Origin of the sequence: Kribbella sp. NPDC048915 (assembly GCF_040649595.1) — a bacterium.
In the GTDB taxonomy this organism is placed as follows: domain Bacteria; phylum Actinomycetota; class Actinomycetes; order Propionibacteriales; family Kribbellaceae; genus Kribbella.
Genome location: NZ_JBEZFT010000040.1, coordinates 1 through 56,379 on the forward strand (window position 1 = coordinate 1; position 56,379 = coordinate 56,379).

55 protein-coding genes and 1 tRNA gene (1 of these 56 only partly in view) are annotated in these 56,379 nt (G+C 69.5%); 31 read left to right on the forward strand and 25 right to left on the reverse strand.

Annotated features, from left to right (window positions below; all coding sequences use genetic code 11):
• Positions 1-1,070 precede the first annotated feature (1,070 nt).
• From AB0B82_RS20715 to AB0B82_RS20780, 14 genes are read left to right on the forward strand one after another with little or no spacing between them, the layout of a single operon-like run.
• Positions 1,071-1,937, forward strand: coding sequence for an ABC transporter permease (locus AB0B82_RS20715; protein WP_360170648.1), 867 nt, complete (start codon positions 1,071-1,073; stop codon positions 1,935-1,937).
• Positions 1,938-1,953: 16 nt separating this feature from the next.
• A complete protein-coding gene (locus AB0B82_RS20720; protein ID WP_360170651.1) occupies positions 1,954-2,742 on the forward strand; it encodes an ABC transporter ATP-binding protein in 789 nt (262 codons plus the stop codon).
• 3 nt (positions 2,743-2,745) lie between these two features.
• On the forward strand, positions 2,746-3,843 hold the full coding sequence (locus AB0B82_RS20725; protein ID WP_360170654.1) for a glycosyltransferase: 1,098 nt from the start codon (positions 2,746-2,748) through the stop codon (positions 3,841-3,843).
• Positions 3,840-5,162 carry a glycosyltransferase gene (locus AB0B82_RS20730; protein ID WP_360170657.1) on the forward strand — a complete coding sequence of 441 codons (1,323 nt, stop codon included), beginning with the start codon at positions 3,840-3,842 and terminating at the stop codon, positions 5,160-5,162. The genes AB0B82_RS20725 and AB0B82_RS20730 overlap by 4 nt, the downstream gene beginning before the upstream one ends.
• Positions 5,159-5,887: a hypothetical protein gene (locus AB0B82_RS20735; RefSeq protein WP_360170660.1), complete on the forward strand. Its 729-nt coding sequence runs from the start codon at positions 5,159-5,161 to the stop codon at positions 5,885-5,887. The genes AB0B82_RS20730 and AB0B82_RS20735 overlap by 4 nt, the downstream gene beginning before the upstream one ends.
• A complete protein-coding gene (locus AB0B82_RS20740; protein ID WP_360170663.1) occupies positions 5,887-7,086 on the forward strand; it encodes a hypothetical protein in 1,200 nt (399 codons plus the stop codon). The genes AB0B82_RS20735 and AB0B82_RS20740 overlap by 1 nt, the downstream gene beginning before the upstream one ends.
• On the forward strand, positions 7,059-7,694 hold the full coding sequence (locus AB0B82_RS20745) for an acyltransferase (RefSeq protein ID WP_360170666.1): 636 nt from the start codon (positions 7,059-7,061) through the stop codon (positions 7,692-7,694). Before AB0B82_RS20740 ends, AB0B82_RS20745 begins: the two co-directional genes overlap by 28 nt.
• Positions 7,691-8,782, forward strand: a complete 1,092-nt coding sequence (locus AB0B82_RS20750; RefSeq protein ID WP_360170806.1) for a DegT/DnrJ/EryC1/StrS family aminotransferase — start codon at positions 7,691-7,693, stop codon at positions 8,780-8,782. The genes AB0B82_RS20745 and AB0B82_RS20750 overlap by 4 nt, the downstream gene beginning before the upstream one ends.
• A 2-nt stretch (positions 8,783-8,784) precedes the next feature.
• Positions 8,785-9,783, forward strand: a complete 999-nt coding sequence (locus tag AB0B82_RS20755; RefSeq protein ID WP_360170669.1) for a Gfo/Idh/MocA family oxidoreductase — start codon at positions 8,785-8,787, stop codon at positions 9,781-9,783.
• Positions 9,784-9,788: 5 nt separating this feature from the next.
• Entirely contained in the window at positions 9,789-10,841 is a 1,053-nt protein-coding gene (wecB, locus tag AB0B82_RS20760) for a UDP-N-acetylglucosamine 2-epimerase (non-hydrolyzing) (protein WP_360170672.1), read from the forward strand.
• Positions 10,842-10,845: 4 nt separating this feature from the next.
• A complete protein-coding gene (locus AB0B82_RS20765) occupies positions 10,846-12,054 on the forward strand; it encodes an acyltransferase (protein ID WP_360170675.1) in 1,209 nt (402 codons plus the stop codon).
• 25 nt (positions 12,055-12,079) lie between these two features.
• Positions 12,080-13,381, forward strand: coding sequence for a nucleotide sugar dehydrogenase (locus AB0B82_RS20770; RefSeq protein WP_360170678.1), 1,302 nt, complete (start codon positions 12,080-12,082; stop codon positions 13,379-13,381).
• Positions 13,378-16,008: a glycosyltransferase gene (locus AB0B82_RS20775; protein WP_360170681.1), complete on the forward strand. Its 2,631-nt coding sequence runs from the start codon at positions 13,378-13,380 to the stop codon at positions 16,006-16,008. Before AB0B82_RS20770 ends, AB0B82_RS20775 begins: the two co-directional genes overlap by 4 nt.
• Positions 16,009-17,160 carry a glycosyltransferase gene (locus tag AB0B82_RS20780; protein WP_360170684.1) on the forward strand — a complete coding sequence of 384 codons (1,152 nt, stop codon included), beginning with the start codon at positions 16,009-16,011 and terminating at the stop codon, positions 17,158-17,160.
• A gap of 42 nt (positions 17,161-17,202) precedes the next feature.
• Here AB0B82_RS20780 and AB0B82_RS20785 read toward each other — a convergent pair whose 3' ends face one another.
• The 3 genes from AB0B82_RS20785 to AB0B82_RS20795 form a co-directional block, all read right to left on the reverse strand.
• Positions 17,203-19,116, reverse strand: a complete 1,914-nt coding sequence (locus AB0B82_RS20785) for a CocE/NonD family hydrolase (RefSeq protein ID WP_360170687.1) — start codon at positions 19,114-19,116, stop codon at positions 17,203-17,205.
• Between the two features lie 208 nt (positions 19,117-19,324).
• Positions 19,325-19,615 carry a hypothetical protein gene (locus tag AB0B82_RS20790; protein WP_360170690.1) on the reverse strand — a complete coding sequence of 97 codons (291 nt, stop codon included), beginning with the start codon at positions 19,613-19,615 and terminating at the stop codon, positions 19,325-19,327.
• Complete coding sequence (locus tag AB0B82_RS20795) at positions 19,593-20,147, reverse strand: helix-turn-helix transcriptional regulator (RefSeq protein WP_360170693.1); 555 nt, start codon at positions 20,145-20,147, stop codon at positions 19,593-19,595. Before AB0B82_RS20795 ends, AB0B82_RS20790 begins: the two co-directional genes overlap by 23 nt.
• 101 nt (positions 20,148-20,248) lie before the next feature.
• On the opposite strand from AB0B82_RS20795, the gene AB0B82_RS20800 reads away from it, so the two are divergent.
• Complete coding sequence (locus tag AB0B82_RS20800) at positions 20,249-20,995, forward strand: SDR family oxidoreductase (RefSeq protein WP_360170696.1); 747 nt, start codon at positions 20,249-20,251, stop codon at positions 20,993-20,995.
• A gap of 6 nt (positions 20,996-21,001) precedes the next feature.
• On the opposite strand, the gene AB0B82_RS20805 is transcribed toward AB0B82_RS20800, so the two are convergent.
• Both AB0B82_RS20805 and AB0B82_RS20810 read right to left on the reverse strand, forming a co-directional pair.
• A complete protein-coding gene (locus tag AB0B82_RS20805) occupies positions 21,002-21,877 on the reverse strand; it encodes a hypothetical protein (RefSeq protein WP_360170699.1) in 876 nt (291 codons plus the stop codon).
• A gap of 28 nt (positions 21,878-21,905) precedes the next feature.
• A complete protein-coding gene (locus AB0B82_RS20810) occupies positions 21,906-22,904 on the reverse strand; it encodes an SPFH domain-containing protein (protein ID WP_360170702.1) in 999 nt (332 codons plus the stop codon).
• A gap of 76 nt (positions 22,905-22,980) precedes the next feature.
• On the opposite strand from AB0B82_RS20810, the gene AB0B82_RS20815 reads away from it, so the two are divergent.
• Positions 22,981-23,664: an NUDIX domain-containing protein gene (locus AB0B82_RS20815; RefSeq protein ID WP_360170705.1), complete on the forward strand. Its 684-nt coding sequence runs from the start codon at positions 22,981-22,983 to the stop codon at positions 23,662-23,664.
• A 944-nt stretch (positions 23,665-24,608) separates the two neighbouring features.
• Here the strand turns inward: AB0B82_RS20815 and AB0B82_RS20820 are convergent.
• The 10 genes from AB0B82_RS20820 to AB0B82_RS20865 all read right to left on the reverse strand — a co-directional run bounded on the left by AB0B82_RS20820 (position 24,609) and on the right by AB0B82_RS20865 (position 32,629).
• Complete coding sequence (locus AB0B82_RS20820; RefSeq protein ID WP_360170708.1) at positions 24,609-25,502, reverse strand: carbohydrate kinase family protein; 894 nt, start codon at positions 25,500-25,502, stop codon at positions 24,609-24,611.
• A 197-nt stretch (positions 25,503-25,699) separates the two neighbouring features.
• A complete protein-coding gene (locus tag AB0B82_RS20825) occupies positions 25,700-26,329 on the reverse strand; it encodes a CoA transferase subunit B (protein ID WP_360170711.1) in 630 nt (209 codons plus the stop codon).
• A 1-nt stretch (position 26,330) separates the two neighbouring features.
• Positions 26,331-27,119, reverse strand: coding sequence for a CoA transferase subunit A (locus AB0B82_RS20830; RefSeq protein WP_360170714.1), 789 nt, complete (start codon positions 27,117-27,119; stop codon positions 26,331-26,333).
• A 118-nt stretch (positions 27,120-27,237) separates the two neighbouring features.
• Positions 27,238-28,161 (reverse strand): tetratricopeptide repeat protein, encoded by a 924-nt coding sequence (locus tag AB0B82_RS20835; RefSeq protein ID WP_360170717.1) that lies wholly within the window; start codon positions 28,159-28,161, stop codon positions 27,238-27,240.
• Positions 28,162-28,235: 74 nt separating this feature from the next.
• On the reverse strand, positions 28,236-28,934 hold the full coding sequence (locus AB0B82_RS20840; RefSeq protein ID WP_360170720.1) for a carbohydrate-binding family 9-like protein: 699 nt from the start codon (positions 28,932-28,934) through the stop codon (positions 28,236-28,238).
• Positions 28,927-29,418: a hypothetical protein gene (locus tag AB0B82_RS20845; protein WP_360170723.1), complete on the reverse strand. Its 492-nt coding sequence runs from the start codon at positions 29,416-29,418 to the stop codon at positions 28,927-28,929. Before AB0B82_RS20845 ends, AB0B82_RS20840 begins: the two co-directional genes overlap by 8 nt.
• A 9-nt stretch (positions 29,419-29,427) precedes the next feature.
• Positions 29,428-29,982: a lipoyl(octanoyl) transferase LipB gene (lipB, locus tag AB0B82_RS20850; RefSeq protein ID WP_360170726.1), complete on the reverse strand. Its 555-nt coding sequence runs from the start codon at positions 29,980-29,982 to the stop codon at positions 29,428-29,430.
• Positions 29,983-30,088: 106 nt separating this feature from the next.
• Positions 30,089-31,519 (reverse strand): DnaJ domain-containing protein, encoded by a 1,431-nt coding sequence (locus AB0B82_RS20855; RefSeq protein WP_360170729.1) that lies wholly within the window; start codon positions 31,517-31,519, stop codon positions 30,089-30,091.
• Positions 31,520-31,583: 64 nt separating this feature from the next.
• Positions 31,584-31,660 (reverse strand) — tRNA-Pro (locus AB0B82_RS20860).
• A 24-nt stretch (positions 31,661-31,684) separates the two neighbouring features.
• A complete protein-coding gene (locus AB0B82_RS20865) occupies positions 31,685-32,629 on the reverse strand; it encodes a metallophosphoesterase (protein ID WP_360170732.1) in 945 nt (314 codons plus the stop codon).
• A gap of 26 nt (positions 32,630-32,655) precedes the next feature.
• Here AB0B82_RS20865 and AB0B82_RS20870 point away from each other — a divergent pair, with 26 nt between their 5' ends.
• Positions 32,656-33,123, forward strand: a complete 468-nt coding sequence (locus tag AB0B82_RS20870) for a GatB/YqeY domain-containing protein (protein ID WP_360170734.1) — start codon at positions 32,656-32,658, stop codon at positions 33,121-33,123.
• 81 nt (positions 33,124-33,204) lie between these two features.
• Here the strand turns inward: AB0B82_RS20870 and AB0B82_RS20875 are convergent, their stop codons facing one another.
• From AB0B82_RS20875 to AB0B82_RS20890, 4 genes are all read right to left on the reverse strand, one after another.
• Positions 33,205-35,613: a transglycosylase domain-containing protein gene (locus AB0B82_RS20875; RefSeq protein ID WP_360170737.1), complete on the reverse strand. Its 2,409-nt coding sequence runs from the start codon at positions 35,611-35,613 to the stop codon at positions 33,205-33,207.
• Positions 35,614-35,757: 144 nt separating this feature from the next.
• Positions 35,758-38,109: an endopeptidase La gene (lon, locus tag AB0B82_RS20880; protein WP_360170740.1), complete on the reverse strand. Its 2,352-nt coding sequence runs from the start codon at positions 38,107-38,109 to the stop codon at positions 35,758-35,760.
• A gap of 100 nt (positions 38,110-38,209) precedes the next feature.
• Positions 38,210-39,331: an ArsA-related P-loop ATPase gene (locus AB0B82_RS20885; RefSeq protein ID WP_360170743.1), complete on the reverse strand. Its 1,122-nt coding sequence runs from the start codon at positions 39,329-39,331 to the stop codon at positions 38,210-38,212.
• The gene (locus tag AB0B82_RS20890; protein ID WP_360170746.1) at positions 39,328-40,278 is read right to left on the reverse strand and encodes an ArsA-related P-loop ATPase; all 951 of its coding nucleotides are present in this window, start codon (positions 40,276-40,278) and stop codon (positions 39,328-39,330) included. The genes AB0B82_RS20885 and AB0B82_RS20890 overlap by 4 nt, the downstream gene beginning before the upstream one ends.
• Before the next feature lie 98 nt (positions 40,279-40,376).
• On the opposite strand from AB0B82_RS20890, the gene AB0B82_RS20895 reads away from it, so the two are divergent.
• From AB0B82_RS20895 to AB0B82_RS20915, 5 genes are all read left to right on the forward strand, one after another.
• Positions 40,377-40,538, forward strand: coding sequence for a DUF4177 domain-containing protein (locus AB0B82_RS20895; protein ID WP_360170749.1), 162 nt, complete (start codon positions 40,377-40,379; stop codon positions 40,536-40,538).
• The gene (locus AB0B82_RS20900) at positions 40,535-40,996 is read left to right on the forward strand and encodes a RidA family protein (RefSeq protein WP_360170752.1); all 462 of its coding nucleotides are present in this window, start codon (positions 40,535-40,537) and stop codon (positions 40,994-40,996) included. The genes AB0B82_RS20895 and AB0B82_RS20900 overlap by 4 nt, the downstream gene beginning before the upstream one ends.
• A 33-nt stretch (positions 40,997-41,029) precedes the next feature.
• Positions 41,030-41,857 (forward strand): NUDIX hydrolase, encoded by an 828-nt coding sequence (locus tag AB0B82_RS20905; protein ID WP_360170755.1) that lies wholly within the window; start codon positions 41,030-41,032, stop codon positions 41,855-41,857.
• Positions 41,854-42,624, forward strand: coding sequence for an MBL fold metallo-hydrolase (locus AB0B82_RS20910; protein ID WP_360170758.1), 771 nt, complete (start codon positions 41,854-41,856; stop codon positions 42,622-42,624). The genes AB0B82_RS20905 and AB0B82_RS20910 overlap by 4 nt, the downstream gene beginning before the upstream one ends.
• Before the next feature lie 185 nt (positions 42,625-42,809).
• Positions 42,810-43,754 (forward strand): type IV toxin-antitoxin system AbiEi family antitoxin domain-containing protein, encoded by a 945-nt coding sequence (locus tag AB0B82_RS20915; protein WP_360170761.1) that lies wholly within the window; start codon positions 42,810-42,812, stop codon positions 43,752-43,754.
• Between the two features lie 729 nt (positions 43,755-44,483).
• Here AB0B82_RS20915 and AB0B82_RS20920 read toward each other — a convergent pair.
• A complete protein-coding gene (locus AB0B82_RS20920; RefSeq protein WP_167203704.1) occupies positions 44,484-45,161 on the reverse strand; it encodes a Crp/Fnr family transcriptional regulator in 678 nt (225 codons plus the stop codon).
• Positions 45,162-45,393: 232 nt separating this feature from the next.
• Here AB0B82_RS20920 and nth point away from each other — a divergent pair, with 232 nt between their 5' ends.
• From nth to AB0B82_RS20950, 6 genes are read left to right on the forward strand one after another with little or no spacing between them, the layout of a single operon-like run.
• On the forward strand, positions 45,394-46,173 hold the full coding sequence (gene nth / locus AB0B82_RS20925; RefSeq protein WP_360170764.1) for an endonuclease III: 780 nt from the start codon (positions 45,394-45,396) through the stop codon (positions 46,171-46,173).
• On the forward strand, positions 46,170-46,793 hold the full coding sequence (locus AB0B82_RS20930) for a TlpA disulfide reductase family protein (protein ID WP_360170767.1): 624 nt from the start codon (positions 46,170-46,172) through the stop codon (positions 46,791-46,793). Before nth ends, AB0B82_RS20930 begins: the two co-directional genes overlap by 4 nt.
• A complete protein-coding gene (locus AB0B82_RS20935) occupies positions 46,790-47,560 on the forward strand; it encodes a CoA pyrophosphatase (RefSeq protein WP_360170770.1) in 771 nt (256 codons plus the stop codon). The genes AB0B82_RS20930 and AB0B82_RS20935 overlap by 4 nt, the downstream gene beginning before the upstream one ends.
• Complete coding sequence (locus AB0B82_RS20940; RefSeq protein ID WP_360170773.1) at positions 47,557-48,735, forward strand: MarP family serine protease; 1,179 nt, start codon at positions 47,557-47,559, stop codon at positions 48,733-48,735. Before AB0B82_RS20935 ends, AB0B82_RS20940 begins: the two co-directional genes overlap by 4 nt.
• Before the next feature lie 42 nt (positions 48,736-48,777).
• A complete protein-coding gene (locus AB0B82_RS20945; protein WP_360170776.1) occupies positions 48,778-49,263 on the forward strand; it encodes a SigE family RNA polymerase sigma factor in 486 nt (161 codons plus the stop codon).
• Between the two features lies 1 nt (position 49,264).
• Positions 49,265-49,936 carry a hypothetical protein gene (locus AB0B82_RS20950; RefSeq protein ID WP_360170779.1) on the forward strand — a complete coding sequence of 224 codons (672 nt, stop codon included), beginning with the start codon at positions 49,265-49,267 and terminating at the stop codon, positions 49,934-49,936.
• Here the strand turns inward: AB0B82_RS20950 and AB0B82_RS20955 are convergent.
• From AB0B82_RS20955 to nhaA, 3 genes are read right to left on the reverse strand one after another with little or no spacing between them, the layout of a single operon-like run.
• Complete coding sequence (locus AB0B82_RS20955; RefSeq protein WP_360170809.1) at positions 49,887-50,801, reverse strand: alpha/beta hydrolase; 915 nt, start codon at positions 50,799-50,801, stop codon at positions 49,887-49,889. The genes AB0B82_RS20950 and AB0B82_RS20955 overlap by 50 nt on opposite strands.
• Positions 50,798-51,241 carry a phage holin family protein gene (locus AB0B82_RS20960; protein ID WP_360170782.1) on the reverse strand — a complete coding sequence of 148 codons (444 nt, stop codon included), beginning with the start codon at positions 51,239-51,241 and terminating at the stop codon, positions 50,798-50,800. The genes AB0B82_RS20955 and AB0B82_RS20960 overlap by 4 nt, the downstream gene beginning before the upstream one ends.
• A 56-nt stretch (positions 51,242-51,297) precedes the next feature.
• Positions 51,298-52,509, reverse strand: a complete 1,212-nt coding sequence (gene nhaA / locus AB0B82_RS20965; protein ID WP_360170785.1) for a Na+/H+ antiporter NhaA — start codon at positions 52,507-52,509, stop codon at positions 51,298-51,300.
• Positions 52,510-52,816: 307 nt separating this feature from the next.
• Here nhaA and AB0B82_RS20970 point away from each other — a divergent pair, with 307 nt between their 5' ends.
• Together AB0B82_RS20970 and AB0B82_RS20975 are read left to right on the forward strand one after the other, a co-directional pair.
• Positions 52,817-53,260, forward strand: a complete 444-nt coding sequence (locus AB0B82_RS20970; protein ID WP_360170788.1) for a CBS domain-containing protein — start codon at positions 52,817-52,819, stop codon at positions 53,258-53,260.
• 43 nt (positions 53,261-53,303) lie between these two features.
• On the forward strand, positions 53,304-54,593 hold the full coding sequence (locus AB0B82_RS20975) for an ArsB/NhaD family transporter (RefSeq protein WP_360170791.1): 1,290 nt from the start codon (positions 53,304-53,306) through the stop codon (positions 54,591-54,593).
• On the opposite strand, the gene AB0B82_RS20980 is transcribed toward AB0B82_RS20975, so the two are convergent.
• Positions 54,575-55,321, reverse strand: a complete 747-nt coding sequence (locus tag AB0B82_RS20980) for a haloacid dehalogenase type II (RefSeq protein WP_360170794.1) — start codon at positions 55,319-55,321, stop codon at positions 54,575-54,577. The two genes, AB0B82_RS20975 and AB0B82_RS20980, sit on opposite strands and share 19 nt — an antisense overlap.
• Positions 55,322-55,373: 52 nt before the next feature.
• Between AB0B82_RS20980 and AB0B82_RS20985 the strand changes: the two genes are divergently transcribed.
• Entirely contained in the window at positions 55,374-55,955 is a 582-nt protein-coding gene (locus tag AB0B82_RS20985) for a TetR/AcrR family transcriptional regulator (protein ID WP_360170797.1), read from the forward strand.
• Between the two features lie 31 nt (positions 55,956-55,986).
• On the opposite strand, the gene AB0B82_RS20990 is transcribed toward AB0B82_RS20985, so the two are convergent.
• Positions 55,987-56,379: the 3' portion of a glutathione S-transferase C-terminal domain-containing protein gene (locus AB0B82_RS20990; protein ID WP_360170800.1), read on the reverse strand. It continues 567 nt past the right edge of the window; 393 of the gene's 960 nt are visible here — the last part of the coding sequence; its start codon lies off the right edge, out of view; it ends in the stop codon at positions 55,987-55,989.

Here is a 56,379-nt window from a genome sequence, read left to right on the forward strand (position 1 = left end):
TGTTCTGGTTTCCACACAACTCCGGGATGATCACGCGGTGGCCGCCCCATGTCGCGCCACCACGCCCACAATCACGAAGTCCGGCTGCCGTACTAGCACTTCCGTGCCATCACCCGCTGTGCCGGAGGGTGTACAAACTGTGGCATCTCCCATCGTGAGGCCGAATGAGGAGGAGTGCCCGATGCGACCGGTTCCGCCGTGTTCCGCCGCCCGTCGTGTCGTGGCTGCCGTCCCCGGTGCCCGCGGATTCCTGCCCGGCTCCCCGCGCGTACTGTCCTCCTCCGGTCTCCGGTCCGTCCCCACACCTGCTGCGCGCACCTGCCGGCGCCCGCAGCACCTCTGGGGACGGACGAAAGGGGCCGTCGCCCCGGTCTGCCGTCTGGCAGCCGGAAGACGGGCCCCGGGTGCGATGACCGCCGCCCTGGTCATCGTGCCGCACGATCCGGCACGGCCGCCGCGCGCCGCCCGGCGCGCAGCTGCTCCCGGATCGACCGTGGAACCCCAGGAGGTGGCCGGCGGTGCACCACCATGGATGGTGAGGCTGTCCATGGCGAGCACGGATGTGATGTTGCGTGTCACGTCCGCCGCCCGGCTCGCTCCGGTCCGTCGGCTCCTCCTGGGGTAACACCGTCATCACCGGCGCCACACTGGCACAACCTCGGCGTCGGCATCACGCCAAAAGGGCGCCGGTGGGCCAGCTCACGTCAACCTTGGGCCGTCGCGTAGCGTCGTACGGGTGAATTGACCACGATTTGACCATGAGGTCCACGACGGGACCTCTTTGCCAGGAAGGCATTTTGGCCGTCCTCGGCTGTCAAATGTATATTCCGGATAACGATCGGCGACGGACGACGCAGGTGTTGGGGAAGCGGCGGGGTAGGACGTTTGGTAGCCGTCTGTACGTCGTTGCTCACTAAGGAGGACCGCTGTGTCGTCGGCGTGCATGCCGATCCGCTACTCTGCTTCCCGGTCTGCGTGGCAGGTTTGCCTTACCCCGGGCGGCAACCGCCGAAACCCGGGTGATCGGCCATTGTGGATCCAGTTTTCCGGCAGAGAGAGGCATCGCCTGAATGAACGCGACTAGCGTCGACGAGGACTTCACCCCGTCGGTGCACGTGTACGAACCACACAAGGTCGGCCTGCCGGCGCTGCGTCCGTACTTCAAGGCGCTGTGGCAGCGGCGGGAGTTCGCGGCGGAGATGTCCCGGACCAGCATCCGGGCGGCCAACACCAACACCTTCTTCGGGCAGGTGTGGCTGGTGCTCAACCCGCTGCTGCTGGCGGCTGTGTACTACCTGCTGGTCGACATCATCGCCGGCGGTAGCTCGAAGGTGGACGCCTCCGAGCGGTTCGCGCACATGTGCGGCGGTCTCTTCGCTTTCTATTACTTCTCCGGTGCGATGACGGCCGGTGCCCAGAGCGTGGTCGGTGGCGGCAAGCTGCTGATGAACATGTCGTTCCCGCGGATGCTGCTGCCGCTGTCGGCGGTCCGGACGGCGTTCTTCCGGTTCCTGCCGACCCTCGGGGTCTACCTCGTCATTCACCTGGCGATGCGCCAGCCGCTGAAGTGGCAGATGCTGCTCGCCCCGGTGTTCCTGGCGATGCTGACGGTGTTCGCCGCCGGGATGGGGATGATCTTCGCGGCTTTGCAGGTCTACTTCCGCGACACCACCAGCTTCCTGCCGTACTTCGTGCGGATCTGGCTGTACCTGTCGCCGGTGCTGTGGTTCGCCGAGCAGGCCCCGCCGAAGTTCAAGGGCTTCATCCAGTACAACCCGCTGTACTCGCTGATCGGCGGCTGGACCGACCTGCTGGTCCGCGGCGACATCCCGGCGTGGCAGATGTGGGCCGGTGCCGGATTCTGGGCGCTGCTCGCGTTCGTGGTCGGATCGCTGTTCTTCATGTCGAGGGAGCGTGAGTTCGTTGTCCGTCTCTGAGACCGAGAAGAAGCCCATGCAGAAGACCCCGACGGGGATCCCGGCCGTCAAGGTGCAGGACGTCTCGATCACCTACCGGACCACGTTCGAGCGGGTGCCGACGTTCAAGAGCGCGATCGTCCGGCTCGGCCGCGGCGAGCGCGCGGTCCGCGAGGTCAAGGCGGTCCAGAACGTCTCCTTCGACGTCGACCACGGCACCACGATCGGCATCATCGGTGCGAACGGCGCCGGCAAGTCGACGCTGATGCGCTCGATCGCCGGCATCCTGCCGCCGACCTCGGGCCGGATCGAGGTGCACGGCCGGGTCTCGACGCTGCTGGCGCTGGGCGTCGGCTTCAACGCCGCCCTGTCCGGCCGGGAGAACGTCGTGCTCGGCGGGCTCGCGTCCGGTCTGAGCCGCAAGGAGATCGAGGCGAAGTACGAGGAGATCGCGGACTTCGCCGAGCTCGGCGACTTCATGGAGATGCCGATGCGGACGTACTCGTCCGGCATGTTCAGCCGGCTCGCGTTCTCGGTCGCGGTGCACATGGACCCTGACATCCTGCTGATCGACGAGGCGCTGTCGGCCGGTGACGCGTCGTTCAAGACCAAGGCCGCGGCGAAGATGAGCGAGCTGGTCACCAACAGCCGCACCATGTTCCTGGTCAGCCACGCGATGAGCAGCGTGCGCGAGCTGTGCAACGACTGCATCTGGCTGCACAAGGGCAAGCTGATGATGCGCGGCGAGCCCAATGAGGTCATCGCGGCCTACACGAAGTTCCTGCAGGTCGGCGAAGCGGAATCCGTCTCACTCGAGGACCTCTGACCAATGTCACGCAGTACGGCGGCGCCGGACGTGGGGATCATCACGACCGGCCACGACGTGGCCGATGCGCGCCTGCACAAGATCACCGCGGCCCTGCAGCACCGCGACCTCTCGGTTGAGCTGTGGGGCCTCGGTGATGCCGACGGCGGCCCGGCCGGTGCGACCGTGCACGCGGGCCCGCGCGGCAACCTGGTGCAGCGGCTGGCGCGGACCGCCGTACTGCCGTGGCGGACGAACGCGAAGGTGGTGATGACGGTCGACCCGGACATGATTCCGGTCACCCGGCTGGTCACCGCCGTGCGGCGGCGCAAGTTCGTCGTCGACGTGCACGAGGACTACGAGCGGCTGCTCGCCGACCGCGCCTGGGCGCAGGGCCCGGCGGGTCTGCCGGCCCGGCTGATCGTCCGCGCGGGCTCGAAGCTGGCCGCGGGCGCCGACCTGACCGTGGTCGCCGACTCGCACCTCGCGCCGCACCGGGCGAAGCGCCGCCTGGTGGTGCAGAACCTTCCGGACCACGGCTTCTTGTCCCCGTCCCCGCCGAGTGGCCCGCCGCGCGCGGTGTACGTCGGGGATCTGCGGACCAGCCGTGGTCTGTTCGACATGGTCGAGGCCGTCGCCGCGGCGCCGGAGTGGTCTCTCGACCTGGTCGGCCCGGTCGCGCAGGCGGACCGGGACGACCTGGAGGCCCGGATCGCCCGGCCCGATCTGGCCGGCCGGGTCCGGCTCCACGGGCGCCAGCCGCCGGCCGACGCCTGGCGGATCGCCCGCGGTGCCTGGGCGAGCCTGGCGATGCTGCAGCCGACCCCGGCGTTCGTGGAAGCGATGCCGTCCAAGATCTACGAGTACCTCGCCAGCGGTCTTCCCGTGCTCTCCACCCGCCTGCCCCGGCAGACGAAGGTGATCGAGGAGTCCGGTGGCGGAGTCCTGGTGGACTCGGTGGCGGAGGCGTCCGAGACCCTGCGGCGCTGGTCCGCGGACCCGGGCGAGCTGGAGAAGCTGCGCGACCACGCGCTGCAGTGGGCGTCCGACCGGCTGCCCACGACCACGCCGTACGACGACCTGGCCGACGCGATTCTCGATCTCTTAAGAGGAACTGCATGACCGACCGCCCTCACCTGTTGTACGTCGCCTGGGGCTTCCCGCCCTGCCGAGGCGGCGGTGTCTACCGGGCCCTGGCCACGGCCAACCGGTTCGCCGCGCTCGGCTGGAAGGTGACCGTGCTGACGGCCGACCGCGACACGTTCTTCCGGTTCACCGGCGCGGATCTGACCCTCGAGGAACGGGTCGACCCGTCCGTCGAGGTCGTCCGGGTCCCGTTCGAGTGGCCGATCCTGGAGGCCGACCTGCGCAAGTGGTCCAAGCGCCGGGCGCAGAACCCGAAGCTGTGGAGCAAGTGGCGCACCAAGCAGGACCAGATCCCGTTCCCGGAAAGCGGGTACGGGCCCTGGCGCTCGGTGATCGAGAAGGCCGCGGAGCGCATCCACAAGGCGCACAAGGTCGACCTGACGGTGGCCACCGCGAACCCGCACGTCGCGTTCACCGCGGCGTACCACCTGCACAAGAGGTTCCAGGTGCCGTACGTCATGGACTACCGCGATGCCTGGCTGCTGGACGTGTTCACCGGTGACCGGCTGCACGAGCCGAACAGCCGCGCGGCCCGCTGGGAGAAGAAGCTGGTCGAGTCCGCTCGCGAGGTCTGGTTCGTGAACGACCCGATCAAGGAGTGGCACGAGCAGCTCTACCCGGCGCAGGCGACCAAGATGCACACGGTCGCCAACGGCTTCGACCCGGACCTGGTGCCGGACACCCACGACCGCGGCGCCGTCACCGATCGCCCGCTCGTTTTCGGGTACGTCGGCACGGTGTCGCCGAAGGTGCCGCTCGCGGAGTTCGTCGAGGGCTGGCAGCTCGCCAAGGAGCAGTCCGAGGAGCTGGCCGGCGCGAAGGCCAAGATCCACGGCTACCTCGGGTACTACGCGCAGCCGCGGGCCGACATGCTCGCGACGATCAACAACGCCGCCGAGGCCGGTGTCAGCTACGAGGGCCCGGTCGGCAAGGCCGAGATCGCCAAGGCGTACGACGAGTTCGACGTGCAGTTGCTGATGCTCGGCAAGGGCCGGTACGTGACCAGCGGCAAGGTGTTCGAGTACCTGGCAACCGGTCTGCCGATCGTGTCGGTGCACGACCCCGAGAACGCGGCGTCCGATGTACTGCGCGGGCACCCGCTGTGGTTCCCGGTGGCCGATGTGACACCGGAGGCGATCGCGGCCGCGCTGATCGAGGCGGCGCACGCGGCGCGGACCGCGGACGAGGGCATCCGGGCGAAGGCCCGCGAGTTCGGCGCGTCGTACCGGCGGGACCTGCAGCTGGATCCGCGGATCGAGGCGCTCGCCGCGAGTGTGAAGGGAGCGGTTGCATGAGCAACGTCGTCCTGCTGTCGACGCGGCGCCTGCCGCCGACGTACTTCGACCAGGTCCGCGAGGACCTCGGCGACCAGAACCTCACCATCGATGTGATCGGCTGGGTCGCTCCGTCGGCGTGGGTCGGCGACAAGGTGAACTCGTTCACCCTGATCGGCCCGGGCCGGATGCCCGCCGCCCCGGCCCCTGAGCCGGAGCCGGCCGTCGAGTCCACCGACGAGGCGCCCGACGCGGTCATCGCGCCGGAAGCCGTCGCGGACCCGGAGGCCGTCGTCGCCGACGAGGCGAAGGTTGCCCCGGCCGCTGCCGACGTCGCCGCTGCCGGCCCGATCCCGACTGCCCCGACCGCTCCGGCTGCTGCCCCGGCGGCGAAGCCGCGGCCGACCGGTGCGAAGCGGGTCGTGAAGGCCGTCCAGTGGCGGGCCCGGAAGGCCCGCAAGGTCGCCGGCCGGATGTTGCCGAAGGCAATCAAGACCTCGGCGCCGGTGAAGTTCCTGCGCGGTCAGCGGGCGTCCAACGACCTCGGCAAGAACTACTGGGAGCGCGTCCTCAGCCGTCGCGACGTGATGGCCACGATCGACCAGGCCGATGTCGTGATCGCGCTGGACGCCGGTGCGATCTGGGCCGGCTGGAATCTCGGCCAGCGCAAGGCGAGCACCCCGGTGGTGCTCGGTCTGCCGGCTGCCCGCCGCGAACTCGACATGATGAAGGTCCCAACGACGTAATGGGTGACACAGTGACGGTGACGCGAGCACTCCGCGAGCACCTGCCGGCGCCGTTGGCCCGGACCGCGGGAGCGGTCCGGCGGCGCCTGCGGGGCGCGCGGTACGCGTTCGCGCAGCTGCCGGCGTTCCCGCCGGTGGCGACGACTCCGGTGCGGATGCTGGTCGGGCCGACCAACTCCGCCGGCCAGGGGCACGCCTGGGCACGGGCCGCCAAGACCCTGCCGGACGTCGACGCCGTCTCGTTCGCCCTGCACCGCAAGGGACATTTCCAGTTCGCCGACGACTACGGCGTACCGCTGGCGTGGTTCGGTCAGCCGCGCTGGCAGCGCGCCCAGGAGCAGTACGTCGCCGGCAACTACACGCACGTGATGGTGGAGTCGCTGCGTCCGCTGTTCGGTGCCCGCGGCTACGCCGACGCCGCGCCGGACATCGAGGCGCTCCTGGCGCGGGGTGTCGCTGTTTCCCTGCTTTTCCACGGTTCTGACATCCGGTTGCCGAGCCGGCATGCCAAGCGGGAGCGCTGGTCGCCGTTCGCTCCGGGTGACGAGCTGACCGATCGCCTGGAGGCGCAGGCCCGTCGGCACGCCGAGCTGGTCGAGTCGCTGCAGCTTCCGGTGTTCGTCTCCACGGTCGACCTGCTGGACGACGTACCGGACGCCACCTGGCTGCCGGTCGCCATCGACCCGGCCCCGTGGCAGCTGGGCGCGCGACCGCTGTTCGCGCACGACCGCCCGGTCGTCGCGCACGTACCGTCGAACGCGAAACTCAAAGGCACGCAGGAGATCGACGCCGTCCTCACCCGGCTGCACGAGAGCGGCCGGATCGAGTACCGGCGGATCACCGGCGTCCCGCACGAGCGGATGGCGAGTGTGATCGGCGACGCCGACATCGTCGTCGACCAACTGCGGATCGGCCTGTACGGCGTGGCGGCCGCGGAGGCCCTCGCCGCCGGGCGCATCGTGGTTTCGTACGTCGGTGCAGCCGTGCGCCACCGGGTGCGTAGTCTGGCCGGGCGAGAGGTACCGATCGTGGAGGCGGATCCCGACACCCTCGGTGACGTGCTGAGCGATCTGGTCGCCGACCGTGACACCGCCGCCGAGCACGCGGCCGCCGGCCCCGGCTTCGTGGCGGAGCTGCACGACGGACGCCGCTCGGCCGAAGCACTGAGAAATTGGCTCACCCCGAAGGAGACCCTGTGACGTCCCGCATCGCGCCCTCCGCCGATGTCGACGAGCGTGCCGAGATCGGCGACGGCTCGTCGGTCTGGCACCTGGCCCAGATCCGCGAGCACGCGGTGCTGGGCAAGAACTGCATCATCGGCCGCGGCGCCTACGTCGGGACCGGGGTCCGGATGGGCGACAACTGCAAGATCCAGAACTACGCGCTGGTGTACGAGCCCGCGTCCCTCGAGGACGGCGTGTTCATCGGGCCGGCCGTGGTGCTCACCAACGACTACTTCCCGCGCGCGGTGAACCCGGACGGGACGCCGAAGAGCGGGCACGACTGGGAACCGGTCGGGGTGACACTGAAGGAAGGCTGCTCGCTGGGTGCGCGCAGTGTCTGCGTGGCGCCGGTCACCGTGGGCCGCTGGGCCACCGTCGCCGCGGGTGCGGTGGTGACCAAGGACGTGCCAGACTTCGCGCTGGTCGCCGGGGTCCCGGCGCGCCGGCTCAAGTGGGTCGGCAAGGCCGGGGTCCCGCTGCTCGACGTCGGGAACGGCGAGTGGAAGTGCCCGAACACGGGCGAGATGTACATCGAAACCGACGGACGGCTGCGGCCGGCCGGAGAAAACCAGGAGGAGAACTGATGGTGCAGCCGATTCCGGCCGCGAAGCCGATCATCGGGAAGGAGGAGCGCGAAGCCGTCGACCGGGTCATGCAGTCCGGGATGCTGGCGCAGGGCCCCGAGGTTGCGGCGTTCGAGCAGGAGTTCGGCGCAGCGCTGGTCTCCGGCCGGGCGTGCGTCGCGACGAACTCGGGCACCTCGGGTCTGCACCTGGGCCTGCTGGCCGCGGGGGTCGGACCGGGTGACGAGGTCATCGTCCCGTCCTTCACCTTCGCCGCGACCGCGAACAGCGTCGCGCTGACCGGCGCCACCCCGGTGTTCGCCGACATCGAGCCGACCTACTTCTGCCTGGACCCGCAGGCCGTCGAGGCCGCGATCACCGAGAAGACCAAGGCCGTCATGCCGGTGCACCTGTTCGGTCACCCGGCGAACATGACCGCGCTGCAGGCGATCGCCGACAAGCACGGCATCCAGATCTACGAGGACGCCGCGCAGGCGCACGGCGCGACCTGGAACGGCGCTCCGGTCGGCACCTTCGGCGAGTTCGCGATGTTCAGCCTCTACCCGACCAAGAATATGACGTCCGGTGAGGGCGGTATGAACTCGGTCGCGAACGACGACATCGAGCGCCGGATGCGCCTGCTGCGCAACCAGGGCATGCTCAAGCAGTACGAGAACGAGCTGGTCGGCCTGAACAACCGGATGACCGACCTGCACGCCGCGATCGGCCGGGTGCAGCTCACCAAGCTGGCCGGCTGGACCAAGCAGCGGCAGGAGAACGCGGCCTTCCTGGACGCGAACCTGCAGGGTGTCGCGGTGCCGGCGGTGGCCGCCGAGGCGACTCACGTGTACCACCAGTACACGATCCGCGTGACCGAGGACCGCGACGGCTTCGCGAACGCGCTGCGCACCGAGTACGGCGTCGGCTGCGGCGTGTACTACCCGATCCCGAACCACCGGCTCCCGTCGTTCCAGCGCGACCTGGACCTGCCGGAGACCGAGAAGGCCGCGGCCGAGGTGCTCTCGCTGCCGGTCCACCCCTCGCTGTCCGAGGAAGACCTGAACCGGATCGTGACCGCGGTGAACACCGTGGCGAAGGCGGGTGCGTGACCATGGCGAACCTGCGTGCGGGCCTGATCGGCCTGGGCATGATGGGCCGGCACCACGCCCGGGTGCTGGCTTCCCTCGAGGGTGTCGACCTGGTCGCCGTGGCCGACCCGGGCGGTGACAAGTTCGGTGTCGCCGGCGGCCGGCCGGTGCACGAGAACATCGAGCAGCTGATCGCCGAGAAGCTCGACTACTGCATGGTCGCGGTGCCGACCCAGTACCACGCCGAGATCGCGAAGGCGCTGGCCGAGGCCGGCGTGCACGCGATGATCGAGAAGCCGCTGGCCGGTTCGACCGCCGAGGCGACCGAGATCGCGAAGGCGTTCGAGGCCGCGGGGCTGATCGGCGCGGTGGGCCACATCGAGCGGTACAACCCCGCGCTGCAGGCGCTGCGGACCCGCCTGGAGAACGGCGAGCTGGGCGAGATCTACCAGATCACCACGCGTCGTCAGGGACCGTTCCCGGCCCGGATCGCCGACGTCGGCGTGACGCTGGACCTGGCCACCCACGACATCGACCTGACCGCCTGGGTGACCCGGTCGCCGTTCGTCTCGGTGGCCGCGCAGACCGCGCACAAGTCCGGCCGCCAGTTCGAGGACCTGATCGCGGTGACCGGCAAGCTGGCCGACGGCACCGTCACCAGCCACCTGATCAACTGGCTGTCCCCGATGAAGGAGCGACTCACTGTCGTCACCGGTGAGAAGGGCGCGTTCATCGCCGACACGCTGCTCGCCGACCTGTCCTTCCACGCCAACGGCACGGTCGCCACCGCCTGGGACGACGTCGCGCACTTCCGCGGTGTCAGCGAGGGCGACATGATCCGGTACGCGATCAGCAAGCCGGAGCCGCTGCGCACGGAGCACGAGGCGTTCCGCGACGCCGTACTGGGCAAGGAAGCGGACATCGTCACGCTGCAGCAGGGCCTGGCCACGGTGCAGGTCGCGGAGGCCGCGCTGCTGTCCGCGGCCGAGAACCGGACCGTCACGATCGACGGGGAGTCCTAGTCGTCATGAAGGTTCTGAGCGTTGTCGGCGCGCGGCCACAGTTCGTGAAGCTGGCACCGGTCGCGGAGGCTTTCGCCGCCACCGACCACGAGCACGTGATCGTGCACACCGGTCAGCACTACGACAAGAACATGTCGGACGTCTTCTTCGCGGACCTGCGGATCCCGGACCCGGACGTCCACCTGGGCGTCGGGTCCGGCAGCCACGGTGTGCAGACCGGCGCGATGCTGGCCGCGATGGACGGCGTCCTCGACGAGCACAAGCCGGACTGGGTGCTGGTGTACGGCGACACCAACTCGACGCTGGCCGGTGCGCTGTCGGCGGTGAAGATGCACCTGCCGGTGGCGCACCTGGAGGCCGGGCTGCGCTCGTTCAACCGGCTGATGCCGGAGGAGCACAACCGGGTGTTGACCGACCACGCGGCCGACCTGCTGCTGGCCCCGACCCAGGTGGCGATGGACCACCTGGCCACCGAGGGGCTGGCGGCGAAGTCGCGGCTGGTCGGCGACGTCATGACCGACGTGTGCTTCCGGGTCCGCGACGCGGTCAAGGACAACGCGCTGGACCTGCCGTTCGAGCGCGGTGAGTACGTCGTCTCGACCATCCACCGGGCCGAGAACACCGACGACCCGGAGCGGCTGGCCGCGATCGTCGAGGGTCTCGCCGCGGCCGGTTCGCCGGTGCTGCTGCTGGCTCACCCGCGGCTGGTCGCGAAGTGCGCCGAGCACGGCATCAAGCTCGACCGTTCGGACGGCTCGCTGCACGTCCGCGAGCCGCTGGCCTACCCGGAGATGGTCGCCGCCGTCCTCGGTTCGGCCGGTGTCGTCACCGACTCCGGAGGCCTGCAGAAGGAGGCCTTCCTGCTCGGCCGGGTGTGCACCACGCTGCGTACCGAGACCGAATGGGTGGAGACGCTCGAGGACGGATGGAACGTGTTGACATCCGACGTGAGTAAGCTGCCCGAGTTGGCCGCCAGGCCGGCACCGACGGGGGACCGCCCGATGCCGTACGGCGACGGACACGCTGCGGAGCGTGTCGTCGCCACTCTCGCGGAGTAACTACATGACCAAGGCCGCCGAAGAGAACCAGACACCGCCGGCCCAGGACACCCCTGGGTCGGCCGATGTTGGGACCCCGCCCCCCGGTGCGCCGGTCAGTACCTTCCCGGGCGAGTCCGGCGCACCACCGCGCGGCTCCGCGGCGAGGTTGCCACGAGTCGAGTCGCTCACCGGCCTGCGCTGGTGGGCGGCGTTCTTCGTGTTCTGCCATCACATGACGCAGCTGGCGCCGCTGCCGGTGTACGACTTCCTCAAGTACGGCACCTCGGGTGTCACGTTCTTCTTCGTGCTGTCCGGTTTCGTGCTGACCTGGTCGGCGCAGCCGGGGACGAAGATCCGGACGTTCTACCGGCGCCGGTTCGCCCGGATCTTCCCGCTGTACTTCCTGACGCTGGTCGCGGCGATCTTCGTCTTCTACCGGTTCGAGCCGCCGGCCGGGATGGCCTGGATCAAGCCGGTCTCGGTGACCGTGCTGGTGCTGTCCGCGTTCCTGGTGCAGGGCTGGTCGAACAACCCGGCCATCCTGTACGGCGGTAACCCGGCCGGCTGGACGCTCTCGGTGGAGGCGTTCTTCTACGCCTACTTCCCGTTCGTCTGGCGGGCCACCCGGAAGCTGAAGACCATCGGCGGTCTGCTGCTGTGTATCGCGGTGGTCGTCGCCGGCGGTGCGTACCGGCTGGCGCTGTTCCATTACAAGACCGAGGTGCCGGTGCTGCCGCAGCCGATCCTGCACTCGGTCGCGTTCCTGTTCGGCATCGGTCTGGCGATCACCCTGCGGTCCGGCTGGAAGCCGCGGATCCCGGTCTGGTTCGCGTTCCTGGTCACCGGCGGCGGCCTGTTCTACCTGTGGTACTCCGGCTCGCACCCGGCCGAGGTTCCGGGAGCGACCACACTGGGACTGTGCCAGAAGGAGTTCCTGACCCTGCTGTACGGCTTCCTGATCCTCGCGGTCGCCGCCCGCGACACGCGTGGCGGCCGTTCGCTGCTGCGCAGCACGCCGCTGGTCAAGCTCGGCCAGTGGTCGTACGCGTTCTATCTGGTGCACGCCACGATCCTGTACGCGATCAAGGAGTACCACGGGATTGCCGGCCCGATCGGCTGGTCCAACCTGACCTGGTACGCCGGTGTCTGTGCCATCTCGATCTTCGTCTCGTGGCTGCTCTACCAGTTCGTCGAGCACCCGCTGGAACGGAAGCTCCGAGGACCCCGATGAAGAATCACTACCTAGTGGAGTTGCTGTGCGTGTCAGTGTTGTTGCCTTAGGCAAGATCGGACTGCCGTTGGCGGTCCAGTTCGCGGCCAAGGGCCACCAGGTCGTCGGCGTCGACATCAACGAGAAGTTCGTCGAGCTGGTGAACGCCGGCCAGGAGCCGTTCCCGGGTGAGGCCCACCTGCAGGAGCTGCTGTCCGAGACCGTGGCCGACGGCCGCCTGCGGGCGACCACGGACTACGCGGACGCGATCCCGAACAGCGACGCCGTGGTCGTGGTCGTGCCGCTGTTCGTGGACGAGCAAACCGGTCAGCCCGAGTTCGGCTGGATGGAGAACGCCACCCGTTCGCTGGCCCAGCACCTGACCCCGGGCACGCTGGTCAGCTACGAGACCACGCTCCCGGTCGGCACCACCCGGAACCGGTGGAAGCCGATGATCGAGGAGATCTCCGGCCTGACCGAGGGCACCGACTTCCACCTGGTGTTCTCGCCGGAGCGGGTGCTCACCGGCCGCGTCTTCGCGGACCTGCGCAAGTACCCGAAGCTGGTCGGCGGCCTGTCCGAGGAGGGGGCGAAGCGCGCCACCGCGTTCTACGAGGCCGTGCTGGACTTCGACGAGCGGCCGGACCTGGAGCGCGCGAACGGCGTCTGGGACCTCGGCTCGGCCGAGGCGGCCGAGCTGGCGAAGCTGGCCGAGACCACCTACCGCGACGTGAACATCGGCCTGGCGAACCAGTTCGCCCGGTTCGCCGGCCAGAACGGCATCGACGTGCACGCGGTCATCGAGGCGTCGAACTCGCAGCCGTACAGCCACATCCACCGGCCGGGTATCGCGGTCGGCGGGCACTGCATCCCGGTGTACCCGCGGCTGTACCTGTACACCGACCCTGACGCGACCGTCGTCCGGGCCGCCCGCGAGGCGAACGCCGGCATGCCCGACTACACGATCGGCCTGCTCGAGGGCGCCTTCGGCGACCTCAACGGCGCCAAGGTCGTGGTGCTCGGCGCGTCGTACCGTGGTGGTGTCAAGGAAACGGCGTTCTCCGGGGTCTTCCCGGCCGTGGAGGCGCTGAAGGCGCGCGGCGCCGACGTGTCCGTGCACGACCCGATGTACACCGACGAGGAGCTCCAGGGCCTCGGCTTCACGCCGTACGCGCTGGGCACGCCGGTGGACGCCGCGGTCCTGCAGGCGGACCACGCGGAGTACGCGCAGCTGAGCCCGGCCGACCTGCCGGGTGTGAAAGTGCTTGTCGACGGACGTGACCGCACCGACCCGGCCAAGTGGGCCGGCGTGCGGCGAATTGTGATCGGAAGGTCGAACAGCCAGTGACTGAAGCCCCCCTGCGGGTCGTGATGCTCGTCGCCAACGACGTCACCAACGACAGCCGGGTGCGCAAGGAGGCCGCCGCGCTGGCCGAGACTGGAGCAGAGGTGACGGTGCTCGGGGTCGCGGGCGGCGGCCAGCCGCCGCGCGAGATGCTCGACGGCGCACTGATCGTCCGGGTGCCGGTGCCGTACGCGTTGCGCGACGAGCGGAAACGCCGCCGGACGGCGCGCCGGGACTGGCGGCCGCCGCTGGTCGGCTACCGGCACCGGTCCACCTACGTGGCGCGCAGCCAGCGGATCTCTGCCGAACTCAAGGAGCTGAAGGCGGACTCCGGGCACGCGATTGCCCGTGCCAAGGCGGGCCAGGCGAACCCGCTCGCATTCAAGGCCGGTGTCGCGGCCCGGCTGGTGCGCCGCGCGCGCTGGACGGCCGCACAGAAGGTCACCTGGGTCCGCAAGGGTGTCGGCAACAAGGCCGACATCCCGTTCAAGTTCGGCTGGCGGGCGTACGACGGCGTACTGCACCGGCTGCCCTGGCCGGCGCCGTGGCGCAAGCTGCACCCGGAGGCGCTGGACCTCGAGGTCGCGTTCGGCGACCTCATCGACCGCCTCGAGCCGGATGTCGTGCACGCGCACGACATGCACGTGATCGGTGTCGCGACCCGCGCCGCCGGCCGGGCGAAGCTGCGCGGCCGGACGCTGAAGGTGGTCTACGACGCGCACGAGTACGTCGCCGGACTGTCGCAGTACGGCGCCCGCACGCGACGCTCGATCGCCGCCTGGGCGAACCACGAGCGCGAGTATCTCGGTGACGTCGACCGAGTGGTGACCGTCAGCCCGGCGATCGCGACCCGGTTGCGGACCGAGCACAAGCTGGCGCACGAACCCGTCGTCGTGATGAACACGCCGAACCCGGCTGACGTGTCGGTCGAGGTGTCCGACATCCGCAGCCGGATCGGCCTGAAGCCGGACGTGCCATTGCTGGTGTACAGCGGCGGCGTCACGCGGGCGCGCGGCATCGAGACCGCCGTGCAGGCCCTGGTGGATCTGCCGGACGCGCATCTGGCCGTCGTGTGTGTGCCTGGTGTCGCGACGGACGCCGTCCGTGCGCTGCAGGCGCTGGCACTGCAGTTGGAGGTGCAGGACCGGCTGCACTGCCTGGACCCGGTGAAGCCGGACGAGGTGGTCGCCTTCCTGCGCACCGCGGACGTCGGCCTGATCCCGATCCTGCGCTACCCGAGCCACGAGATGGCGCTGCCGAACAAGCTGTTCGAGTACGCGTTCGCCGGACTGCCGGTGGTGGTCAGCGACATGCCGAGCATGAAGGAGTTCGTCGACCGCACCCGGATCGGCGAGGTCTTCGCCGCGGGGAACCCGCACGAGCTGGCGTCGAAGGTACGGACCGTGCTCGGCGATCTGGACAGCTACCGCGAGCGGGTTGCGGATCCGGCGTACCAGCAGGAGGTGTCCTGGTCCGGCCAGGCGACCAAGCTGCGCGCGCTGTACGGCGAGCTGACCGGGAAGCAGCTGGAAGTGACCCGGCCAGGCGGCGGCAAGATTCGCAAGACGCAGAAGCACCTGCTGCTGGGTCCGGTCAACAGCGCCGGTCAGGCCTGGTTGTGGGCGACTGCACTGGAGCGGCAGGTGCCGGAGATCAAGGCCGAGTCGCTGACCACAGGCAGTGGCGCGTTCGACTTCCAGGTGCACCTGACCGGGACCTACAAGCAGTACCGCTCCGACCTGCGCTGGCAGCTGGAGCTGACGGCGTACGCGTTGCGTGAGGTCACCCACATTCTGTTCGAGGCCGGCCGGCCGATGTTCGGCCAGGCCCGCGGAGGGATGTGGACGACCGACGTCCCGATCCTGGACCAGGCCGGGATCAAGCACGGTCTGGTGTTCCACGGGTCCGACATCCGTGACCCCGCGATGCACCGCGCGAAGTACAAGTACTCGCCGTTCCGCAACCCGGACGACGAGCTGACGATGCGCCTGCAGGCGGCGAACAACGTGATGCGCCGCCACCTCGAGGGCTACGAGGGTCCGGTCTACGTCACCACGCCGGACCTGCTGGAGTTCGTCGACAACGGCATCTGGTTGCCGCTCACCGTCGACGTCGAGAAGTTCGTCTCGACACAGCCGGTGCTCGAGCGTGAGGTCCCGGTGGTGCTGCACGCGCCGTCGGCCTCGGCGCTGAAGGGTTCGGCGTACGTCGACCCGGTGCTGACCGAGCTGGATGCCAAGGGCCTGATCAAGTACAACCGGGTCCAGAACGTGGCGCACTCGGAGCTCACCGAGATGGTGAAGAGCGCGGACATCGTGGTCGACCAGCTGCTGCTCGGCTCGTACGGCGTGTTCGCGTGCGAGGCGATGGCGGCCGGGCGGGTCACCGTCGGGCACATCGCGGACCCGGTCCGGGACCTGCTGCCGACCGAGCTGCCGATCGCCGAGGCGACGCCGGACGACCTGGCCGACGTGATCGAGCGGCTGGTCGCCGAGCGCGACACGGCCCGCAAGATCGCCGACGCGGGACCGGCGTACGTGCGCGACCTGCACGACGGACGAAAGTCGGTCGAGGCGCTGCTGCCGTTCGTGACCGACGAGCTGCCGGCTGCCGAGGGCGAGAACGAGTAAGTGCGGATTCTGATGATCGCGCAGTCCCCGATCGCCGGGGACTCGCGGATCCTGCGGGAGGCGACGGCGCTCGCCACGGCCGGTCATACGCTGCACGTGATCGGTCGGGACGTCCCCGAGGGCTTCGAGATCGGCCCTGGGATCACGGTGGAGTCGGTCTCCCGCTCGTCCGGCTTGCGGACCGGCAACGGCGGGCTGACGGTCGGGCACGGACACTCCGGGCCCAAGGTGCTGGTCAAGCGATTCGGACGGTGGCTGTTGCTGCCGGAGCACCGCAACCGCACCGAGCGGCAGTGGCGGATTGCTGCCGCTGATCGCGTGGCCGCGGCCGGACCGGTCGACGTCGTCCACGCGCACGACTTCAACACGCTCGAACTGGCCGCGGAGTACGCCGCCAAATGGTCGGCGACGCTGATCTACGACAGCCACGAGCTGTGGTTCGACCGGGCGCTGCCGGGGCGGCCGACGCCGCTGTGGCGGGCACGCGGCCGGCGGTACGAGGTGGCGCTGGCCGCGAAAGCGCGGGTCGTTTTCACGGTGTCGGACGGCATCGCCGCACGGTTGCGTTCGCGCGGGTTGTCCGATGTTCGCGTCGTACGGAACACGTTCCCGCGCGCTGACGACGTACCACCCGCACCAGAACGACCCGAGGGGCTGCTGTACGCCGGACGCGTCGGGGCCGGGCGGGATCTGCCGACCGTGGTTGCGGCCGCCCGTCGGCTGGCGCCGTTCCGGACGGTCCTGATGGGATCGGTGGATCCCAACTATCGCTTGGATCTGGGGCCGGTGGAGACCGTCGCGGAGCGGTCCATCGACGAGGTCGACGACACGCTGCGCTCGTACGGCATCTCGCTGGTCACGCTGACGAACACCTGCGAGAACCATCGGCTCGCGCTGCCGAACAAGCTGTTCCACGCGGTGCGCGCCGGGGTCCCGGTCGTCGCCGCGGATCTTCCCGAGCTGCGCGCGGTCGTCACGCAGTACAAGCTCGGTGCGCTCTACGAGCCGGGAAACGCGGAGTCGCTCGCGACCGCGGTGCGGACGGTGATCGACAACTACCCGACGTACACCGACGGAGTCCGTTCGGCCGCGGCCGAGCTCAACTGGGAAACCGACTCCGCAACGTTGGTTGCCGCGTACAACGAGCTGTGAGTGCCCGCCCCGGCTCGGGTGCGCCGGGACGGGCTTCGGTCATCAGCGGGATGCTTCGACCATCTGCTCCATCAGCTTGACCGGATCGTGCTCGGGCTCCGGCTGGGCCAGGCGGGTCGCCGGGACACGTTCCTGCGGAGCCGGGGCCGTCTGCAGCGCGGCGGTGTAACCCGTCAGCGGCAGCGTGAGCGACGACCGCGTCGGGTCGAGCGTGATCGTCGCGCCGGTGAACGGTACGGACGGGTTGTCGGGCTCGACGGTCAGGACGAGGCCGAGACGGTGACCGGCCGCGAACACGACGTCGTCGGCGTTCAGCTCGAACGAGAGGTCGTACCAACGATCCGACCGCAGGGATTCCTTGCTGTACAGGGATTTGTAGTGACCGACGTCTGCGAGCGTGCGGACCACGACCGCCGAGTCGGAGACCGCGGTGTTGACCTGCGTGTCCGGGTAGCAGCCGGTGTCGGCCGTGTTGCCGTCACCCCAGCAGACGCTGGTGTTCGGTACGTTCGTCACGTTGCGGTAGCGGGTCGCCGTGCCGTAGTCGACCAGGCGCGCCTTGATGCCGGAGGCAACCTTGTTGACCTTGACCCGGACCGACACCTTGCCGGTGCCGCTGACCCGAACCGCCTTGGTCAGTTCGTCGCTCAGGAACACCGCTCGGTCCGGACGGGCCGTGGTCGGATCGAGGACGACGGTGTCCTCCGAGGGCTCGTCGGTGCCGGTGAAGCTGATCGGGTCACTCGACGGCGCCGCGATCGACAGGCCGCCGGCCTTCGCGCCGGCCTGCTTGCTGAGCTTCAGCGTCGTTTGGCGGGCACCCGCGGCGGGCCACTTGGTCTCGTCGACAAACGAACCGTCCTCACGCTGGACCGTGGCCTGCGGTGTGTTCATGACGCCGTTGTTCAGGCCCTGCAGCCAGTAGTCGAACCACGGGTGCAGCTTGTCGACCCACTCGTCCCGGAAGCTGAACCCGTCCAGGTGCACGCCCTGGTGCAGGAAGATCTTCCGCGGCACGTTCCGCTTCGCGAGCTCGTCCCACCATTCGCCGAAGTGGCGGGTCTTCACGTTCTCGTCGTCCAGCCCGTGCACGACGTACACGCTGGCGCGGATCTTCGAGGCGTCCAGCCGGTAGTTCCGCGGGTCCCACCAGTGGCTGTACGAGCCGGTGCGGGTGTCGGAGTCCTGCTCGATCTCGTTGGTCATCTCGACGCAGCGCGGGGACGCGTCGTTCGAGACGTAGTCGTGCAGGAAGCCCATGTACTCGTCGTAGAACGGGACACCGAAGCCGCGCGTGTAGTCGTACCAGCTGGAGATCGCGGCGATCGGGACGATCGTCTCCAGACCGCGGACACCGGTGCTCGCGACCGAATTCGCGATGGTGCCGTTCCAGGACACGCCGATCATGCCGGCCTTGCCGGTCGACCAGTCCGCCTTGGCCGGGCTGCCGTCGGGGTTGTGGCCGGTGGTGCGGTTGTTCAGCCAGTCGATGACCGCCTTGGTGCCGAGTACCTCGAGGTCGGCGCCGACGTCACTGCAGCTCGTCGACCGGAACGTACCGGGCATGTCGACGAACGCGACGGCGTACCCGCGCGGCACGAAGTAGTTGTCCAGCCAGCTCCCGTACACCTGGCGGACCCCGGCGCTGTCGAAGTAGCTCGACGGGTCGCCCGCGTAGTACGGCGACGCCTGGATGATCACCGGTACGTCGATCCCGGCCTCGGCCGCCTCGCCCGGCCGGATGATGTCGACGGTGATCTGATCGGTGATCCCGTTCGCGTCACCGTCGAGCTTGGGTACGTCGACCTGGACGCGCTCGTGGATCGAATTGTCGTAGTCGTAGGCGGGCACGGTTTGGGTGCCCTGCACAAAGGGTTTGGGCGGTGCGGCGGTCGGGCCTGCCACCGCGGTGAGCGAGGCTGCCGGCGCCACGACGGCCGCCAGCAGCAGCGCCATGCCGGCACGTAACCGAGTTCTGCGCATTCGTGAATTCCCCCTATGGGCGGTAGGTGAGGCTCTATTCTGTGCACAGAACTCACTCGCCCGCTCACCTTTCGTGAACGACACGGGTAATACTTCGCCTCCGCGGACCAGGCGGGCAGCCTCTACTCGGCCGGCCTGACGCGAGCTGCCTTACGCCGCCGAACGGCAACGACGACCGGGCCTACGAGAACGGTGGTTCAGCCGCGGCCAGTGCGCGGCTCCCGAGCCAGGCTCGGGTGGCCTCGTCGGCGGGGGTGTAGGTGAGCACGAACTGGCCGTCGTCGGCCGGGAGCTCGAGGGGCTCCAGAGCGAAGGTGAGGCGGCCGGCTCGAGGGTGGTTGAGGGTCTTGGCACAGGCTGAGCGGTTCTGAACGTCCTGGGAGGTCCAGAACCGCGCGAAGTCCGCGCTGGCCGCGCGGAGTTCGTCGACGAGCGCGGCCAGCTCGGCGTCATCGGCGTACTCGGCCGACACCCCGCCTGAGCTGCGCGACGGCACCCTCGGCCACGATGTCCCAGCCGACGTAGTAGTCACGCGCCGAAGGGTCCAGGAAGTACAGCCGCGCCATGTTCCGCGGCGCGCCGCCGTCGAAGTCCGCGATCACCTCGGTCGCGGCGGCGTTCCAGGCCAGCACGTTGCTCAGCCGGTCGAGGACGATCGCCGGGAGCTCGTGCATCGCGTCGATCATCGCCTTCAGCTGCGGCCGCACCTGGGCTGCTGCGGGTACGGCGGGTGGCGCTGTGCAGGCCAATCGACGCAGGTGCTCGCGCTCGGCCTGATCCAGCCGGAGCGCGTCAGCGACGGCACTCAGGACCGCAGTCGACGGGTTGGCGGCGCGGCCCTGCTCCAGGCGGATGTAGTAGTCCACGCTGACGTTCGCCAGCAGCGCGACCTCCTCGCGGCGCAGGCCGGCGACGCGCCGGTCCCGCCCGGGCCGCAGCCCGACGTCCTCGGGCCGCACCTGAGCTCTGCGCGTCTGCAGAAACTCTCCCAGTTGCGGTCGCACCCTTCCAGTATCCTCACGGCGTCCAACCATTGGGTGGTACTGGCAGACCTACGGTCGAAGCGACTCTTCTGCGGCCCGTCGCTGCGGGCGACGGTGAAGGCATGAGTACTTCACGCATCGCACTGGTCACCGGCGCCGCCAGCGGAATCGGCGCCGCCATCGCCACCCGTCTCGCGGCCGACGGAGCCGCCGTCGCACTGCTCGCCCGGCGCCGCGACCGCCTCGAGAAGGTCGCCGGCCAGATCGCCGAGGCCGGCGGTACGGCGCTCGTCGTACCCGCCGATGTCACGTCGGAGGAGTCCGTCGTTGAGGCGGCGGCCCTCGTCCAGGATCGGCTGGGCGACCTCGATCTGCTGGTGAACAACGCCGGTGTCATGCAGTTGGTCCCGTTCGCGGACGGGCCGGCCGACGCGTGGCGCCGTACGGTCGACGTCAACCTGAACGGCGTCGTCAACGTCACGCACGCATTCCTGCCGGCGCTGCGTCGCTCGGCCTCGACCCGTACCACCGACCTGATCAACGTGTCGTCGCTGGCCGGTCAGCGCATCAACGCCGCGATGTCGGCGTACGGCGCCTCAAAGGCGGCGGTCAGCCACCTGACCCGCACGCTGCGCGCCGAGTTGTCCGCCGAAGGGATCCGGGTCACCGACGTACAGCCCGGGCTGATCGACGGCACCGAACTCGCCGCCGACCTGCCGGCCGAGGTGCAGACCATGGTGGACGGGCTGCGGACCGATTTGCCCGCAGTTCCGGTGCGCGAAGTCGCGGAGCTGATCGCGTACGTCGTCACGCGGCCGCGCTGGGTGAACCTTCCATCGCTGGTGATTCAACCGACGAAGGAGGCCTGAGCCTGGTCAGACCACCAGGTGCAGTTTGACCGGCGCGACGCCGACCTCGAGGCGTTGTCCCCAGGTGACGGTGAGGGTGTCGGACTCCATGCCGTCGCCGAAGACGACCAGGTCGGACTCGGCGGTCACGGTCAGCGTGTCGGGCGCCTTGAGCAGGCCCTCGGTGCTGGTGGTGCCGGTGGCGGGTGACGGCCAGGCCTCCCGGACGAACCAGCAGAGGATCGGATCGGATGGTGTTGGCAACGCCAACGGACTACGCCGTTCCTGCCAGGCCGAGCGGCACCATCCGGTTGCGCCGGTGCCCGTCCCGACGAGGATGCCGGACGACGACTGCCGCTCCGCGTCCGCATCGGGGGTGGCCAGCCGGTAGCGCGCGGATTGGTGCGTCTGGTGGCCGACGTACACCTCGTTGAGAGCGACGAGTTGCTGGCCGTCGTCGGTGGTGGCGGCGACCATCGTCCGTTCGGTGATGGTACGTGCGGTCAGCAGGCCGGTGAACGCGGCCGGTTCGTGCGGCACGAGGACGCCGGGGTTGCGGGCCGGCTCGGGGTTGATGCCGATGACCGGCTGGCCGTCGAGGTACTTCGCGACGTTCGCGACCAGACCGTCCTGGCCGACCGCGATCACCACATCCTCCGGGCCGAAGACGAACCGGTCCAGGTCGTTGCGCTCGGCAACCGTTCGGCGCCAGTCCAGCGGGATCGCCGCCGAGACCGTCGCCAGCGCGTCCTGCTGAGCCTGGTGCCGGGCGTCGAGCTCGGCCAGGTCCCGGCCGCGGCCGGCCAGAAAGAACCCGGCCTGTTGCCGGGTGCCGTGCCGGCCGATCAGTTCGGTCAACTCGGTCGCGCGGTGCACAATGACCGCGCGCGGCGGGAGGCTCATACTCGGCCTCCCGCGGTCGCGCGCCGGCTCACGACTGCTGCCCGGCCGTCAGCTTGGTGAGCAGCGGAGTCAGCAGGTCGGGCGTCAGGTTGAGCGTGCCGATCTCCGGCAGCGCGCCCTGCTTGATCGCGAGCGCCAGGATGGTCGCCTGGTCGAGCTCGGCGTACGCGTCCAGCAGCGCCTTCTCGGCCGCGGCCTCAGCGGCACCGATGACCCGCTTGGCGTCGGCCTCCGCCTCGGCCAGTGCACGCTTCCGGCCGGCGGCGGCCTGGGTCTCGATCTGTCCGGCGGCCGCGGCCTCGGTGGCCCGCATGCGTTCGTTCTGACCGCGCTGGTTGACCAGTTGCTCCTCGCGGCGGGCGAGTTCGATCTGGTTCTGCAGTTCGTTCTCCGCGATCGAGCGTTCCCGTTCGACGGCGAGCGCGCGTCGTTCGTACGTCGCCTTGTCGGCGGCCTGCTGCACCATCTCACGGGTCGGCGTCTGCAGCGCCTTCTCCACGTCCCGCTCCGCCCGGACGGCGACCACGCGAACGTCCTCGACGCCGATGCCGAGGCCGGTCAGTCGCTCGTCCTCGCGCAACCCGGTGCCGACCGCCTGGCGGAGCGCTGTCATGCCTTCGGAGAGCGCCTCGGTGAGCGTCATCCGGGCGAGCAGGCCGAGCGCGGTCTGCTGCGCCAGTTCGGTCAGGAGACCGCCGAGTTGCTCGAGCGGCGTCGAACGCCACAGCCCGGTGTCCGGGTCGATGCCGAAGTCCAGGCGGCTCGCGGCCAGCGTGGGGTCGGTCACGCGGTACGTGACGGTCGCCTGCACCGCCACATCCTGGAAGTCCTGCGTGCGGCCGTGGAACAGCAGCGGCTGCTCACGGTCGTCGATCGGGACCTCGCTGAGCGAGGAGTTCAGCGCCCGGAACCAGAACGCCTGACCGGCGCCGTCGTGCGCGACCTTGCCGTTGCGCAGGTGGCGCACGTGCGTCGTCGGGTTGGCGCGTAGGTGGCTGAGGATGCCGAACCGGGTGATGTCTGCCATCTTCTCTCCTTTGTCGTCATCTTGACGATAAGTGTTGAAATCGCTTTTCGTCAAGGTGACGATTAAGATGCTGGGCATGGACTTCGAGCCGGTCGGTCTGGCCACCGATCTCGTCATCCTGACGGTCCGCGAGGGGCGCCTTCAGGTACTGCTGATCCGCCGCGGCATCCCGCCGTACCAGGGCCGCTGGGCGCTGCCCGGTGGATTCGTCCGGCCGGACGAGAGCCTGGAGGCGACCGCCTTGCGTGAGCTCGCCGAGGAGACCGGCCTGTCCGCCGAGCGCATCCACCTCGAGCAGGTGGCGACGTACGGCGCTCCCGATCGCGATCCGCGGGGCCGGGTGGTGACCGTGGCGTACCTGGCCCTGGTACCGGACCTGCCCGCACCAGTGGCCGGATCGGACGCGGCGTCCGCGAGCTGGGTCGACGTGGGCGACGTACTGGCGGATGCGGGACGGTTGGCGTTCGACCATCACCGGATCCTTGGCGATGCGGTGGAGCGGGCGCGGGCGAAGCTCGAGTACTCACCGCTCGCGACGGCGTTCTGCCCACCCGAATTCACGATCTCCGAACTACGCGGCGTCTACGAGGCCGTCTGGGGCACACCCTTGGACCCCCGCAACTTCCACCGCAAAGTCACCAAGACCCCCGACTTCGTCACCCCCGTAGGCACCACCACAACCCGAGACGGCGGCCGCCCCGCCCAACTCTTCCGCCGAGGCACCGCCACCACCCTCCACCCACCCATGACCCGCACCTAACCCGGCACCTAACGTTGGCACCTGACCCGGCACCTGGCTCGGCACCTGAGCCGGCACCTGACGCTGGCACCTGGCTCGGCACCTGACGCTGGGCTACCCCAGAGCCCCACAAGCTGGGGGCTTGGTCACCTTCGCGGGGGTGGAGACAGGAAATATCAGGTGCCCAGGCCCCGGTTCCTGTTCAAGCCCACGGTTTGTGGCGCAGCGCGCCGACGGGTGCCGGGCTGGGCTGGGCCGGGCTGGGCCGGGCTGGGCCGGCCGGGGCTGGGCCGGGCCGGGTTCGGGGCCGCAGGTTGTCACAGGTGCCGGGGGTTGGGGCAGCTTGCCGGGGGTGGAGACAGGAAATATCAGGTCCTCGGGCACCGGTTCTTGTTCAAGCCCACGGTTTGTGGCGCCGTGCGCCGACGGCGCCGGGCTGGGCTGGGCTGGGCCGGGTTCGGGGCCGCAGGTTGTCACAGGTGTCGGGGGTTGGGTCACCTTGCTGGGGGTGAAGACACGAAATATCAGGTCCCCAGGCCCCGGTTCTTGTTCAAGCCCACGGTTTGTGGCCAGTGCGCCGACGGGCGCCGGCCTCCCGGGCTGGGGTGAGCCGAACGGAGGGCAGGGATTGGCGGTGATGGTTGAGCGTCCGGATTGCCCGGACTGACGTCGAGCGGACCCCAGGACAGCAGGAGTTGGGGGTTGGGTCACCTTCGCGGGGGTGAGGACAGGAAGTATCGGGTCCCCGGGCACCGGTTCTTGTTCAAGCCCGCGGTTTGTGGCGCCGTGCGCCGACGGGCGCCGGCCTCCCGGGGCTGCGCCGGGCCGGGGTCGGGGCCGCAGGTGTCGGGGGTTGGGTCACCTTCGTGGGGGTGGAGACAGGAAATATCGGGTCCCCAAGCGGTTCCTGTTCACGCCCACGGCTCTTGGCGGTTCGTCGGGCGCGGGTTGGCTGCAGGCTGGCGTCAGCCGAAGGTTCGGGTGTGGAGGGCCAGGGTTTCGGCGGTGATGAGGTTGGTGTGGGTGCCGGGCGAGCCGCAGGACCAGGCGGCGGCGATGGTGCCGGCGGTGGCGGCGTCGTGCCAGGAGGCGCCGTCGAGGTAGCGGGTGAGGAAGGCGGCCACGTACGCATCGCCGGCGCCGTTGGTGTCGACGACCGGGCGGTCCGGGAACGTGATCGCGGGGATGTGGTGGGCCGGCTCGCCGCGCACGTGGAGGTAGCTGCCGAAGGCGCCCGCCATCGCGACCACGACGTCGGCGCGGCCGTTGGCGAGGATCCACTCGACGCCGTCGGGTGGCAGTGCGCTGGTGGAGACGAACACGATGTCGGACGCGGTCGCGAAGTCCTTGTGGTAGTCGTTACGGCCGTCCCAGTCGTGCAGGTCGGTGGAGATCGACCGGTCCGCCGCGATCGCGTCGCCGAGAGCGTCGCGGGCGAAGTCCATGATCGACACGTGGACGTGCTCCGCCTGGCGGATCGCGGGACGCCACAGCTCCGGATCGACGCGCAGGCCTTGTGGATGGCGACCGTCGTACATCGACATCCGGCGGCCGTCCGGCGCGACCAGGTTGACCGATCGGCGCGTTCCGCTCGGGTGCAGTACGACGCGCAGCGGGATGCCGAGCTCGGCGTACTCACGGCGGATCCGCATCCCCTCGGGATCGTCGCCGATCACGTCCACCACACCGGTCTGCAACCCGAGCAGGTGGCAGCCCAGCGCCACGCCGTGCCCCGTGTGCGCCAGGTACGTCTCGATCGGTTCGACCGGAATCGTCTCGACGTCGTCCAAAGGCAGGCTCGGCACCCGCACGATCGTGTCGATGCCCACCCCGCCGATCACCAGCACATCCAACTCCACCTGTCCCGTAATACCCGACTTTCGTCGGGGATCACAGGTGTCTTTCGCAAGCTGTGCGCCGACCTTGATCCCGCTCACTCAACCCGCATGGGCGACCACTCGCAGTAGACAGCCCACCCCGAGTATTCCGATCCGAGGCCGAGCGGCCGCGCCTGAGCGGCCCATTCCCGGGCGCGGACGCGGCTGGTGCTCGGTGGTTATTGCTTGATCGGGGCGCCGGTCTTTTCCTGGAGTTCGTCGAACGTGACGCCGTCGGCGAGCTCGACCAGGTGCAGGCCGTCGGCGGTGACGTCCAGTACGGCGAGGTCGGTGATGATCCGGTTGACCACGCCGCGGCCGGTGTAGGGCAGCGTGCACTCCTCGAGGATCTTGTGCGAGCCGTCCTTGGCGACGTGCTCCATCAGCACGATCACCTTCTTGGCGCCGTGCACGAGGTCCATCGCGCCGCCCATGCCCTTGACCATCTTGCCGGGGATCATCCAGTTCGCCAGGTCGCCCTTGGACGAGACCTGCATGGCGCCAAGGATGGCCGCGTCGATCGCGCCGCCGCGGATCATCCCGAACGACAGCGACGAGTCGAAGAACGACGCGCCGGGCATCGTCGTGACGGTCTCCTTGCCGGCGTTGATCAGGTCCGGGTCCTCCTCGCCCTCGATCGGGTACGGCCCGACGCCGAGGATGCCGTTCTCGGACTGCAGCACGACCGTGACGCCGTCCGGGATGTAGTTCGGCACCATGGTCGGCAAGCCGATGCCGAGGTTGACGTAGGAGCCGTCCTCGAGCTCGGCGGCGGCCCGGGCGGCCATCTGCTCACGGGTGAGTGGCATCTCAGGCCTCCAGCTTCTCGCGCTGAGCCTCGAAGGACTCCCGCGGTTGAACCGTGCGCTTCTCGATCCGCTTCTCGATGTCCTTGCCGACCGCAACGATGCGCTGGACGTAGACGCCGGGCAGATGGATCGCGTCCGGGTCCAGCTCACCAGGCTGGACCAGCTCCTCCACCTGCGCGATCGTCACCCGGCCGGCCATCGCCGCCAGCGGGTTGAAGTTCCGCGCGCTGCGGTCGAAGATCAGGTTTCCGTGGGTGTCGCCCTTGAGTGCGTGCACCAGCCCGAAGTCGGTGGTGATCGACTCCTCGAGGACGACCATCGTCCCGTTGATCTCCCGGGTCTCCTTCGGCGCGGACGCCTTCGCGACCGATCCGTCCGGGTTGTACTTCTGCGGCAGACCGCCCTCGGCGACCTGCGTGCCGACACCGGCCGGCGTGAAGAAGGCGGGGATCCCGCAGCCGCCGGCCCGGAGCTTCTCGGCCAGCGTGCCCTGCGGCATCAGCTCGACCTCCAGCTCACCGGAGAGGAACTGTCGGGCGAACTCCTTGTTCTCTCCGACGTACGACGAGGTCATCTTGGCGATCCGCTTGTCCGCGAGCAGGATGCCGAGACCCCACTCGTCGACGCCGCAGTTGTTCGACACGACGCTGAGCCCGGAGACCCCTTTGTCGTGCAGAGCACTGATCAGCTGCATCGGATTGCCGCACAACCCGAAACCGCCGACGGCGAGACTCGCGCCGTCCCCGATGTCCGCCACGGCTTCCTGCGGCGACCCGTACGTCTTGTCCATGCGCTGCTCCGTTGCAGTGGCCGGTGTACTGCCGATTCGATCCCGACTCTAGCCAGCGCGGAAGACCGCCGCGATGTGGCTGACCCCACAATCGGGGTGTGGTTTACCGCAGTAGCGGCTACGCCGACGCCTCGCAGGCGTTCAGCACCGCCAGCTCGTGCATCGCCTCGTAGTGAGCGTCGTCCAGCTCCGGAAGGTCCAGTACGGCGGACAGATGGGCCCGCGCGGCCGGAAGATTGCCCGCCCCACGCGCGGTCCGGGCCAGACCGATCAGCGCGGCCGCCACGGTTTCCGGCAGGTCGGCGTGCTCACCGATCGACAGCGCCCGCTCGTAGTCGGCGTGCGCGTCCGCCAGCTTCCCGGAGCGCTCGTACAGCGTGGCGCGCTCACACAGCAGCAGACCGGTGTGATCGCCGAGGCAGAGTTCCTCGGCCAGCCGGATCGCCGCGGTGGTGACGTCCAGCGGCTCGTCCAGCACCTGCCGGAGCGCGTTCAGGGCGAGGAACATGCCCCACCGGTCCTCCAGCATCTTGAACCGGCCCAGCGCCGTACGCAGTGCCTGTACGGCGTCGTCCGGCGGGGAACTGGTGAGACCCGGGTACCCGCGGCACAGCTCGACCGCGGCGCGTGTCCACGCGTCGCCGCTCTCGTTCCGCCGCAGCACGTCCTCGACGACATCGGCCGCCTCGAACGGCCCGAACACGATCGACCAGAGCAGCACGGTCACGGAGTACCGGAACGGGCCGGTCGTGGTCAGCACGATCTGCTGCGCCAGCTCGACCTGCTCCTGCTCGGCCGACCCCGCGCCGTGGATGACCGCGAGCAGGTACTCCTCGTCCAGCCCGACCGGAACGGTCCGCCCGAGCATGCCGAGCACCCGCTCCGCCGCGGCGGCCGCTTCGTCCTGCAGACCGTTGGACCACCAGTACGCGGAGTACCGCGCCACGAGTCGCAGCGCGGTGCGGAGGTCGCTCTCGCAGGCACGTTCGATCGCGCTGACGACCTGGTCGCCGTCGAGATCGCCGTTGCCCCCCAAGTTCACGTACCTCATTGTTGCTCGGCCGTGTTAACGCCACGTCACAGGGGTCACAGACTTGCGAAACGTCCCCACGCGGTTCAGAACCGCAGCACACCCCAGGTCGCCGGCCGGTGCATGTCCTCGACGCCCTGCGGCGACCAGACCCAGAACTCCAGCGGCTCGCCCTTCACGTAGGCGCCGTCCACCACCGAGTGCGGGTACTCGCAGCGCATCAGGTTCATTCGCCACTCGTCGCCCGGGGCCGGCGGGGTGGTGCGGCCCGCGTTGTACGGCCCGAGGTCGGCCCACGGTACGGCGAGCTCGACCGACCAGCCGTTGTCGGTGTCGGAGGGGTCGTTCAGCGTCCCGTCGACATGCACCGCGGTGCGCAGACCGAGCAGGTTCGTCGGGTCGATCGGTACGCCGCCGTCGACGTACGGCTTCGGCAGCGTCAGCTCCCAGATCGTCCCGAGCGGGTTGATCTCGAACTCGTAGTAGTTCAGCCCGTCCGCGTCCGGATCCAGGAACAGCTCGAAGTTGTTCTCGTGGAACAGCTTGCTGTTGTGTTCGGTCATCGTCGACCAGACGTGCGGCTCCTCGAGCTGCCCGCCGACGTACAGGTACTCGTCGTCGTACATCAGCTTCGCCCGGGTCCGGAAGCGCGGCGTGGGGCCGTCGTGGATCGGGACGAAGTCGGCGGTCCAGGGTGCGGTCTCCCAGGCCGGATCGGTCAGGGTGCCGTCGAGATTCGGCGCGGTGGCGGTCCGGGGGCACTCGTAGACGGGCAGGTCAGGCATCGGCACGCTCCAGCAGTCGGGCGACGAGATTGGCGAGCAGGAAGGTGACAGCGGTCAGCGCCGGCACCACGGCGATGATCCAGGGCGAGTCCAGCTGACCGGTCAGGAAGCCGATCACCACGGCGACCATGAAAGCGATGCCCAGGAACGGGATGAGCTTCGGATGCGGCATCGCGAGCCGGCTGAGCGCGAGGCCGCCGAGCACGACCGCGACCACCACGATCAGCACCAGCAGCGGCAGACCGAACGCACCGCAGTTCGTGGTGTCGCGGAACCGCTCGCAGCCGCGCTCGCTCAGCCACACCAGCGCGATCGTCGCGAACCCGCACAGCAGGCCGACGACCGCCAGGATCAGCGCCGGCGGTAACGGCGGGGCGTCGGACCGCTCCCGCTCGGCCGCCTCGGCCGCCTCCGCTTCGTCGGCGGCCTCCAGCACGGCCTCCAGATCCGCAGGCATCCGGTCGCTGTCGTCCTCCTGGGTCATTGCGGCAGGCTATCGGGCTCCCAGGCTGTGCGCGACGGCATCGCGGACCTCGGCGTCGGTCGGCACGGCGCGGCCCTGTTCGGCGGCGAGATCCGCGAGCGAGGTCATCGTGACGTCGTGCAGACCGCAGCTCGTGAACGTGTGAAACACGCTCAGGTCGGGGTCGACGTTGATCGAGAACCCGTGGCTGGTCACACCGCGCCTGATCCGCATGCCGATCGAGCACAGCTTCCGGCCGTCCTCGGTCCACACCCCGACCAAGCTGCTCGCGCCCGGCGGCGTGTCCCGGCGGACCAGCGGGAACCCGAGCGAGCCGAGCGCGTCGATCAGGCCGTTCTCCAGCCAGCGCACGATGTCCACCGGCCCGCGCTGGTGCAGATCGATGACCAGGTACCCGACCAGCTGCCCCGGCCCGTGGTACGTCGCGAACCCGCCGCGATCGACCTGCACCGTCGGAATCGCCGCGGCCTCCGCCGGCAGGTCGTCGAGCACCGTCCGCGGTCCGTACGTGATCACCGGCGGATGACTCAGCAGGAACAGCCGATCCTCGGCCTTCCCCTCCACCCGCTCCCTCGACCCAGCCCCGCATCTCCTTCGCGGCGACGTCGTACTCCACCTCGCCGAGATCAACCCGCTGCATGCCTTCAGGTTAGGCGCACGGTCCAGCGGGTCAGGCGTACGGTGCGCGGCGCAGGACGTCGTACAGCACGCGGCGGTCGACGAGGCTGCCTTCGGACTCGAGCCAGGTGAGCAGGTCGCGGGCGGCGGACTGCGCGGAGATGCAGGTGACGGGGGTGTTGGACGCGGAGCCTGCGGTGATGCGGCCGGCGGTTGTCGGGTGGATGAGCAGGAAGCCGCGGACCTCGGCGCTGCGCAGCCGGCGGTGCCAGGCCTCGACCGTACTCGCCAGCGCCGACGACGGGCTGTCGATCGGCTGGCCCTCGAGGACGAGCGACCCGTAGGCGTCCAGCGAGTACGTGCCGGGCGGCCCCACCAGCGAGACGATCAGCGCGACGCGGCGGCCGTTGATCAGCATGTGGTCGACGGCGATGCCCTGGAGTTGCGCGCTGTGCACGAGTTTGGCGGCCGGGAGAGCGTTCAGCACCGGGTCGAGGAGGCTCGCCGTACGCCGCTGCAGCAGGACGTCGTACGGCGTCAGCGGTACGGCGAGTGCGTCGTTGACGAGGGGTTCACCGGGACGTCCCCACAGATTGAACTCGTACGTCGCCTGCCGGTCGATCGCCTGATCCAGCACGTGCGCCTTCGACCAGCGCCCGGTGAGAATCCGCACCACCACGAGGCCGATGACGAGGAGCAGGCTGAGCGTGCGCTGGCGGGTGGTCAGGTCCGGGGGTGAGGCCAGGGCGACGCCGAGATAGAGCGCGGCCGTCATCAGCCCGAGCGCCTTCAGCACGCCGCGGCCCGGCACCCGCCGGCTCCAGTGCGGTGGCATCGCGACGAGCAGCATCCCAGCGATGCCGATGCCGAGGAAACCGTCCCAGGCGCTGTCGAAGCCGTCGCTCACGTAGAGGCCGACGAGGAGGGCCGTCCACCCAGCCAGTGCGATCAGCGCGAAGAGGCGCAGGCGGCCGAACGGCGGGGTGGCGTGGATCGGGGCTGCGTCGACAGCGGGCAGCGGGTCCGGCGTGGGCTCGTAGCCGGGCTCGTACGGCTGGTGCTGGTACGGCTGCTCGTACTGGGGCTCGTAGCGGGGTTGGCGCCGCGGCTCTTCGTAGTACGGCTGCTCTGTGTACGGCTGGCGTGTGAAGGGCTGCTGGGTGAAGGGCTGCTGGGTGGCCCAGGGCTGGTCGGTCGACCAGGTGAACGGGTCCGCGGGCTCCGGCTCCGGACGGTGCGGTGGTGTGGTGGTGCGGGGCTCGCCGGGCGGTGCTTCCGCGCGGGCCAGTTGGCGGTCGTACGCGGCGCGCTTCGCCGGGTCGGACAGCGTGGTCCAGGCCTCTTGGACGACGTGGAACAGCGCCGCGTTGCCGCCCTGGTCCGGGTGTACCTGCCGAACGAGTTTGCGGTACGCGGTCTTGATCTCCGCGGTGCTGGCCGTGCGCTCGACGTTCAGCACTTCGTAGTGATCGGCCCCGCTCACCGCACCTCCCGACACACGCCAACGCGACTGAGGGCCAGTCACCGCAGTGACTGACCCTCAGTGGTGGTCGGGCTGACAGGATTTGAACCTGCGACCTCTTCGTCCCGAACGAAGCGCGCTACCAAGCTGCGCCACAGCCCGAATTCGCGAGTAGCTTACATTGCCTCAGCGTCCGAACGAAATCGGGTTGTTTCGGGGCACCAGGGTGAGCAGCGTCGCCTCCGGCCGGCAGGCGAATCTGACCGGCGCGTACGGCGACGTACCGAGGCCGGCGGACACGTGCAGCGCCGCCTGGCGACCGTCGTACCCCCAGGTCGACAGGCCCTTCACGCGGGACGTGTCGAGGTCGCAATTGGTCACTAGGGCGCCGTACAACGGGACGGCCAGCTGGCCGCCGTGCGTGTGGCCGGCGAGGATCAGCGGGTAGCCGTCGCCGACGAAACCGTTCAGCACCCGCTGGTACGGCGCGTGCGTGACGCCGATCGACAGGTCCGCCGACGGGTCGACCTCGCCCGCGACCTCGTCGTACCGGTCGCGCTTGATGTGCGGGTCGTCGGTGCCGGCGAAGTCCAGGCGCAGCCCGTTCACCTTCAGGGTGGCCTTGGCGTTGTTCAGGTCGGTCCAGCCCGCGGAGGTGAACGCGCGGCGCATCTCCTCGTACGGCAGGTCCGGGCCGTGCGGCTTGTGCCGCTGCTTGTGCGCGGGCAGCAGGTACTTGCCCGGGTTCTTGAAATGCGGCTTCCAGTAGTCGTTGGAGCCGAACACGAACACCCCGGGCAGGTCGAGCAGGTCGCCGTACGCGCGCAGCAGCGGGCGGACCGAGTGCTCGCTGGCGATGTTGTCGCCGGTGTTGACGATCAGGTCCGGCTCGAGCGCGGCCAGGTCGTTGACCCAGCGGATCTTCTTGTCCTGCGCGGGCATCAGGTGCAGGTCGGACAGGTGCAGCACCCGCAGCGGCGCCGTCCCCTCGGGCAGCACCGGCACGGTCACCTTGCGCAGGGTGAACCAGCGCACCTCGACACCGGCCGCGTACGCCACGCAGGCAGCGCCCACGGCACCGGTCACCGCGGCGGTTTTCAGGGTCGTACTGGCGATCCCGCGCAAACTCATTGCACCAGCCTGCCACAATCTCTGGTATGTCCAACTCCGGAATGAAGCAGCGCCTGCACGACGACATGACCGCCGCCCTCAAGGCGCGTGACGAGGTGCGCAAGTCGACCCTGCGGATGGCGCTCACCGCGATCACCAAGGCGGAGGTGGCCGGCAAGGAGGCGCGCGAGCTCACCGACAGCGAGATCGTCGACGTGCTCAGCTCCGAGGCGAAGAAGCGCCGCGAGTCCGTGGTCGCCTACCGCGACGCCGGCCGCGCGGAGCTCGCCGACAAGGAACAGGCCGAGGCGGACATCCTGGCCGAGTACCTGCCGGAGCAGCTCAGCGAGGACGAGATCAAGGCCCTGGTCACCGAAACCATCGCCGCCACCGGCGCCGCCGAGCTCGGCCCGCGCGGCATCGGCAAGGTGATGGGCGCCCTCCAGCCCAAGGTCAAGGGCCGCGCCGACGGCGCCGTCGTCTCCGCCGAGGTGAAGCGCCAACTCGGCGCCTGAGCCACGTCGGCGGCGCGCTGACGCCTTCGAACGACCAAGAGGCCTCGTCCGTGGTGGACGAGGCCTCTTGTGGTTCTGCTGTTATCTCCCGCGGCCGCCGCAGTTGGGGTACTTCGGGTTCCAGGGCGGGCAGTTCGGGTTGATGGTGATCGTCGGGGGTTTCGGGGTGTTGGTCGTCCCCGGCTTGTTCGGTTTGGTCGGCTTGTCGGACTGCTTCTTGCTGCCGTTGGAGATGTAGATCGTCACCAGCGACCCGGCCGGCGCGCCGTCGCGCTGCCGCGGGTCGGTGTAAGCCACCGTGCCGGCGGTCTCCTCGGAGTTCACCGTTCCCGAAGCGATCGTGACCTCGAAGCCCGCCTGCCGGAGTCGGTTGGCGGCGTCCTCCGGGCTCATACCGTTGACGAACGGCAGGTCCTTCACGTCGCCGCGCTGCGTCTTGTCCGACGGCGGCACGAACTTCGTCGTCGGGTACTTCGACAACGCCGCCTTCATCGCCGCCTCCCAGATCGGGCCCGCGGTACCCGACCCGGAGGCGTCGTGGATCGGCTTGCCGTTCAGCGTCTGCCCCTGCAGATCCTTGTACGGCGGCGTCGCGTCGGCGACCGTGGCGGCCGCAGCGAGCTTGCTCGAGTACCCGGCGTACCAGACGGCCCTGGCCTCGTTGATGGTTCCGGTCTTACCGGCCAGGTCGCTCTTGCCGAACTTGAGCTTGCTGCCGGTGCCGCCCTGCTCCATGACCTGGTGCAACACCGCGTTGACGCCGTCCGCGACCTCCGGCTCCAGCGCCTGCTTGCACTGAGCGCCGGGGATCTTCAGCGCCTTGCCGTTCGCGTCCTTGACCGAGGTGATCAGCCACGGCTGGCAGTACATGCCGCGCGCGGCGAAGGCGGCGTACGCGTTCGCCAGCTGCAGTGGGGAGATGTTGTCGATGCCCAGCGTCATCGAGGGGACCTGCTGCAGCGGCTCACCGGTCTGGGCCTGGTACAGCCCCAGAGAGCTGGCGATCTTGAAGATCGGGCACAGCCCGGTCCGCTGCGAGAGTTGCAGGAAGTAGGTGTTCGTCGACTTCTGCGCCGCCTCGATCATGGTCGGGATCGGGACGTTCGTCGTCGAGTTCTTCGGGTCGTACTTACCGAGGATCTTGTACGGGCCGCTGCACGTGCTGAACGTCTGGCCCTTCAGGTGGATCGGGCTCGGCGACGGGATCTTGTAGTTGAGCGGGATCCCCTTCTGGATCGCCGCGGCGATCGTGAACGCCTTCATCGTCGAACCGTTCTGCCAACCGCCGAAGCCACCCGGGTAGCTCTTCGGCACGTTGTAGTTGTACGACGTCTGACCGCGCTTGTTGCCGTAGGCCCGGCTCTGGGCCATTGCCTTCACCAGGCCGGTGCCGGGCTCGACGATCGTGATCGCGGCGACGGCCTGGTCGGTCGGCCGGGAGTGGGTGTCGATGGAGCGCTGGGCGTCGGCCTGGATCTTCGGGTCGAGGGACGTGCGGATCGTCAGGCCGGCGGTCTTGACGTAGTTCAGCCGCTCCGCCTTGGTCTTGCCGAAGGCCGGGTTCTCCTCGAGCAGCGACATCACGTACTCGCAGTAGAACGGGTAGGCCCCGTTGCCGCAGCCGAGTTTGTTCGGGCGGACCTTGTTCGGGTCGATCACCGGGGTGCGCAGCGCCGCGTTGGCCTGGGCGACCGAGATGACCTTGAGCTCCAGCATCCGGCGGATGACCACGTCGCGGCGGTCCTTGGCGCGCTTGGCGTTGTTGGTCGGGTCGTAGCCGGTCGGGTTCTTCACCAGGCCGGCCAGCATCGCGGCCTGCGGGAGTGTCAGCTGCGACGCGTTCACCGAGAAGTAGTGCTGCGCGGCGGCCTGGATGCCCCAGGCCCCGTCGCCGAAGTTCGCCAGGTTGAGGTACTTCTCGAGGATCTCGTTCTTCGAGAACTGCTTCTCGACCGCGACCGCGTAGCGCAGCTCGGCGACCTTGCGCTGATAGGTGTCGGCGGTCGCCGCGGCGACCTCCTCCGGCGTTTTCGCCTTCTCCACCAGGCTGATCTTCACGAACTGCTGGGTGATGCTCGAACCGCCCTGCTGCACGGTGCCCGCGGTTTTGTTCTGCAGCAGCGCGCGTAGGGTGCCCTTCGCGTCCAGGGCACCGTGCTCGTAGAAGCGGTCGTCCTCGATCGCGACGATCGCCTTCTGCATGATCGGGGCGACCTGGCTGAGCTTCACCGGGACCCGGTTCTGCTCGGCGATGGTCGCGATCAGGGATCCGTCGGCCGCCAGAATCGTGCTCTTCTGCTTCAGCGGCACCTCGTCGAACTGCTGCGGCAAACCTTGCAGTGTGTCGGAAGTCTTCTCCGTGGTGAAGCCGGCCAGACCGGCGAACGGGATGGCGAGACCGGCGGCCAAGGCCCCCGACAAGACGCTCACTCCGAGGAACAGAACCACAGATTGGACGACTCCCCGGTCGCCCTTCTCCCTGACGCGCATGGTTGTAAAGACTACGGGATGGCCTGATTGGGTTACCGGTGTCGATGTGAGATCGCTCACGCCTGCTGGACAAGTTCATCCGAAAGGACGAGGGCCCGAGCGACAAGCTCGGGCCCTCGTTCCGTCAGGCGGTGCGGTACGGCGTTATGCGGCGTACTGGTGCGCGGTCACCTCGGCCGGCTCCAGGGCCAGGTCGAGCACCTCGCGGACGTCGCTCACCGGGTGCACGGTCAGCTCCGCGAGCACGGCCGCCGGGACATCCTCGAGGTCCGGCTCGTTCCGCTTCGGGATCAGCACCGTGGTCAGTCCGGCGCGGTGCGCGGCGAGCAGCTTCTGCTTCACGCCACCGATCGGGAGCACCCGGCCGGTCAGCGACACCTCACCGGTCATCGCGACCTCCGAGCGGACCGGCTGCCCGGACAGCAGCGACGCCAGCGCCGTCGTCATCGTCACACCCGCAGACGGTCCGTCCTTCGGGACGGCGCCGGCCGGCACGTGGATGTGGGCGTTCCGCTCGGCCAGGTCGCCGACCGGCAGGCCCAGCTCCGCGCCGTGCGAGCGCAGGTACGACAGGGCGATTTGCGCCGACTCCTTCATCACGTCACCGAGCTGTCCGGTCAGCGTGACTCCGGTCGGGCCGGTCTCCTTGTCGGCCAGTGACGCCTCGACGAAGAGCACGTCACCACCCGCACCGGTCACCGCCAGGCCGGTCGCGACGCCCGGAAGCACCGTCCGCTCAGCCGATTCCGGTGTGAACTTCGGCGTCCCCAGGTACTGCTTCAGGTCGGCGGCGCCGATCGTCACCTGGCCGAGTTCCTCGCCCAGGGCAATCTTCGCCGTCACCTTCCGCAGCACCCGCGCGATCGACCGCTCCAGCTGCCGGACGCCGGCCTCCCGGGTGTACTCACCCGCCAGCATCCGCAGCGCCGAGTCGTCGACGGTCACCTCGTCCGCCGTCAGGCCCGCCCGCTCCAGCTGACGCGGGAGCAGGTGGTCACGGGCGATGACAACCTTCTCGTCCTCGGTGTAGCCGTCGAGCTGCACGAGCTCCATCCGGTCCAGCAGCGGCGCCGGGATCGAGTCCAGGACGTTCGCCGTGGCCAGGAAGACCACGTCGGACAGGTCGAGCTCAACCTCCAGGTAGTGGTCCCGGAAGGTGTGGTTCTGCGCCGGGTCGAGGACCTCGAGCAGCGCGGCCGTCGGGTCGCCCCGGTAGTCCGCACCGACCTTGTCGATCTCGTCGAGCAGCACGACCGGGTTCATCGATCCGGCCTCCGTGATCGCACGGACGATCCGGCCCGGCAGCGCACCGACGTACGTGCGCCGGTGACCGCGGATCTCGGCCTCGTCCCGGACACCGCCGAGCGCGACCCGGACGAACTTGCGTCCCATCGCTCGCGCCACGGACTCACCCAGCGAGGTCTTGCCGACACCGGGCGGGCCGACGAGCGCCAGTACGGCGCCACTCCGGCGACCGCCGACGACACCCAGACCACGGTCCGCGCGGCGCCGCCGTACAGCCAGGTACTCGGTGATGCGTTCCTTCACGTCGTCCAGGCCGGCGTGGTCCGCGTCCAGCACGGCCCGCGCCTCACGGATGTCGTAGCTGTCCTCGGTCCGCTCGTTCCACGGCATCTCGAGGACGGTGTCCAGCCAGGTGCGGATCCAGCCGACCTCGGGAGACTGCTCGGCGGTCCGCTCGAGCTTGTCGACCTCGGCGAGCGCGGCCTTACGCACGTGCTCGGGCAGATCGGCCGCCTCGACGCGGGCCCGGTAGTCCTCTTCCTCGGACTCGGCCTTGCCGTCCAGCTCGGCCAGCTCCTTGCGGATCGCGGCCATCTGCTGGCGCAGCAGGAACTCGCGCTGCTGCTTCTCCATGCCCTCCTGGACGTCCTTCTGGATCGTCTCGGAGACCTCGAGCTCGGCGAGGTGGTCCTTCACCCAGCCGATCAGCTTCTCCAGCCGCTCGGAGACGTTGGCGTTCTCCAGCAGCTCGGACTTCTGCTCGTTGCTCAGGTACGACGCGTAGCCGGCGAGGTCCGAAAGCTCCGCCGGGTCGGTCACCTGCTTCACCGAGTCGATGACCTGCCAGGCACCGCGCCGCTCGAGCACGGAGGTGGTCAGGGTCTTGTACTCGCGGGCCAGTTCGGCGGAGCGGCTGTCGGTGATCTCGTGCATCGCCGTCGCGCTCACCCAGAGCGCCGCACCCGGACCGGTGGTCCCGGCGCCGATCCGGACCCGCTGGGCCCCGCGGATCACGGCCGCCTGGGCACCGCCCGGCAGTCGGCCGATCTGCTCGATCTCACCGAGCGTTCCGGCCTTGGCATATTTCCCGTCCAGTCGCGGCACCAGCAGGACCTGGTCCTGGCCGGCGGCCTGCGCGGCGTCGATGGCCGCCCGGGCCTCGCTGTCGGCGAGTCGGACCGGCACGACCATCCCCGGCAGGACGACGACGTCGTCGAGCGGCAGAACAGGAAGATTCAACGTATCGGTCACGCTGTCACACCCTTTTCAAGATTGAGTCTGACAGGCTCAACCACGGATGTAAGTACGTAATTCCCGCCGCGTGAGGCGTTCGCTCACGGTGAAAACCGGATCAGGCCGTGAGTAGTTCACCGATCTGGCGTAGACCGGTCAGGTCGTGCACGTCGTCTGCCAGCGCCGGGATCTCGACGGTCCGTAGCGTGCGGTGACCGCGGCGGAAGCGGTCCGCCCGCTTGTGTTCGCCGACCACCTGCTGCATCCGGTCCGCGTGCAACCGCAGTACGGCGGCCGTCAGCGGCGACTTGCCCGCTTCCTCGAGCTTCTCGGCCGCGGCCAGCGACCGTTCCGCCGACAGTTCGGAGGCCTGCGAGTTCGTCACCCGGTTCAGCACGACGCCGGCCAGCGGCATTCCCTCCGCCCGCAGCCGCTCGGTGAAGTACGACGCCTCGCGCAGTGCGTCGTTCTGCGGGGCCGCCACGACGAGGAACGCGGTGTGCGGCTCCCGGAGCAGCGCAACCGTCTGCTCGGCCCGCTGCCGGAACCCGCCGAACAACGTGTCGAACGCGGCCACGAACGTCTGTACGTCGGTCAGCACCTGGGCGCCGAGCACCTTGTTCATGATCGACATCGCCATGTTCACTCCCGCCGACATCAGCCGGAACGGGCCGCGCGCGGGCGCCAGCAGCAACCTGAGGAACCGGCCCTCGAGCAACGACGCCAACCGCTCCGGGGCATCCAGGAAGTCCAGTGCGGACCGCGACGGCGGGGTGTCGACGACGATCAGGTCCCAGTCGCCGGTCCGCTCGGCCTGCTTGTGCAGTTGGCCGAGCTTCTCCATCGCCATGTACTCCTGGGTACCCGCGAACGACGAGGAAAGCGCTTGATAAAAGGGATTCGCGAGAATCTGCTCGGCCTTCTCCGGCGTCGCGTGCTGCAGGACGACGTCGTCGAACGTCCGCTTCATGTCCAGCATCATCGCGTCCAGCCGGCCGCCGTTCGCAGCGTGGACGTCGGCCACCGCGCGCGGCGTGTTGTCCAACTCGACCAGGCCGAGCGACTGGGCCAGCCGACGTGCGGGGTCGATCGTCAGTACGACGACCTTCCGTCCGCGCTCCGCCGCGCGCAGACCGAGCGCGGCGGCCGTGGTGGTCTTGCCGACGCCGCCCGCGCCGCAGGTCACCACGATGCGGGTCGTGGGGTCGTCGATCAAGGCGTCCAGATCCAGGGCGGTCATCCGCGGAACTCCTCGGCCAGGTCGAACAGGGCGCCCTGGTCGATACCGTCCGGCTGCAAGGCCAATTCGCTCACCTGCTTGCCCAGGGCATCGATCCGGTCGCGGTTCTCGCGTTCCAGCCCGACCCGGATGGCGTGGTCACGGGCCTCGGTCGCCAAGGTCTTGACCAGGTTGTCCTTGATCGTCAGCCCGGCCGCCCGCAACCCCTTGGTGAGTTCCGCGGCCGGCAGTTCTTCCTTCACCGCCAGGGCGAGCGCGTCGTCGTCGAGCGGGCTGTTGCGGACCATGTTCACCACGATCGATCCGATCCGCAGGTCCAGCGCCTCGAGTTGCTCGCACGCGTCCAGCGTTTCCTGGACCGGCATCTCCTCGAGCAACGTGACCAGGTGGATCCGGGTGACGTCCGAGCGCAACATGCCCATGATCGCGTCCGCCTGGTTGCGGATCGGGCCGACCTTCGCCAGGCCGGCCACTTCGTGGTTCACGTTCAGGAACGGCGCGATCCGTCCGGTCGGCGGGGCGTCCAGCACCACCGCGTCGTACGCGAGCTTGCCGTGCACCTTGCGGCGGGTCGCCTCGTACACCTTGCCGGTGAGCAGCACGTCCCGCAGCCCGGGGGCGATCGTGGTGACGAAGTCGATCGCGCCGACCTTCTCCAGCGCCTTTCCGGCGCGGCCGAGGTGGTAGTACATGTCCAGGTACTCGAGCAGCGCGGCCTCGGCGTCGACGGCCAGCGCGAACACCTCGCCGCCACCGGGACCGTGTGCGATGCGGCGTTCGGAGTACGGCAGCGGCGGTACGTCGAACAGTTGGGCGAGGCCCTGCCGGCCCTCGACCTCGACGAGCAGGACCCGCTTGCCCTCCTCGGCCAGCGCCAGCGCCATCGCGGCCGCGACCGTGGTCTTCCCGGTGCCGCCCTTGCCGGTCACCACGTGCAGTCGCGCCATGGATCCAGGGTAGGACGTGGGCCACACCACACCGTCCGGGACCACAGTGTCCGTCGCCGGGGCGATGGTGGGGGCACGGTCTCGGTACAGTCCCCCTCATGAAGAAGTTCGAGTACTTCACCGCGCCGCTGCTGGTCCACTCGACCAAGGAGATCCTGGACAACTTCGGCCAGGACGGCTGGGAGCTGGTCCAGGTCGTCCCGGGCATGAACCCGGAGAACCTGGTCGCGTACTTCAAGCGGGAGATCGAGGAGAAATGAGCCACCCCGAGGAGAAGCTGGCCGAGCTCGGCCTGAAACTGCCCGAGGTGGCCAAGCCGGTCGCCGCGTACGTCCCGGCGCTGCGCACCGGCAACCTGGTCTACACCTCCGGGCAGCTGCCGCTGCGCGAGGGCGCGCTGATCGCCACCGGAAAGGTCGGTGCCGCGGTCACGCCCGAGGTCGCCGCCGAGTGCGCCCAGCAGTGCGCGCTGAACGCCCTCGCCGCGGTCAAGGCGGAGATCGGCGACCTGGCCTCGGTGCAGCGGATCGTGAAGGCGGTCGCGTTCATCGCCTCCACGCCCGACTTCACCGGTCAGCCGCAGGTCGCCAACGGGGCCTCCGAGCTGTTCGGCCAGGTCTTCGGCGACGCCGGGCAGCACGCCCGCAGCGCGGTCGGCGTACCGGTCCTGCCGCTCGACGCACCGGTCGAGATCGAGCTGATCGTCGAGGTCGGCTGATCCGCTCCCGCACGAACCCGGGGTCGGCCGGTCATGCGTGACCTGAGTTCCCAGTTGCTGACCGGCCGGCTGGCCGAGGTCGCCCTCGACTACGCGCGCGGGCTGCGCACGCCTGCCGACCCGCGCCCCGCCTCGACGGTGATCCTGCTGCGGGACGGCTCGGCGGGACCCGAGGTGTACCTGCTGCGGCGGCAGCAGACGATGGCGTTCGCGGCCGGTATGACGGTGTTCCCGGGCGGGCGCGTCGACGCGACCGACGCCACGGTCGCCGACTCCTGGTCCGGGCCGGCACCGGAGTGGTTCGGTGAGCGTCTCGGCTGCTCTGCCGAGACCGCCGCCGCGTACGTCGCCGCCGCGGTTCGGGAGACGTTCGAGGAGTCCGGCGTGCTGCTGGCAGGACCGTCCGCGGACTCGGTGGTGGACGACACCACCGGCGCGGACTGGGAGGCCGATCGGGTCGCGCTCGAGTCCCGCGAGCTCGGGTTCTCGGAGTTCCTGCACCGGCGCGGGCTCGTCCTCCGCGCGGACCTGCTCGGGCCGTGGGCGCACTGGATCACCCCGGAGTTCGAGCCGAAGCGGTACGACACCGCCTTCTTCGTCGCCGCGCTGCCGGCCGGCCAGGTCACGCGCGACGTCACGAGCGAGTCCGACCAGGTCACCTGGATCCGCCCGGCCGACGCGGTCGCGGCCGTCGACGCAGGGCAGGTGCTGATGCTGCCACCGACGTACGTCTGCTGCGATGAGCTCGCGGCGTACGACGAGGTCGCGGCAATCCTGGACGCGGCCGGCGAGCGGACGATCCGTACGATCCTGCCGACCGTGCGCATCGACGGCGACCGTGCCTATCTGGAGACCACATGAACGTCACCGAACTCGCCACGTTGGTCCGGGCCGACAACCCCGGCCCGATGACGCTGGACGGCACCAACACCTGGATCCTGCGCGCGCCGGACGCGGAGCGGTCCGTGGTCGTCGATCCCGGTCCGCTGCTCGAGGACCACCTGAACGCCGTACTGGACGCGGCCGGAGCGGTGGCCGTCGTGCTGCTGACGCACAAGCACCCCGACCACTCCGAGGGCGCCGCGTGGTTCGCCAACCGGGCCGGGTGCGGTGTCCGCGCGGTCGATCCCGGGTTTCGGATCCCGACCGACCACGCGCACGGGCTGGCCGAGGGTGACGTGATCACGGTCGACGGCCTCCGCGTCGAGGTCCTCCCGACGCCCGGCCACACGCTCGACTCGGTCTGCTTCTGGCTGCCCCAGGACGGTTCGCTCCTCACCGGCGACACGGTGCTCGGCCGCGGTACGTCGGTGGTCGCGCACCCGGACGGTGCCCTCGGCTCCTACCTCGAGTCGCTCGAACGCCTCCGCGCCTTCGCGAACTCACCGGCCGGCGTAGCCCGTCTGCTTCCCGGCCACGGCCCGGTCGTCACCGACCCCGCCGGCGTACTGACCTACTACCTCGAACACCGCGGCGAACGCCTCGACCAGGTCCGAGCCGCCCTCGCCGAAGGCCACGCCACCGCCGACGCCGTCGTCGAACACGTCTACGCCGACGTGGACCAATCCCTCTGGCCTGCCGCCAAACGCTCCGTCCAGGCCCAACTGGACTACCTGAACAACAGCTGACGCCGCGGTACGCAGGCCCGCAGGCGTGGGGGGTTGCCCATTCAAGTGGAGGGTTGCCCATTGAAAATTCGAGTGGGCAACCCTCCAGTTGAGGGGTTGCCCACTGAAGTGGAGGGTTCGCAGTTATCCACAGGTAGCGGGGTGAGCGGCGGCGCGAGATGGCCTGCGCGGTTGATGCTTGACGGGTGAACCCAAAGTTGAAGGTGCTCGCGGCGACGCAAGGCGGCGTGTTCGGCCGCGCGCAGGCGGCGGAGTGCGGCTACACGCTCGGACAGATCCACGACCGGATCAAGGACGGTCGCTGGGTACGGATCCGCCACGGCCAGTACGCCGAGGCCCTCGACCTAGGCTCACTGACACCATGGGACCGGACCTCGCTGCAGCACCGCCGCCTGGTCCACGCGGTTCTGAACGGCACACGTCAGGGAGCGGTTGCCGTCAGCCACCAGTCGGCTCTCGCGCTTCACGGCGTACCGGTTTGGGGCGCCGATCTGGCCGAAGTTCACCTCACGCGGTTGGACAGTCACCGCGGCGGCCGGATCGCCGGCGTGCGGCACCACCGCGGCCGGATCAGCGACGTCGACCTGACCACGGTCGACGGTCTTCCCCTGACGACCGTCCCACGGGCGCTGTTCGAGATGGCCTGTACGTCGTCGTTCGAGGCGGCGGTCGTCAGCGCGGACGCCGTACGCCGTCATCACCCGAACGTCGCGGACGAGCTGCAGCGGTTGCGCGACGTGACCGAGTTCTGGCCGGGCAGTGCGACTGCGAGAGCGGCGCTCGATTTCAGCAACCCGCTGGCGGAGTCCGTCGGTGAATCGCGGTTCCGGGTGTTGCTGCACACCTACGGCATGCCGAGTCCGGTGCTGCAGGTCGTCTTCACCGACGCCGACGGGTTTGTCGCGCGCGTCGATTTCTATTTCCCCGAGTGCCGGACCGTCGCTGAATTCGACGGTTTGGTGAAGTACGACAGCGGTGCACGGGAGACGCTGATTCAGGAGAAGTTACGCGAGGACCGGCTTCGCGACCTCGGCCTGCAAGTCATCCGCATCAGATGGGCCGAACTGGCCCATCCCGAACGCCTGATCGCCCGCCTCCACGCCGCCTTCGCCCGCGCTCAGGCCGCGTGACACCCGCCTCGCCCTCGCCCGTACGCAGCTGCGTGATCCCGATGCCCCGTCCTTCGCCACGCCCCGCAGCGTGTCTCCGCGCGTTGCTGCCTGATCTCGCCGACGGCACCTGTTCGCTCGACACACGGCCCCCGCGCCTGGGTTGCCCATTCAGATGGAGGGTTGCCCACTGAAATTTTGAATGGGCAACCCTCTACTTCAGAGGTTGCCCGTCGAAGTGGAGGGTTCGCCCGGGCGTTCGCGGCGCTCGATGCCACCCGGGTAGGCCGCTCGGTTCGCCCGCGCCCGGGCCGCCTGATCCCGTGCCCAGGCCGCGTGACCCCGCGCGTGGGCCGCGTGATCCGCGCGTGGGCCGCCTGATCCCGTGCCCAGGGTGCCCGATCCGGTGCCCGGGTCGCGTGATCCCGCGGGTGGGTTGCCCATTCAAGTGGAGGGTTGCCTACTGGAATTTTGAATGGGCAACCCTCCACTTGAGGGGTTGCCCACTGGAGTGGAGGGTTCGCCCGTCGGGGCCGAGGGCAGTGGCCACACGTCCGGCCGGCGAGGGGCGTGCACCGCTCCGCGCCGCCCGTCGCCAGGTACTGCGGTACGTCGTGTACCGCGCCGCACCCCTGTTTGCCGCGGGGTGCTGCGGTACGACGTTTGCCGCGGGGTGCTGCGGTACGACGTGCGCGCGGGCCTGCGGTACGACGTGCCGCGGGGGGCGGGTGTGAGATGGGACGAGGGTGGTTAGCGGGCGCGGCGTTGGAGGCGGTCTACGTCAAGGAGGACGACCGAGCGGGGCTCGAGGCGTACCCAGCCGCGGGAGGCGAAGTCGGCGAGGGCCTTGTTGACGGTTTCGCGGGAGGCGCCGACCAGTTGGGCGAGCTCCTCCTGGGTGAGGTCGTGGTGGACGTGGACGCCGTCGTCGGCGGTGCGGCCGAAGCGGCTGGCCAGGTCCAGGAGGGCCTTGGCGACTCGGCCCGGTACGTCGGAGAACACCAGGTCGGCGACCACGTCGGAGACCTTGCGGAGCCGGGAGGCCAGCTGCAGGAGCAGGCCGCGGGCGACTGCGGGGCGGCCGTCGAGCCAGCGGAGCAGCTCGTCGTGGGTGAGCGACATCAGCGAGGCGTCGGTGACGGCGGTGACGGTCGCGGACCGCGGGCCCGGGTCGAACAGCGACAGCTCGCCGAACATCTGCCCCGGCCCGAGCACGGCGATCAGGTTCTCCCGGCCGTCGGCGGAGGTGCGGCCCAGCTTGACCTTGCCCTCGACCACGATGAACAGCCGGTCACCGGAATCGCCCTCGTGGAACAGCACCTGGCCGCGGCGCAGCCGGCTCTCCGTCATCGACGCGGCCAGCGCGTCGGCCGCCTCGTCGTCGAGCTGACTGAACAGCGGTGCCTGTCGGAGCACTGCGGCATCCACTTCTGGGCCTCCTAGGACCTTCGACCACGACTCCGGACGTGGGATCCGCCACGTCCGTCGACCGATATGTGTACACCCGGTCGCCCCAAAACCGTAGCCCCTCGGGTGTCGGCACCGCCACGTAGCCCTGCCGGACGCGCCGGAGCGGGCCTCGGGCGGCGTCCGGTACGGACCGGTTACCCAGGTCACGGGCGACCCGGGAGTGTCGGCGGGCGGACGTAGGCTGGCCTTCATGCCGACCCAGCGTGCCGAGGCGCCCGCCTCCGTCGATCCAGCCGTCCAGGTCCCGCTGAAGCTGCCCCGGAAGGCCCCGGTGTTCGCCGACGAGACCCATACCCAGCTGGTCCGACGGGCCCGGAAGATGCACCGGGTGCTGACCGAGACCTACCCGGACGCGCACTGCGAGCTGGACTTCACCAACCCGCTCGAGTTGCTGGTGGCCACCATCCTGTCCGCGCAGACCACCGACGTCACGGTGAACAAGGTGACCCCGACCCTGTTCGCGAAGTACCCGACTGCGCGGGCGTACGCCGAGGCCGACCGGGAGGAGCTGGAGGCGATCCTGAAGCCGACCGGCTTCTTCCGGGCCAAGACGAACAGTGTGATCAAGCTCGGCCAGGCGCTCGTCGACGAGTACGACGGCGTCGTGCCGAACAAGCTCGAGGAGCTGGTCAAGCTGCCCGGCACCGGCCGGAAGACCGCCAACGTGGTGCTCGGCAACGCCTTCGGCATCCCCGGGATCACCGTCGACACGCACTTCGGCCGCCTGGTCCGCCGGTTCGGCTGGACGACCGAGGAGGACCCGGTCAAGGTCGAGCACATCATCGGCGAGCTGTTCCCGAAGAAGGACTGGACGATGCTGTCGCACCGGCTGATCTTCCACGGCCGCCGCCGGTGCCACGCGAAGAAGCCGGCCTGCGGCGCCTGCCCCGTCGCCCAGTGGTGCCCGTCGTACGGGACCGGTCCGACGGATCCGGAGGTCGCGGCGAAGCTGGTGAAGGCGCCCGCGTGAGATCTGGTACGCCGCTGCGCCGCCTGCGACCGCTCCGCGCCGGAGCCGTTGCGTTGGTGCTGTCGGCGACACTGGCCGCGTGTGGAACGGACCGGCCGGATGACAGCGCCCCAGGCGGCGGTACGCCGTCGTCCGCCCGGAGTGCCGTGGCGGGCGCGGACCAGCTCGAGGCCTGCCCCGCGACGCCGTCGAAGCCGCCGGTCGGTGACGGGCTGCCCGACGTCAGCCTGCCGTGTCTCGGCAACGGCCCCGACATCCGGCTCGCGGACCTGCGCGGGCCGCTGGTCGTCAACGTCTGGGCGCAGTGGTGCGGTCCGTGCCGCGACGAGGCGCCGTACCTGGCTCAGCTCGCGAAGTCGGGCAAGGTGAGCATGCTCGGTATCGACTACGACGACCCGCGGCCGGAGATCGCGGCCGAGTTCGCGCAGACGGAAGGCCTGGCGTACCCGCATGTCGTCGACCGGGAGAAGGCGGTCCGGGCAGCGCTGAAGATCGCCGGCCCGCCGCTGACCGCTTTCGTCGACGCCGACGGCAAGGTCGTGCACATCCACCGTGGTGTCCTGACGTCCCAGCAACAGCTCGACCAATTGGTCAAGGACAAGCTGGGGGTGACGCCATGATCTTCGCCGATGTCGGGATCCCGGACTGGCTGCAGCCGCTGGCGAAGGCCTCCGCGGACGTGGATCCGAAGGTCCTGTCCAAGTTCCTGCCGCCGGACGACCCCTCGGTGCGCAAGTCCGCCGTGCTCATCCTGCTTGCCGACGGCAACGACGGTCCGGAGGTGCTGCTCACCGAGCGCGCCTGGACGCTGCGCAAACACGCCGGTCAAATGGCCTTTCCGGGCGGTGGCGTGGATCCCGAGGACGGCACCGGCGAGAGCGGCCTGGTCCGGACGGCGCTGCGCGAGGCCGAGGAGGAAACCGGACTGGATCCGGCCGGCGTCGTCCCGTTCGGGATCTGGCCAGCGCTCTGGGTGCCGGTGAGCAACTTCGGCGTGTCGCCGGTGCTGGCCTGGTGGCGGGAGCCGTCACCGGTCGCGGTGGTCGACCCGGCCGAGGTCGCGTCCGTGCACGAGGTGCCGCTGAGCGCGCTCGCCGACCCGGCGAACCGGATCAGCTGCCTGCATCCGAGCGGTTTCACCGGCCCGGCGTTCACCGTCGGTGACCTCTACATCTGGGGGTTCACGGCCGGTCTGCTGGACAAATTGCTGCAGCTCGGCGGTTGGTACCGCGACTGGGACCCCTCGCACGTCGTACCGTTGCCCGACCGGCTGGTCGAAGCGGCCTGGCGGAGCGAAGGGCGACGGCCTGCGGACGTTCGCCGGATGACAGCGATCGAGCACGACCTCGGCCATGCGCAAGGTCCCGAGCCGGAAGGTGCGGAGTGAGCAACCTCGACTGGGCGTTGCTGATCATCACCGGGCTGGTGGCGATCTCGGGATACATCGAGGGATTCGTGCTGGGCGCCTGTGCCACCGTCGGCCTGCTCGCCGGAGCGGCGCTGGGCGTCTGGGGCGTGCCGAAGGTCCTGGACAACTTCTCGCCGAGCGTGTCGGTGTCGTTCGCGGCCCTGGTGCTGGTCGTCCTGCTCGCCTCGATCGGGCGGACGCTCGGAGCGATCGTGGGCTCCAGGGTCCGCAACCGGCTGTCCTGGAAACCGATCCGGTTCCTGGACGCCCTCGGTGGCGCGGCGCTGGCCGCCGCGTCGGTGCTGATCGTCGCCTGGGTGCTCGGTGTCGCGGTGAGCGGCGCGCGGATCCCGGAAGTGACGTCGGCGGTGCGCGGTTCGCAGGTCCTGGCGAAGACCGACGCGGTGCTGCCGAGCAGCGCGGACCGCGCGCTGCAGTCGTTCAACGACGTCGTGAACACGGACCTGTTCCCGCGCTTCCTGGACCCGTTCGTCCCGGAGCGCATCCGCGAGACCCAGCCGCCGGACAGTGCGATCGCCCGCCAGCAGTCGGTGCGGAACGCATACAGCCGGATCGCCAAGGTGACCGGCGTCGCGAGTTGCTCCCGCGGTCTCGAGGGCAGCGGGTTCGTCTACGCGCCGAAGCGGGTGATGACGAACGCGCACGTCGTCGCTGGCGTCAGCAAACCGCAGGTCGAGGTGAACGGGAAGAAGTACGACGCCCGCGTGGTCGTGTTCGACCCGGAGACCGACATCGCGGTGCTCTACGTGCCGAACCTCAGCGACTCGGTGCAGCCGCTCGCGTTCGACTTCACCGGTAAGGCCGACGACCCGGCGGTCGTGCTCGGCTACCCGGAGAACGGCCCGTTCGACGCCGAGGCGGCCCGGATCCGCTCCGAGGAACGCCTGCGCGGCCCCGACATCTACGGTGACAAGACCGTCACCCGCGAAGCGTTCTCGATCTGGGCCTCGGTCCGCCCGGGCAACTCCGGCGGTCCGCTGCTGTCCGCAAAGGGTGTCGTGTACGGCGTCGTCTTCGCCGCGTCCGTCGAGGACAACCGCACCGGCTACGTCCTGACCGCCGAGCAGGTCGCCGACGACGCCAAGGCCGGCGCCAACGCGACCCAAGAGGTGTCCACCCAGACCTGCACCTGATGCAACACAATCCGCCGGACACCGCATCTAAGTGGTGTGACGGTGAGTTCGCTGGACGACGTGGTGCGGTCGACCGAACGTCGTCTGCTGCGCCTGGGGCTGATGCTGTCCGGGAGCCGGCACACCGCTGAGGACCTGGTCCAGAGCGTGCTGGCCCGCGCGCACCGGCAGTGGGATCGGATTGGCGGACTCGAGTATCCCGAGGCGTACCTGCGGACCATGGTGGTCAACGAGTACCTCGGGTGGCGCCGGCTGCTGATGAACCGCGAAGTACCGCTGGCCGAGCCGATCGAGCGTCCGGCGTACGACGACCTCGGCTCCCGGCAGGCGCAACGCGACGCGACCTGGCGACTGCTGGCCCGGCTGCCGCGCAAGCAGCGCGCGGTACTGGTGCTGCGCTACTACGAGGACCTCCCGGACCAGGAGATCGCCGCGATTCTGGGGGTCGCCCCGGTCACTGTCCGTACGAACGCGGCCCGGGCACTGGCGACCCTGCGGGACCAGTTGTCCGCCGAGGAGACGAGCTGACATGCCCAAGCTGACCGACGACGAACTCGGCGAACTGCTCCGTGAGACCTTCGCCGACCACGAGCACCTGCTCGACGACTCCTTCGAGCCGGCCGGCCGCCGCGGGCGGCTGCCGATCCTGCTGGCCGCGGCGGCCGTCCTGGCGATCCTCGGCGGCGTCCTGTACGGCGTCGGTCGCGCCGAGCCGGACCCGCCGGTCGCGACACCCGCTGTGTCCGAGCACGGCGAGATCTGGGGTGCCGCCGTCGCCGCGATCACGCGATCCGTCGACCCCGCCGGTAGCTGGCAAGTGATCCACGTGATCGGTCAGTACGCCGACGGGTCCGATGTGATGACGAAGTCGGCCGCGGCGCGGCCGGTGACGTTCTCGGCGGCCGACAAGGCGGGGATCGAGCGTGCAGTCGGTTCAGTGGCTCCGGTCGACTGGAGTGCGCCCGACGAGGTGTGCACCGGAGCCCAAGTCTCGACCGTCGTCCTCGGCCCTGTGGTCGACAAGGCGGGCCACAAGGAGGTCGCGACCAGCATTCGCTACCACTGCGGTCGCGGGAAGGTCCTGACCTATCGGCTCGAGAAGACCGCGGACGGCTGGCGGGTCGACGGCACGGTGGGCGCCGTCTCGAGCGTCATGCCGGCCGGCGGATGCCCGTTGACCAATCCAGAATCAGGCTGTTGAACAGGTCGGGAGCTTCCTCGTGCGGGAAGTGGCCGGCCGGGGTGATGACCTCGTGGCGCAGCGGTCCCGTGACCAGGTCCGGGGGCGTGGTTGCGGTGGGAGACACCGCCGGGTCCTGCGCTCCGTGGACTTGCAGGACGGGGACAGTGATCGGGGCGCGCATCCTCGCGGAGTACCTGCGGCCGTCGGGGCGGAGCCGGGAGCGGGCGAACCAGCGGTGGTACTCGAGCGCGCAGTGCGGTGCCGGCCAGACCTGAAGCGCGGCGCGGTAGCGGCGTGAGGCCTCCGCGTCGGGGAACGCGCCACCGGGCGCGGCCCAGGCCCGCAGCAGGCGCTCGATGTGGATCCCGTCCTGGGCGAGCAGCCGCCGCTCGGGCAGTACCGGCAGCTGGAAGAACGCGCTCCGCGTCAACGCCTTCAGCTGTCCGGACCGGGTGAGCAGCAGCGGATGCGGCGCCGACACAGCGGCCAAACCACGGACCTGTCGCGGCGTCAGTACGGCGGCGGACCACCCGACGAACCCGCCCCAACCGTGCCCGACGAGTACGGCGTCCGTGGCGCCGAGCGATCGGATCACCCCGGACACGTCGGCGGCGGCCGTGTACGGGTCGTAGCCGCGCGGCGTCTTGTCGGAGGCGCCGTACCCGCGCAGATCCATCGCGACGGCGCGATACCCGGCGGCGGCGACCACCGGCAGTTGGTGCCGCCAGGCCCACCAGAACTCGGGGAAGCCGTGCAGGAACAGGACGAGCGGATCGTCCGTCGCGCCACACTCCGCGACGTGGAACCGGGCCCCGTTGGCCGCGATCAGCGAGTGCGACCAGGGGCCGTCGACCAGCAGGTCGACGACGCCCGCGGGACTCAGCGCCGTACGCCTGGCTCAGGCAGGGCCGGGTGGTCCTCAGGCCCCTTGCCGATGGCCTTCAACGCCTCGACCGACTCCTTCGCACTGTCGATCGTGCGCTGCGGGCCCTTCGCACTCTTCAGTGCGCGCATTCCGATCAGCGCCAGGACGGCGGCGATCAGCAGGAACGCACCGGCCACGATCAGGAACGCGATCGCGGGGTGCAAGCCGGCCGCGGTCAGTCCGTACGCCGCCGCGATACACAGCAGGATGACCGCGAGCAACACCAGGAATCCGGCCGCCGCGAACATCCCGGCGCCGGTGCCGGCCGCGACGGCGGTCTTCTTCAGCTCGGTCTTGGCGAGCTCGATCTCGCTGCGGACGAGGTTGGACAGCTCCTTGCTGGCGTTGGCGACCAGCTGACCGACCGTGGGCTCCTCCCCGTTCTGCCCCATCGACATCGCAACTCCTTCCGACCACAAGTCCGTGGGCCCGACACTACCGTCAGGACCACCGGTCATTCGGCGTACGCGCGGTTTCGGCGAGCCAGCAGCAGGGTGGCGATCAGTGCGGCCGCGACCGAGCCGAGCAGAACGGCGGCCTTCGCGCGCTCGACCTGCGCGGCGTCCGCACCGAACGCGAGCTGCGCGATCAGCAGCGCCACCGTGAACCCGATCCCGGCCAGCACCGACACCGCGGCCACATCGCGCCAGGCCAGGTCGGAGTTCAGCTCGGCGCGGGTGAAGCGCGCGGTCAGCCACGATCCGCCGAACACCCCGATCGCCTTCCCGGCCAGCAGTCCGGCGACCACCCCGATCGCGACCGGGTCGGTCAGCAAGTGCCGTACGGCGCTGCCGCTCAACGTCACGCCCGCGGCGAACAGCGCGAAGAACGGGACGGCGACGCCCGCGGACCACGGGCGGAGACGATGCTCGATCCGCTCCGCCGGCGGGTGCTTCTCACCGGCGTCGGCGACCACGCGGGTGACCAGGCCGAGTGCGACACCGGCGATCGTGGCGTGGATCCCGGACTCGTGCATGAACCACCAGGTGGCGATCGCGATCGGGACGTACAGGAACGGCGTCCGGACGCGGCGGCGCTGCAGGACGTAGGTGAGGCCGATCAGGGCGATCGCGGCGAGCAGCGGGACCAGGTGGAAGCCGTGCGAGAAGAACACCGCGATGACCAGGATCGCGCCGAAGTCGTCGACCACCGCCAGTGTCAGCAGGAAGGCTCGGAGTGCGCTGGGCAGCGACGAGCCGACGATCGCGAGGACGGCGAGCGCGAAGGCGATGTCGGTCGCCGTCGGTATCGCCCAGCCTTCCGTCCGTCCGCTCGGCGCGGTCAGGTTGACGGCGAGGTAGATGATTGCCGGGAGCACCATTCCGGCGATCGCGGCGACCACCGGGACGACTGCTTCGTTGAGTTTGGACAGGGTGCCGACCAGCAGCTCGCGTTTGAGCTCGACTCCGGCCAGATAGAAGAACAACGTCAATGCGCCGTCGGACGCCCAGGCTTCCACGGTGAGCGGACCTACCTGGAGCTCGCTGAGGTGCCGATAGGCGTCTTGCCACGGCGAGTTCGCCCAGACGAGGGCGACTACAGTGGCCGCGAGCAACAACAGCCCGCCCGTCGTCTCGGTCCGAAGCGTGTCGGCGAGGAACGCACGCTCGGGGCCGAGGACCCGCGGGAAGGCGCGTTTGCGGGCAGGCGTACCGGATTGGGTCATGAACTGGCCCTTTGCTGTTTCGGGATCGGTCGGACGATTGCCGACCAGGCTTCCCGGCGCACCGCGGCCAGTTTACCGGGCGGGTGGTTGCCGGGCCCGGTTTCACGAGCCCGCGGCTGAGACATCGGTTGCCCGGAATGGCGATTGTGCGGCAGGGTTGGGCGCGGTGTGCCGGGAAGTCTGGTCGGCGATCCCGTACCTCGTGCCGGGGTCCGGGCGAATCGTCGATGTCCTGGAGGGGCTGTGCACCGTCAGAACTGTGTGAGAGTCGTCACCGCCCGGCACCGGCCCGGCGTAGGCTGCAAGCGTGCACGGAGAACAGATGGCCGAGGACTTCCCGGTCGTGAGCCTGGACGACGACGCGCTCGAGGCGGCCCGGATGCTGGCCGCGCGGCGGTTGCCCGGTCTGATCGTGACGAAGCCCGACGGTTCGCCGTACGCCGTGCTGCCGGCGTCGCAGGTCGTCCGTTTTCTGGTGCCGAGCTACGTGCAGGACGACCCGTCGCTGGCCCGGGTGATCGACGAACCGCTCGCCGACAAAGTGGCCGACCGGCTGAGCGGCGTGAAGGTCCGGCAGTTGCTCCCCGACGAGCCCCGGGAGATTCCGGTGGTCGAGGCCGACGACACCGTGCTGGAAATCGCCGCGATCATGGCGCGGCTGCGCTGCCCCTTGGTCGCCGTACTCCGCGAGGGTCGGATCGTGGGAGCGATCACCGCCTCCCGGCTGCTGGAGCTCGCCGTGCCGCAGTGAAGCCGGCCGACCGCCGTGCCGTCACGAGTCGCAGGGTGGGCCGATGACGATCATCGCGGTAGCTGTTTTCGTGGTCGCGTACGTACTGATCGCGACCGAGTGGACGCACAAGCTGTTCGCCGCGCTCGGTGGGGCGGGAGTGCTGCTCGCGCTGGGGGTGACCGACGCGGAACATGCGTTCTACTCGTCGGAGACCGGCATCGACTGGGATGTCATCTTTCTGTTGCTCGGGATGATGGTGATCGTCGGCATCCTCCGGCGCACCGGCGTCTTCGAGTACGTCGCGATTTGGGCGGCCAAGCGGGCCAAGGGCTCACCGTTGCGGGTGATGATTCTGCTGACGCTGATCACCGCGGCCGCGTCGGCGTTCCTCGACAACGTGACCACCGTGCTGCTGATCGCACCGGTGACGCTGCTGGTCTGCGACCGGCTGGGCATCAACCCGGTGCCGTTCCTGATCGCCGAGGTGTTCGCGTCCAACATCGGCGGCGCCGCGACGCTGATCGGCGACCCGCCGAACATCATCATCGCCAGCCGGTCCGGTCTCACCTTCAACGACTTCCTGATCCACATGGCGCCGCTGGTGCTGATCGTGCTCGTGGTGTTCACCCTGGTGGTGCCGTGGCTGTTCCGGGGCTCCTTCGACGTCGATCCCGAGCGGGTCGACGACGTGATGGCGCTGAACGAGAACGAGGCGATCCAGGACCGCACCCTGCTGATCAAGTGCGCTGTCGTGCTGCTGTTCGTTTTCGCGGGCTTCATCGGCCATTCCGTGTTCCACGTCGAGCCCTCGGTGGTCGCGCTGCTCGGGGCCGGCGTCCTGGTGCTGGTCTCGAAGGTGGAGACCCGCGACTACATGGCGAGTGTGGAGTGGCAGACGCTGCTGTTCTTCGCCGGGTTGTTCGTCATGGTCGGGGCGCTGGTGAAGACCGGCGTGATCGAGGACTTGGCCCGGTGGCTCGGCGATGTCACCGGCGGGAACGCGCTGCTCGCGGCGATGCTCGTGCTGGTGGTGTCGGCCGTGGCGTCGGGCGTGATCGACAACATCCCGTACGTCGCCACGATGAGTCCGGTCGTTCTCGACCTGACCAAGGGCATCGCCGATCCCACCCAGGCCGAGTCGCTGTGGTGGGCGCTCGCGATCGGCGCCGACTTCGGCGGCAACGCCACCGCCGTCGGCGCCAGTGCGAACGTCGTGGTGATCGGCATCGCGCTGCGTGCCGGGCACCCGATCAGCTTCTGGGAGTTCACCCGCAAGGGCGTGGTGATGACCGCGATCACGATTCTGGTCGCGGCGCCGTACGTCTGGCTCCGCTACTTCGCCTTCGCCTGAGACTGGCCCGCCTGAGACTGGCCTGCCTGAGACTGGCCCGCCTGAGACTGGTTGGACTGAGACTGGCCGGTCTGGAGCAGGTCGGCCAGCGCGGTGAAGTCCGGAACCGTGTGTTCCGGCGCGCGGAACGAGTTGGGGTACGGCGTTTTCCGCCGGTCGACATAGAACCCGTGCAGCCCGGCCCGCTGAGCGCCGTCGACGTCCCACGGGTGGACCGCGGCGAGCCCCGTCCGTTCGACCGGGACCCCGCACACCTCGGCGGCGTACCGGTAGGCGTCCGGGTGCGGCTTCCACCGCTGCGGCCCGGAAACATCGAGCCGGTGCTCGAGGAACGGCAGAATGCCGCCGTTTCCGAACACGTTTTCCGACATCGCCGCGGCGCCGTTCGTGAGTGTGACGATCCGGACGCCGGCCTCGTGGATCCGCTGCAGTCCGGGCGCGACATCAGCGTGCAGCGGCAGCCGCGTGAATCCGGAAAACACGTTCCTGACGGTTTCCTCAACCGGTTCGATTCCGGCCGCGGCGAATCGGTCCCGCAACAGGTCCGCGGCGAGGTCGCCGAACGCGGCGTACGCGTCGACCGCGGTCAGCGCGAATCCGTCCCGGAGGATCTCCGCGAACCACGGCTCCAGACTGTGCCGTGGCAGCCCGGCCGCCTCGAACCCGTCCCGCAGCGGCTCCATGTCGGTCAGGGTCTCGTTGACGTCGAGCACCAGTACGTCGATCATCACGGCTCCTCGCTAAATCTTGGATCGATCGTTCCAAGATATGATGAGTGCCATGCCGGATGTCAAACATTTCGACGAGGCGGAGGTCCTGACCGCGGTCGAGCAACTGTTCTGGCGCCGCGGCAGCGCGGCGACCGGGATCCAGGACGTGGTCACCGCGACCGGGCTGAGCCGGTCGAGCCTCTACAACGCGTTCGGCGGCAAGGACGATCTGTACGCGGCGGCAGCCCGCCGCTACCTCGAGCACCGGTCCCGGCCGATGTTCGACCGGCTCGCTGCGGACGGTCGCGGTCTGATCGCGGTCCGGTCGTTCTTCGACGAGCTGCTGCGGTTGCGCTGCTCGGGGGAGTACGCCGGGTGGGGCTGCATGATGGCGAACGCGATCGCCGAGACCCCACCGGAGTCCGTCCGGGCGGTACTCAGCGAACATCACGCCGTACTGCGGAAATCGCTGGCCGCCGCGCTGACGATTGCTCAGGGCAACGGGGAGTTGCGGTCCGGAGTCGACGTCCAGGGTGCGGCGGAAATGCTCACGCTGCTCGCGTACGCGATCAATCTGCGCTCACGGGCCGGCGCGACCCGGGCCCAGCTGCGGTCCGCCGTCACCGCAGCGCTGGACGCGCTCGCCGTCTGACGCCGGGATCCGCGACCGGGAGCAGCCGTTGTCAGTCCGTCCAGACCCGCGGGTCCGGTCCCTTCGGCACGATGCCGTTCGGGTTGATGGAGTCGTGCGTCAGGTAGTAGTGCCGCTTGATGTGGTCGAAGTCGACGGTCTCGCCGAAGCCGGGCAGTTGGTACAGCCAGCGCGCGTACGCCCACAGGTTCGGGAACTCGGTCAGCTTCTGCCGGTTGCACTTGAAGTGACCGTGGTACACCGCGTCGAAGCGGACCAGCGTCGTGAACAGCCGGATGTCCACCTCACGGAACGCCTCGCCGAGCAGGTACGGACGCCCGTCCGCGAGCCGCTCCTCGAGGACGTCGAGCCGCGCGAACAACGCGTCGTACGCCGCCTCGTACGCCTCCTGGCTGGTCGCGAAACCGCACCGGTAAACGCCGTT

Excerpts from the sequence above, each read along its gene's own strand:
- AB0B82_RS20715 (WP_360170648.1), top strand. The coding sequence starts at position 1,071 with ATGAACGCGACTAGCGTCGACGAGGACTTCACCCCGTCGGTGCACGTG.
- AB0B82_RS20720 (WP_360170651.1), top strand. The coding sequence starts at position 1,954 with ATGCAGAAGACCCCGACGGGGATCCCGGCCGTCAAGGTGCAGGACGTC.
- AB0B82_RS20725 (WP_360170654.1), top strand. The coding sequence starts at position 2,746 with ATGTCACGCAGTACGGCGGCGCCGGACGTGGGGATCATCACGACCGGC.
- AB0B82_RS20730 (WP_360170657.1), top strand. The coding sequence starts at position 3,840 with ATGACCGACCGCCCTCACCTGTTGTACGTCGCCTGGGGCTTCCCGCCC.
- AB0B82_RS20735 (WP_360170660.1), top strand. The coding sequence starts at position 5,159 with ATGAGCAACGTCGTCCTGCTGTCGACGCGGCGCCTGCCGCCGACGTAC.
- AB0B82_RS20740 (WP_360170663.1), top strand. The coding sequence starts at position 5,887 with ATGGGTGACACAGTGACGGTGACGCGAGCACTCCGCGAGCACCTGCCG.
- AB0B82_RS20755 (WP_360170669.1), top strand. The coding sequence starts at position 8,785 with ATGGCGAACCTGCGTGCGGGCCTGATCGGCCTGGGCATGATGGGCCGG.
- wecB (WP_360170672.1), top strand. The coding sequence starts at position 9,789 with ATGAAGGTTCTGAGCGTTGTCGGCGCGCGGCCACAGTTCGTGAAGCTG.
- AB0B82_RS20765 (WP_360170675.1), top strand. The coding sequence starts at position 10,846 with ATGACCAAGGCCGCCGAAGAGAACCAGACACCGCCGGCCCAGGACACC.
- AB0B82_RS20785 (WP_360170687.1), bottom strand. The coding sequence starts at position 19,116 with ATGGCGCTGCTGCTGGCGGCCGTCGTGGCGCCGGCAGCCTCGCTCACC.
- AB0B82_RS20800 (WP_360170696.1), top strand. The coding sequence starts at position 20,249 with ATGAGTACTTCACGCATCGCACTGGTCACCGGCGCCGCCAGCGGAATC.
- AB0B82_RS20805 (WP_360170699.1), bottom strand. The coding sequence starts at position 21,877 with ATGAGCCTCCCGCCGCGCGCGGTCATTGTGCACCGCGCGACCGAGTTG.
- AB0B82_RS20810 (WP_360170702.1), bottom strand. The coding sequence starts at position 22,904 with ATGGCAGACATCACCCGGTTCGGCATCCTCAGCCACCTACGCGCCAAC.
- AB0B82_RS20815 (WP_360170705.1), top strand. The coding sequence starts at position 22,981 with ATGGACTTCGAGCCGGTCGGTCTGGCCACCGATCTCGTCATCCTGACG.
- AB0B82_RS20825 (WP_360170711.1), bottom strand. The coding sequence starts at position 26,329 with ATGCCACTCACCCGTGAGCAGATGGCCGCCCGGGCCGCCGCCGAGCTC.
- AB0B82_RS20830 (WP_360170714.1), bottom strand. The coding sequence starts at position 27,119 with ATGGACAAGACGTACGGGTCGCCGCAGGAAGCCGTGGCGGACATCGGG.
- AB0B82_RS20840 (WP_360170720.1), bottom strand. The coding sequence starts at position 28,934 with ATGCCTGACCTGCCCGTCTACGAGTGCCCCCGGACCGCCACCGCGCCG.
- AB0B82_RS20845 (WP_360170723.1), bottom strand. The coding sequence starts at position 29,418 with ATGACCCAGGAGGACGACAGCGACCGGATGCCTGCGGATCTGGAGGCC.
- AB0B82_RS20865 (WP_360170732.1), bottom strand. The coding sequence starts at position 32,629 with ATGAGTTTGCGCGGGATCGCCAGTACGACCCTGAAAACCGCCGCGGTG.
- AB0B82_RS20870 (WP_360170734.1), top strand. The coding sequence starts at position 32,656 with ATGTCCAACTCCGGAATGAAGCAGCGCCTGCACGACGACATGACCGCC.
- AB0B82_RS20875 (WP_360170737.1), bottom strand. The coding sequence starts at position 35,613 with ATGCGCGTCAGGGAGAAGGGCGACCGGGGAGTCGTCCAATCTGTGGTT.
- AB0B82_RS20885 (WP_360170743.1), bottom strand. The coding sequence starts at position 39,331 with ATGACCGCCCTGGATCTGGACGCCTTGATCGACGACCCCACGACCCGC.
- AB0B82_RS20890 (WP_360170746.1), bottom strand. The coding sequence starts at position 40,278 with ATGGCGCGACTGCACGTGGTGACCGGCAAGGGCGGCACCGGGAAGACC.
- AB0B82_RS20895 (WP_360170749.1), top strand. The coding sequence starts at position 40,377 with ATGAAGAAGTTCGAGTACTTCACCGCGCCGCTGCTGGTCCACTCGACC.
- AB0B82_RS20900 (WP_360170752.1), top strand. The coding sequence starts at position 40,535 with ATGAGCCACCCCGAGGAGAAGCTGGCCGAGCTCGGCCTGAAACTGCCC.
- AB0B82_RS20905 (WP_360170755.1), top strand. The coding sequence starts at position 41,030 with ATGCGTGACCTGAGTTCCCAGTTGCTGACCGGCCGGCTGGCCGAGGTC.
- AB0B82_RS20910 (WP_360170758.1), top strand. The coding sequence starts at position 41,854 with ATGAACGTCACCGAACTCGCCACGTTGGTCCGGGCCGACAACCCCGGC.
- nth (WP_360170764.1), top strand. The coding sequence starts at position 45,394 with ATGCCGACCCAGCGTGCCGAGGCGCCCGCCTCCGTCGATCCAGCCGTC.
- AB0B82_RS20935 (WP_360170770.1), top strand. The coding sequence starts at position 46,790 with ATGATCTTCGCCGATGTCGGGATCCCGGACTGGCTGCAGCCGCTGGCG.
- AB0B82_RS20950 (WP_360170779.1), top strand. The coding sequence starts at position 49,265 with ATGCCCAAGCTGACCGACGACGAACTCGGCGAACTGCTCCGTGAGACC.
- AB0B82_RS20960 (WP_360170782.1), bottom strand. The coding sequence starts at position 51,241 with ATGTCGATGGGGCAGAACGGGGAGGAGCCCACGGTCGGTCAGCTGGTC.
- nhaA (WP_360170785.1), bottom strand. The coding sequence starts at position 52,509 with ATGACCCAATCCGGTACGCCTGCCCGCAAACGCGCCTTCCCGCGGGTC.
- AB0B82_RS20975 (WP_360170791.1), top strand. The coding sequence starts at position 53,304 with ATGACGATCATCGCGGTAGCTGTTTTCGTGGTCGCGTACGTACTGATC.
- AB0B82_RS20980 (WP_360170794.1), bottom strand. The coding sequence starts at position 55,321 with ATGATCGACGTACTGGTGCTCGACGTCAACGAGACCCTGACCGACATG.
- AB0B82_RS20985 (WP_360170797.1), top strand. The coding sequence starts at position 55,374 with ATGCCGGATGTCAAACATTTCGACGAGGCGGAGGTCCTGACCGCGGTC.